The 55,138-nt window shown below is 58.4% G+C and carries 59 protein-coding genes (2 of these 59 running past the window's edge); 36 read left to right on the forward strand and 23 right to left on the reverse strand.

Features of this window, described 5'->3' with window-relative positions:
* The 5 genes from lpxK to ACR0BZ_RS14200 all read right to left on the reverse strand — a co-directional run.
* Window positions 1-232, reverse strand: partial view of a tetraacyldisaccharide 4'-kinase gene (gene lpxK, locus ACR0BZ_RS14180; protein ID WP_480920534.1) — the beginning only. The gene continues 770 nt to the left of window position 1, outside the view; 232 of the gene's 1,002 nt are visible here — the first part of the coding sequence; its start codon is at window positions 230-232; its stop codon lies off the left edge, out of view.
* Window positions 219-1,457 carry a 3-deoxy-D-manno-octulosonic acid transferase gene (locus ACR0BZ_RS14185; RefSeq protein ID WP_480920535.1) on the reverse strand — a complete coding sequence of 413 codons (1,239 nt, stop codon included), beginning with the start codon at window positions 1,455-1,457 and terminating at the stop codon, window positions 219-221. Before ACR0BZ_RS14185 ends, lpxK begins: the two co-directional genes overlap by 14 nt.
* Window positions 1,454-2,254: an inositol monophosphatase family protein gene (locus ACR0BZ_RS14190; protein WP_480920536.1), complete on the reverse strand. Its 801-nt coding sequence runs from the start codon at window positions 2,252-2,254 to the stop codon at window positions 1,454-1,456. The genes ACR0BZ_RS14185 and ACR0BZ_RS14190 overlap by 4 nt, the downstream gene beginning before the upstream one ends.
* Entirely contained in the window at window positions 2,241-3,587 is a 1,347-nt protein-coding gene (locus ACR0BZ_RS14195) for a TldD/PmbA family protein (protein ID WP_480920537.1), read from the reverse strand. The genes ACR0BZ_RS14190 and ACR0BZ_RS14195 overlap by 14 nt, the downstream gene beginning before the upstream one ends.
* A 168-nt stretch (window positions 3,588-3,755) precedes the next feature.
* On the reverse strand, window positions 3,756-5,303 hold the full coding sequence (locus ACR0BZ_RS14200) for a DUF2125 domain-containing protein (RefSeq protein WP_480920538.1): 1,548 nt from the start codon (window positions 5,301-5,303) through the stop codon (window positions 3,756-3,758).
* Between the two features lie 107 nt (window positions 5,304-5,410).
* Here ACR0BZ_RS14200 and ACR0BZ_RS14205 point away from each other — a divergent pair, with 107 nt between their 5' ends.
* The 3 genes from ACR0BZ_RS14205 to ACR0BZ_RS14215 are packed head-to-tail and all read left to right on the forward strand — an operon-like array spanning window position 5,411 to window position 7,493.
* Entirely contained in the window at window positions 5,411-6,154 is a 744-nt protein-coding gene (locus ACR0BZ_RS14205) for an SDR family oxidoreductase (protein ID WP_267365943.1), read from the forward strand.
* The gene (locus tag ACR0BZ_RS14210; protein ID WP_480493886.1) at window positions 6,151-6,759 is read left to right on the forward strand and encodes an enoyl-CoA hydratase/isomerase family protein; all 609 of its coding nucleotides are present in this window, start codon (window positions 6,151-6,153) and stop codon (window positions 6,757-6,759) included. The genes ACR0BZ_RS14205 and ACR0BZ_RS14210 overlap by 4 nt, the downstream gene beginning before the upstream one ends.
* Window positions 6,756-7,493, forward strand: coding sequence for a VOC family protein (locus ACR0BZ_RS14215; RefSeq protein ID WP_480920539.1), 738 nt, complete (start codon window positions 6,756-6,758; stop codon window positions 7,491-7,493). Before ACR0BZ_RS14210 ends, ACR0BZ_RS14215 begins: the two co-directional genes overlap by 4 nt.
* Here ACR0BZ_RS14215 and ACR0BZ_RS14220 read toward each other — a convergent pair whose 3' ends face one another.
* Window positions 7,494-7,790, reverse strand: a complete 297-nt coding sequence (locus ACR0BZ_RS14220; RefSeq protein WP_480588317.1) for an HNH endonuclease — start codon at window positions 7,788-7,790, stop codon at window positions 7,494-7,496.
* 48 nt (window positions 7,791-7,838) lie between these two features.
* Between ACR0BZ_RS14220 and ACR0BZ_RS14225 the strand changes: the two genes are divergently transcribed.
* Window positions 7,839-9,023, forward strand: coding sequence for a TIGR03862 family flavoprotein (locus ACR0BZ_RS14225; protein WP_480920540.1), 1,185 nt, complete (start codon window positions 7,839-7,841; stop codon window positions 9,021-9,023).
* A 1-nt stretch (window position 9,024) separates the two neighbouring features.
* Here the strand turns inward: ACR0BZ_RS14225 and holA are convergent, their stop codons facing one another.
* From holA to ACR0BZ_RS14245, 4 genes are all read right to left on the reverse strand, one after another.
* Window positions 9,025-10,053, reverse strand: a complete 1,029-nt coding sequence (holA, locus tag ACR0BZ_RS14230; RefSeq protein ID WP_480920541.1) for a DNA polymerase III subunit delta — start codon at window positions 10,051-10,053, stop codon at window positions 9,025-9,027.
* A complete protein-coding gene (gene lptE / locus ACR0BZ_RS14235) occupies window positions 10,050-10,541 on the reverse strand; it encodes an LPS assembly lipoprotein LptE (protein ID WP_480920542.1) in 492 nt (163 codons plus the stop codon). The genes holA and lptE overlap by 4 nt, the downstream gene beginning before the upstream one ends.
* The gene (gene leuS, locus ACR0BZ_RS14240; protein WP_480920543.1) at window positions 10,528-13,065 is read right to left on the reverse strand and encodes a leucine--tRNA ligase; all 2,538 of its coding nucleotides are present in this window, start codon (window positions 13,063-13,065) and stop codon (window positions 10,528-10,530) included. Before leuS ends, lptE begins: the two co-directional genes overlap by 14 nt.
* Before the next feature lie 72 nt (window positions 13,066-13,137).
* Complete coding sequence (locus tag ACR0BZ_RS14245) at window positions 13,138-13,623, reverse strand: DUF3576 domain-containing protein (protein ID WP_209504982.1); 486 nt, start codon at window positions 13,621-13,623, stop codon at window positions 13,138-13,140.
* A gap of 281 nt (window positions 13,624-13,904) precedes the next feature.
* Between ACR0BZ_RS14245 and ACR0BZ_RS14250 the strand changes: the two genes are divergently transcribed.
* Together ACR0BZ_RS14250 and ACR0BZ_RS14255 are read left to right on the forward strand one after the other, a co-directional pair.
* Window positions 13,905-14,972, forward strand: coding sequence for a porin (locus ACR0BZ_RS14250; RefSeq protein WP_480920544.1), 1,068 nt, complete (start codon window positions 13,905-13,907; stop codon window positions 14,970-14,972).
* 99 nt (window positions 14,973-15,071) lie between these two features.
* Window positions 15,072-15,731: a YggS family pyridoxal phosphate-dependent enzyme gene (locus ACR0BZ_RS14255; protein ID WP_480774096.1), complete on the forward strand. Its 660-nt coding sequence runs from the start codon at window positions 15,072-15,074 to the stop codon at window positions 15,729-15,731.
* On the opposite strand, the gene ACR0BZ_RS14260 is transcribed toward ACR0BZ_RS14255, so the two are convergent.
* Window positions 15,715-16,215, reverse strand: coding sequence for a L,D-transpeptidase family protein (locus tag ACR0BZ_RS14260; protein ID WP_480488605.1), 501 nt, complete (start codon window positions 16,213-16,215; stop codon window positions 15,715-15,717). The two genes, ACR0BZ_RS14255 and ACR0BZ_RS14260, sit on opposite strands and share 17 nt — an antisense overlap.
* Window positions 16,212-17,303 (reverse strand): GTP cyclohydrolase II, encoded by a 1,092-nt coding sequence (ribA, locus tag ACR0BZ_RS14265; protein ID WP_480539617.1) that lies wholly within the window; start codon window positions 17,301-17,303, stop codon window positions 16,212-16,214. The genes ACR0BZ_RS14260 and ribA overlap by 4 nt, the downstream gene beginning before the upstream one ends.
* A gap of 162 nt (window positions 17,304-17,465) precedes the next feature.
* Between ribA and ACR0BZ_RS14270 the strand changes: the two genes are divergently transcribed.
* From ACR0BZ_RS14270 to ACR0BZ_RS14295, 6 genes are all read left to right on the forward strand, one after another.
* Window positions 17,466-18,152 carry a response regulator transcription factor gene (locus ACR0BZ_RS14270; RefSeq protein WP_171724917.1) on the forward strand — a complete coding sequence of 229 codons (687 nt, stop codon included), beginning with the start codon at window positions 17,466-17,468 and terminating at the stop codon, window positions 18,150-18,152.
* A gap of 238 nt (window positions 18,153-18,390) precedes the next feature.
* Window positions 18,391-18,783 carry a GFA family protein gene (locus ACR0BZ_RS14275; protein ID WP_480920571.1) on the forward strand — a complete coding sequence of 131 codons (393 nt, stop codon included), beginning with the start codon at window positions 18,391-18,393 and terminating at the stop codon, window positions 18,781-18,783.
* 73 nt (window positions 18,784-18,856) lie between these two features.
* Window positions 18,857-19,645, forward strand: coding sequence for an exodeoxyribonuclease III (locus ACR0BZ_RS14280; protein WP_480920545.1), 789 nt, complete (start codon window positions 18,857-18,859; stop codon window positions 19,643-19,645).
* 75 nt (window positions 19,646-19,720) lie between these two features.
* Window positions 19,721-20,635: a thioredoxin gene (gene trxA, locus ACR0BZ_RS14285; RefSeq protein WP_480920546.1), complete on the forward strand. Its 915-nt coding sequence runs from the start codon at window positions 19,721-19,723 to the stop codon at window positions 20,633-20,635.
* 26 nt (window positions 20,636-20,661) lie between these two features.
* The gene (locus tag ACR0BZ_RS14290) at window positions 20,662-21,303 is read left to right on the forward strand and encodes an LON peptidase substrate-binding domain-containing protein (RefSeq protein WP_480484107.1); all 642 of its coding nucleotides are present in this window, start codon (window positions 20,662-20,664) and stop codon (window positions 21,301-21,303) included.
* Complete coding sequence (locus ACR0BZ_RS14295) at window positions 21,300-21,485, forward strand: Trm112 family protein (RefSeq protein ID WP_209504973.1); 186 nt, start codon at window positions 21,300-21,302, stop codon at window positions 21,483-21,485. Before ACR0BZ_RS14290 ends, ACR0BZ_RS14295 begins: the two co-directional genes overlap by 4 nt.
* Here ACR0BZ_RS14295 and ACR0BZ_RS14300 read toward each other — a convergent pair.
* A complete protein-coding gene (locus ACR0BZ_RS14300; protein WP_480920547.1) occupies window positions 21,482-22,744 on the reverse strand; it encodes an FAD-dependent monooxygenase in 1,263 nt (420 codons plus the stop codon). The two genes, ACR0BZ_RS14295 and ACR0BZ_RS14300, sit on opposite strands and share 4 nt — an antisense overlap.
* Before the next feature lie 51 nt (window positions 22,745-22,795).
* Between ACR0BZ_RS14300 and ACR0BZ_RS14305 the strand changes: the two genes are divergently transcribed.
* From ACR0BZ_RS14305 to ACR0BZ_RS14320, 4 genes are all read left to right on the forward strand, one after another.
* A complete protein-coding gene (locus ACR0BZ_RS14305) occupies window positions 22,796-24,124 on the forward strand; it encodes an amidase (RefSeq protein ID WP_480920548.1) in 1,329 nt (442 codons plus the stop codon).
* 108 nt (window positions 24,125-24,232) lie between these two features.
* Window positions 24,233-25,414 carry an aminotransferase class I/II-fold pyridoxal phosphate-dependent enzyme gene (locus ACR0BZ_RS14310; protein ID WP_480920549.1) on the forward strand — a complete coding sequence of 394 codons (1,182 nt, stop codon included), beginning with the start codon at window positions 24,233-24,235 and terminating at the stop codon, window positions 25,412-25,414.
* 14 nt (window positions 25,415-25,428) lie between these two features.
* Window positions 25,429-28,353, forward strand: a complete 2,925-nt coding sequence (locus tag ACR0BZ_RS14315) for a DNA translocase FtsK (RefSeq protein WP_480920550.1) — start codon at window positions 25,429-25,431, stop codon at window positions 28,351-28,353.
* Between the two features lie 39 nt (window positions 28,354-28,392).
* The gene (locus tag ACR0BZ_RS14320) at window positions 28,393-28,989 is read left to right on the forward strand and encodes a LolA family protein (RefSeq protein ID WP_209504969.1); all 597 of its coding nucleotides are present in this window, start codon (window positions 28,393-28,395) and stop codon (window positions 28,987-28,989) included.
* A gap of 15 nt (window positions 28,990-29,004) precedes the next feature.
* On the opposite strand, the gene ACR0BZ_RS14325 is transcribed toward ACR0BZ_RS14320, so the two are convergent.
* Both ACR0BZ_RS14325 and ACR0BZ_RS14330 read right to left on the reverse strand, forming a co-directional pair.
* On the reverse strand, window positions 29,005-29,586 hold the full coding sequence (locus ACR0BZ_RS14325) for a transglycosylase SLT domain-containing protein (protein WP_209504968.1): 582 nt from the start codon (window positions 29,584-29,586) through the stop codon (window positions 29,005-29,007).
* A 60-nt stretch (window positions 29,587-29,646) separates the two neighbouring features.
* Window positions 29,647-30,528, reverse strand: coding sequence for an AEC family transporter (locus tag ACR0BZ_RS14330; RefSeq protein ID WP_480920551.1), 882 nt, complete (start codon window positions 30,526-30,528; stop codon window positions 29,647-29,649).
* Between the two features lie 80 nt (window positions 30,529-30,608).
* Here ACR0BZ_RS14330 and hspQ point away from each other — a divergent pair, with 80 nt between their 5' ends.
* Window positions 30,609-30,935, forward strand: coding sequence for a heat shock protein HspQ (gene hspQ, locus ACR0BZ_RS14335; protein WP_209598336.1), 327 nt, complete (start codon window positions 30,609-30,611; stop codon window positions 30,933-30,935).
* 35 nt (window positions 30,936-30,970) lie between these two features.
* On the opposite strand, the gene ACR0BZ_RS14340 is transcribed toward hspQ, so the two are convergent.
* The 3 genes from ACR0BZ_RS14340 to ACR0BZ_RS14350 form a co-directional block, all read right to left on the reverse strand.
* Window positions 30,971-32,548 (reverse strand): gamma-glutamyltransferase family protein, encoded by a 1,578-nt coding sequence (locus ACR0BZ_RS14340; RefSeq protein WP_480920572.1) that lies wholly within the window; start codon window positions 32,546-32,548, stop codon window positions 30,971-30,973.
* Between the two features lie 219 nt (window positions 32,549-32,767).
* The gene (locus ACR0BZ_RS14345; RefSeq protein ID WP_267365664.1) at window positions 32,768-33,217 is read right to left on the reverse strand and encodes an ATP-binding protein; all 450 of its coding nucleotides are present in this window, start codon (window positions 33,215-33,217) and stop codon (window positions 32,768-32,770) included.
* A gap of 21 nt (window positions 33,218-33,238) precedes the next feature.
* The gene (locus ACR0BZ_RS14350; RefSeq protein WP_480484099.1) at window positions 33,239-33,577 is read right to left on the reverse strand and encodes an STAS domain-containing protein; all 339 of its coding nucleotides are present in this window, start codon (window positions 33,575-33,577) and stop codon (window positions 33,239-33,241) included.
* Window positions 33,578-33,678: 101 nt separating this feature from the next.
* Here ACR0BZ_RS14350 and ACR0BZ_RS14355 point away from each other — a divergent pair, with 101 nt between their 5' ends.
* The 12 genes from ACR0BZ_RS14355 (at window position 33,679) to rarD (ending at window position 46,820) form a co-directional block, all read left to right on the forward strand.
* A complete protein-coding gene (locus ACR0BZ_RS14355; RefSeq protein WP_480900444.1) occupies window positions 33,679-34,851 on the forward strand; it encodes a thiolase family protein in 1,173 nt (390 codons plus the stop codon).
* 73 nt (window positions 34,852-34,924) lie between these two features.
* Window positions 34,925-35,380: a GAF domain-containing protein gene (locus tag ACR0BZ_RS14360; protein ID WP_480920552.1), complete on the forward strand. Its 456-nt coding sequence runs from the start codon at window positions 34,925-34,927 to the stop codon at window positions 35,378-35,380.
* A gap of 100 nt (window positions 35,381-35,480) precedes the next feature.
* The gene (locus ACR0BZ_RS14365; protein WP_480920553.1) at window positions 35,481-35,999 is read left to right on the forward strand and encodes a GNAT family N-acetyltransferase; all 519 of its coding nucleotides are present in this window, start codon (window positions 35,481-35,483) and stop codon (window positions 35,997-35,999) included.
* 125 nt (window positions 36,000-36,124) lie between these two features.
* Window positions 36,125-36,694 carry a helix-turn-helix domain-containing protein gene (locus tag ACR0BZ_RS14370; RefSeq protein WP_209598529.1) on the forward strand — a complete coding sequence of 190 codons (570 nt, stop codon included), beginning with the start codon at window positions 36,125-36,127 and terminating at the stop codon, window positions 36,692-36,694.
* On the forward strand, window positions 36,694-37,317 hold the full coding sequence (locus ACR0BZ_RS14375; protein WP_480506404.1) for a LysE family translocator: 624 nt from the start codon (window positions 36,694-36,696) through the stop codon (window positions 37,315-37,317). Before ACR0BZ_RS14370 ends, ACR0BZ_RS14375 begins: the two co-directional genes overlap by 1 nt.
* Window positions 37,318-37,321: 4 nt before the next feature.
* Window positions 37,322-37,702: a GFA family protein gene (locus ACR0BZ_RS14380; protein WP_480920554.1), complete on the forward strand. Its 381-nt coding sequence runs from the start codon at window positions 37,322-37,324 to the stop codon at window positions 37,700-37,702.
* A gap of 16 nt (window positions 37,703-37,718) precedes the next feature.
* Complete coding sequence (locus ACR0BZ_RS14385) at window positions 37,719-40,172, forward strand: GcvT family protein (protein WP_480920555.1); 2,454 nt, start codon at window positions 37,719-37,721, stop codon at window positions 40,170-40,172.
* 14 nt (window positions 40,173-40,186) lie between these two features.
* Complete coding sequence (locus ACR0BZ_RS14390; protein WP_480622695.1) at window positions 40,187-41,221, forward strand: alcohol dehydrogenase catalytic domain-containing protein; 1,035 nt, start codon at window positions 40,187-40,189, stop codon at window positions 41,219-41,221.
* Between the two features lie 11 nt (window positions 41,222-41,232).
* Window positions 41,233-42,126, forward strand: coding sequence for a homocysteine S-methyltransferase family protein (locus tag ACR0BZ_RS14395; protein WP_480833107.1), 894 nt, complete (start codon window positions 41,233-41,235; stop codon window positions 42,124-42,126).
* A gap of 10 nt (window positions 42,127-42,136) precedes the next feature.
* Window positions 42,137-43,111, forward strand: coding sequence for a GlxA family transcriptional regulator (locus ACR0BZ_RS14400; protein ID WP_209504954.1), 975 nt, complete (start codon window positions 42,137-42,139; stop codon window positions 43,109-43,111).
* Between the two features lie 89 nt (window positions 43,112-43,200).
* Window positions 43,201-45,654 (forward strand): GcvT family protein, encoded by a 2,454-nt coding sequence (locus ACR0BZ_RS14405; protein WP_480920556.1) that lies wholly within the window; start codon window positions 43,201-43,203, stop codon window positions 45,652-45,654.
* A 260-nt stretch (window positions 45,655-45,914) separates the two neighbouring features.
* Window positions 45,915-46,820, forward strand: coding sequence for an EamA family transporter RarD (rarD, locus tag ACR0BZ_RS14410; RefSeq protein ID WP_480920557.1), 906 nt, complete (start codon window positions 45,915-45,917; stop codon window positions 46,818-46,820).
* Here rarD and ACR0BZ_RS14415 read toward each other — a convergent pair.
* Complete coding sequence (locus ACR0BZ_RS14415; protein ID WP_480920558.1) at window positions 46,811-47,524, reverse strand: SGNH/GDSL hydrolase family protein; 714 nt, start codon at window positions 47,522-47,524, stop codon at window positions 46,811-46,813. The genes rarD and ACR0BZ_RS14415 overlap by 10 nt on opposite strands.
* A gap of 4 nt (window positions 47,525-47,528) precedes the next feature.
* Window positions 47,529-47,939 carry a nuclear transport factor 2 family protein gene (locus ACR0BZ_RS14420; RefSeq protein WP_480488637.1) on the reverse strand — a complete coding sequence of 137 codons (411 nt, stop codon included), beginning with the start codon at window positions 47,937-47,939 and terminating at the stop codon, window positions 47,529-47,531.
* Between the two features lie 92 nt (window positions 47,940-48,031).
* Between ACR0BZ_RS14420 and ACR0BZ_RS14425 the strand changes: the two genes are divergently transcribed.
* A complete protein-coding gene (locus ACR0BZ_RS14425; protein ID WP_480920559.1) occupies window positions 48,032-48,679 on the forward strand; it encodes an RluA family pseudouridine synthase in 648 nt (215 codons plus the stop codon).
* Between the two features lie 2 nt (window positions 48,680-48,681).
* Here the strand turns inward: ACR0BZ_RS14425 and ACR0BZ_RS14430 are convergent, their stop codons facing one another.
* Window positions 48,682-48,873, reverse strand: a complete 192-nt coding sequence (locus ACR0BZ_RS14430; protein WP_480920560.1) for a hypothetical protein — start codon at window positions 48,871-48,873, stop codon at window positions 48,682-48,684.
* Between the two features lie 104 nt (window positions 48,874-48,977).
* Here ACR0BZ_RS14430 and ACR0BZ_RS14435 point away from each other — a divergent pair, with 104 nt between their 5' ends.
* The 4 genes from ACR0BZ_RS14435 (at window position 48,978) to ACR0BZ_RS14450 (ending at window position 51,939) form a co-directional block, all read left to right on the forward strand.
* The gene (locus ACR0BZ_RS14435) at window positions 48,978-49,670 is read left to right on the forward strand and encodes a helix-turn-helix transcriptional regulator (protein WP_480920561.1); all 693 of its coding nucleotides are present in this window, start codon (window positions 48,978-48,980) and stop codon (window positions 49,668-49,670) included.
* 125 nt (window positions 49,671-49,795) lie between these two features.
* Window positions 49,796-50,467, forward strand: a complete 672-nt coding sequence (locus ACR0BZ_RS14440; protein WP_480484182.1) for a YiaD family glycine zipper/OmpA-like lipoprotein — start codon at window positions 49,796-49,798, stop codon at window positions 50,465-50,467.
* A gap of 122 nt (window positions 50,468-50,589) precedes the next feature.
* Entirely contained in the window at window positions 50,590-51,132 is a 543-nt protein-coding gene (locus ACR0BZ_RS14445; protein WP_480488644.1) for an NADPH-dependent FMN reductase, read from the forward strand.
* Between the two features lie 15 nt (window positions 51,133-51,147).
* Complete coding sequence (locus ACR0BZ_RS14450; protein ID WP_480920562.1) at window positions 51,148-51,939, forward strand: HTD2 family dehydratase; 792 nt, start codon at window positions 51,148-51,150, stop codon at window positions 51,937-51,939.
* Here ACR0BZ_RS14450 and ACR0BZ_RS14455 read toward each other — a convergent pair.
* Window positions 51,931-52,965, reverse strand: coding sequence for an NAD(P)/FAD-dependent oxidoreductase (locus ACR0BZ_RS14455; RefSeq protein WP_480920563.1), 1,035 nt, complete (start codon window positions 52,963-52,965; stop codon window positions 51,931-51,933). The genes ACR0BZ_RS14450 and ACR0BZ_RS14455 overlap by 9 nt on opposite strands.
* A 55-nt stretch (window positions 52,966-53,020) precedes the next feature.
* Between ACR0BZ_RS14455 and mnmC2 the strand changes: the two genes are divergently transcribed.
* Together mnmC2 and ACR0BZ_RS14465 are read left to right on the forward strand one after the other, a co-directional pair.
* Window positions 53,021-53,686: a tRNA (5-methylaminomethyl-2-thiouridine)(34)-methyltransferase MnmC2 gene (gene mnmC2 / locus ACR0BZ_RS14460; RefSeq protein ID WP_480920564.1), complete on the forward strand. Its 666-nt coding sequence runs from the start codon at window positions 53,021-53,023 to the stop codon at window positions 53,684-53,686.
* Window positions 53,683-54,552, forward strand: coding sequence for a DMT family transporter (locus tag ACR0BZ_RS14465; protein ID WP_480920565.1), 870 nt, complete (start codon window positions 53,683-53,685; stop codon window positions 54,550-54,552). The genes mnmC2 and ACR0BZ_RS14465 overlap by 4 nt, the downstream gene beginning before the upstream one ends.
* Here the strand turns inward: ACR0BZ_RS14465 and ACR0BZ_RS14470 are convergent.
* Window positions 54,526-55,138 carry the end of a lytic transglycosylase domain-containing protein gene (locus tag ACR0BZ_RS14470; protein WP_480920566.1) on the reverse strand. It continues 1,361 nt past the right edge of the window, so 613 of the gene's 1,974 nt are visible here — the last part of the coding sequence; the start codon falls outside the window, past its right edge — the gene reads right to left on this strand; its stop codon occupies window positions 54,526-54,528. The two genes, ACR0BZ_RS14465 and ACR0BZ_RS14470, sit on opposite strands and share 27 nt — an antisense overlap.

Below are 55,138 nucleotides of genomic sequence, written 5' to 3' on the forward strand. Positions count from 1 at the left end.
TGTGCCAGGCATTACCCAGTTGTTCGATGGTCCAGATGACGGTGGGCGTTTTCCCGGTTCCTCCTGCATTCAGATTGCCGATGCAGATCACGGGCACACCGGGATTTTCCCCTGATTTCGAGGCAATCCTGCGGGCTGTCGCTGCGGCATATAAGCGGCCCAGCGGGGCCAGCAGCCGTGCCCTCAGATCCGGCTGGTCCGGAGGAGTGTTCCAAAACTCAGGTGCCCGCATGATCTGCGCTCCTCTCGTCCAGAATATCCTGCACCAATTCGATGAGAGTGTCTGCCTGCGGCGCACCTTCGGTGATTATCTGCCATCCTGCCAAAGCCATGTCAGCGGCGCGGTCCGGTGCCAGAAGCTGTACGACGGCATCGCCCAACTCGGTTGCTGACTTGACCTCCTTGGCTGCGCCTGCCTGTTGCAGGTGGGCGTAAAGCTCGTGATGGCGATGCACGAATGGTCCTGAAATTATGGCAGACCCCAGCGCTATTGCGTCGGACGGGTCCTGACCGCCTGCACCGCGTTCCAGTGAACTGGCCATGAACGTCACTGCCGACACACGGTGCCACAACCCCAGATTTTCTGGGTCCGCAGTCAGAACGACCTGCGTGCTGTCTTCGATCATGTCGCCATCGTCCCAGTTGACACAGCGTAGATCCATCGTCTCCAGCCGCCGTTTTAGGGGGGCAGCTTCGTGAACGTCGGCGACGTGAAGTACAAGAACCAGCCGGTGCAAAAGGCGCAATGCCTGACGATGTGCTGTCAGAACCGAAATGAACTCTTTGTCCTGCACCCAGGCAGCCAACCAAACAGGTCGCCCTGCAAGCGTGTGGTTGGTTTCGATCAGCTCGTCTTCTGGCCAAGGTCTTGGATTTGGGCTGATGCGCAAAGGTGGCGATTCTTCGACTGTTGAAAACGGGATGCCAAGTCTCCGGATGTGACGGGCGGTTTCAGAATTTGCAGTCAGTATCTTGCGAAAGCAGCTAAAGGTCACTCTGGTTATGTCTGGCAGCCAGCGCGCGTTCCGGGACAGTGCAACGGTAAATTGGGCGTCGAACAACACCAAGGGTACGGCCTGTTCATCAGCTCGGGTTATGATGTTGGGCATCAGATCACCACCGACCCAAATCCCGATACCTGGGCGCCAGTATTCGATAAAGTCACGCGCGGCCCCGCTTTGCTCCTGAGGCAGGTTGATCAGGGGAAAACTGCATTCCGGCCAGGCTGACAGATCCGCGTCCGGCGGGGCGGTCAATAGAAAGTGCAGCTCGGATCGGGACTGAAGCAACCGGCGGCAAAAATCACTCACCGCCCGCAGGCGGTCTGGCGTGGCGACGTGCATCCACACGACCTCGCCTTCGGGGCGTGGCAGGTCGGTTTTTACACCAACGCCGTTCCGCATTCTCCAGGACAGCACCCGATAAGCGGCAAGGCTTAATGAGCGCGGTTTGCTCATGCGCCGATTCCGGGCCCGATCGGGTCCAGCTGAGCCCACAGTTGCCCGTGGATCGCGGTGCTGGCGGCGATTACGCCATTCAGCCTGGGGTGGGCATTGTTGAAGATCAGCGGTTGACCCAAACGGTCTGAACAGACGCCGCCTGCCTCTCGGATGATCAGATCGCCAGCGGCAATATCCCATTCCCAGCTGGGGCGAAGGGTCAGCATAGCATCGAACCGCCCCTGTGCGACCAGCGCCATGCGATAGGCAAGCGAGGGTCGATATGCGCGGTGGAAGGCTGGAACATTCTGATTGCGCCAGTGCTGTGTGTCCAGATTTGGTTTGGCGGCCAGAACCTGAGATTGCAATAGCTCAGGCGTTTTTGATGTCGTGATCATTTGCCCGTTGAGAGTGGCGCCCTGACCCTGTGCCGCAGCATAAAGCAAGTCGCGCATCGGCAGGTAGATTACAGCGGCAGTCACAATGCCATCGACTGCAACGGCCAGCGAATGCGCCCAGGTGCGCGCGCCTTCGGTAAAGCTGCGGGTGCCGTCAATCGGATCGACGATAAAGGCGTTGCTGCGGTTCAACCGCTCGGGCGAATCCTCGGATTCCTCGCTGAGCCAGCCATAGCCCGGCCGCGCAGCGCACAGCTTTTCTTCCAGCATCGCGTTGACGGCCAGATCGGCCTCGGTCACCGGACCGGCGTCACCGGGTTTGTCCCAACGCTGTGCTTGCGTTCCGGAGTAGCGTGTAGCGATCTTGCCGGCCTCAATCGCGGCCTCAATCAGAAGGGGCAGATCAGTTGCCGGCAAGTGTCATTCCTTCGATCAACAGCGACGGGACCACGCGCGACAAATATGGGCGCGCGTCATTGGCGGGAATGATCCGCCGCAACATATCACGCAGATTACCTGCGATGGTGCATTCGTTGACAGGATGCGTGATCACGCCGTTTTCGACCCAAAACCCTGATGCACCACGGGAATAGTCGCCTGTATTGGGGTTGATCGTCGATCCGATCATGGACGTGACCAGCAAACCGGTTCCCATGTCGCGCAGCAGATCTTCGCGACTGCGGGTCCCTTGCGTCAGACTCAGGTTCCAGTTGCTGGGCGAGGGTGGGCCGGACACGCCGCGCGCAGCGTTGCCTGTGGAGACCATGCCCAGCTTGCGGCCACTCGACAGATCCAGCGTCCACCCCGTCAGGACACCGTTTTCCACGATCACCCGGCGCTGCGTTGGCAGACCTTCGGCATCAAATGGGCGCGAGCCAGAGATACGCGGGCGGTGCGGATCTTCGATCAGTGACAGATGCGCGGGCAGCACCTCTTGCCCCATGCAATCCTTCAGCCAGGACGCGCCCCGCGCAATCGCGGCCCCATTGCTAGCGGCCAGCAGATGCCCGATCAGCGAAGACGAGATACGTTCATCAAACAACACCGGGAAACTGCCGGTCGCCGGTTTGCATGCGCCAACCTGTTGCACAGCGCGTTCCCCTGCGGTGCGCCCAATCTCAGCCGCGTCGCGCAGGTCGGATTGAAACGTCCGGCTGTCACCGTCATAGTCGCGCTCCATCCCGGTGCCTTCACCCGAGATCGCAACGCATGAAATGGATCGGCTGCTGCGCTCATACCCACCGGAAAACCCGTTTGTAGCCGCCAGATGCACCCGGTGTGTTCCGTAGCTTGCAGCAGCATCCGACACCTGCGTGACGCCTTTTACCGCCAGTGCTGCGGCTTCGGCGGCCAGCGCATCCTGCATCAGGCTTTCCGCGGACGGGGCCGGGGCAGTGTCCAGCAATTCCAGTGACTGAATATCCCAGTCACTGGCCAGTTGGCTTTTGTCCGCCAGCCCGGAATAGGGGTCTTCGGGCGCTTCTTTTGCCATGGCCACGGCGCGTTCGACCATCGCCGCAAGGGTTTCCGGGCGGCTGTCAGAGCTGGACACAATGGCTGAGCGTTTACCCAGAAACACGCGCAAACCCAGGTCAGCGCCTTCCGAGCGTTCCGCATGTTCCAGTGCGCCGCCCCGCACATCGACCGAGACCGAGGACCCTTCGAGAACGATGGCATCTGCTGCCTCTGCGCCTGCCCGGCGAGCAACATCGAGCAATTGTTGGCTGATTTCTTCTGGTGTGCGGGTCATGAGGTCTCCGGGTTGATTGCCAAGGACCTAGCCTCGCACTGCCCGCCCCGCAAGACCTGTGACCGGATTGGGCTGTGTGGATCGTGATTAATCCATGCCGCTACCAAGTTTTGCACAAGGTTCACAGGAATGGAAAGGGCCGCACTGCGCGGCCCTTTCAGATAGGTATCACTTGATACGCTGGCCATTCGCTAAAATCTGGCCGTCTTCGGTGAATTCGATGGTCGAGTTCAGGGTGTCAGGCTCATCGCCGGGGACAGCCATCAGACCCATCATCATCCGCGCGCCCAGCGCATCGTCATCCGAAATGAGGCCCATGCCGATCAGCGTATCGATCAGCTGATTGGCGCCAACAAGTTTCAGGTTCGCCACGCCGCTTGGGCTGGGCATTCCCCCAAACTCTTCTGTGTTCGAATTGTCGAAGGCGAAATCGCCATCACCTGTCAGTTTGGCACCAACCAACGAAACCAGAAGCTGGCTGATTTTCAGCGAATGCAGCTCGCCCGGAGCTTCGTCCGACTCAACGTCGATTTCTGGATCGAAGATGTTCATCAGAACTTTTGCCGTGCCGGTCGTGTCCAGCGCAATTGTCGCCGGATCGCGGGGCAGCGCGCCTGCCGGGTCAAAAATGCCCCACAGGACATCAGACATGGTGAAATCGGTCATGTTGAGGCCAAAGGCGAAGGGCTGTATTTCGTCCGATTGCTGGATCGGGAATTCGAAATTCAACCCTGCGCTGGCCATGGACAACTCGATCGGGAATGGCAGGTCTGCTGTTGTAACCGCCAGTTTGGTGCTGTTCTGCGCGATGTCATAGGCGATACGCTCGGCGTCGATGCTGGCGGCAAAGCGTCCACCCTCCGAGGTGCTGTTCATCGAGAACGCCTGGCCTTCGCTGGTCCCGCTCAGATCGGTGCTGCCGGATGCATAGGTAAACGTGCCATCAAAGGCGAAACCCGCTTGGTAAAACGCCTGCGGATCAGACATGTCAAAATCCAGCGGGATCACGTTTTCGCCTTCAAAGGCCAGTTGGCCCAGTTGGCCATTGATCAGCCCGCTTTCACCGTTTTCCGGATCCTGAAAGTTCAGGTCATAGGTCAGTGTATCGCTGTTGAATGTCTGGGTGATGTTTCGGTGTTCGCCGATTTGCATCCGCGACCGACCGGCCAGATCACCTGCCTCGACCGCGATGCTGAAAACCTCGTTCGGCAGCGGTTCGCCATCGATTTCAATCGAATCCAGTGAAATGCCCAGTTTGTCAGCAGTGTAGTCATAGGTCATGTCTTCGGGTGTACCCGAAACAACCATGTTCAGTTGGCTGTGCGAATAAATCACTTTGGCTGCAAACTCTTCATCATCGGCTTTTCCCGTGACATCCATGGGAAAGCTTTCGGGCAGTCCGATGGTAACGGTTCCGTCACCATTTTCGGTCAGCGTCATTTCAGGCATGACCATCTGGAACTGCCCGTCTTCTTCCGGAAAGGTCAAAGAAAGTGTCATGTTCGAAATAGTGGTGACGTCACCGGTGATGCTTTCGTCACCTGTAACGGTGTAGCCCATTGAAGTGAAATAGCTTTGCCAGTCGGACCAGACATCATTTGCAGTAAGGTCGGCGAACGCGCCCTGGGTCGCAACGGCGTAAGCCAGAACAGCACCGCAGCTGCGGTGGAAGAAAACGGACATAAGGTAACCCTTCTTGATCAATTTGCGGCGCATGGTCGGGGTTGTGGCACCTATCGTCAAGGGGGCAAGGGCTGGACCATTTCCCCGTTTCCGCGTTACGGCTGTTGCCGGGATCGATAACAATGCGTGAGGAGAGGCGAATGCAGGGGAAAACAGTTCTGATAACCGGGGCCAGCCGTGGCATCGGGGCCGAAGCGGGGCGCGTTTTTGCCGCAGCCGGGGCCAATGTCGCATTAGTGGCCCGCAGCCGAGATCAGATTGATGCCTTGGCCGCTGAACTGGGTGATCAGGCCATCGCGCTGGCCTGCGATGTCAGCGATTTCGCGCAGGTCGAGCAGGCTGTGGCCACATGTGTGGATCGGTTCGGTGGGCTGGATGTTCTGATTGGCAATGCCGGTGTGATCGATCCAATCTTTCATCTTTCCAACGCCGATCCTGAGGCCTGGAGCAAAGCCATCGACATCAACCTCAAAGGTGTTTTCTACGGGATGCGTGCGGCATTGCCTGTGATGCGGGCCGCCGGGGGTGGAAGCATTCTGACCGTCTCGTCCGGCGCGGCGTCCAACCCGGTTGAGGCGTGGAGCCATTATTGCGCGTCAAAGGCCGGGGCAAAAATGTTGACGGAATGCCTGCATCTGGAAGAAGCCCAACACGGTATTCGCGCCATGGGGCTGTCGCCGGGGACGGTTGCCACGGATATGCAGCGGTCCATCAAGGCAAGCGGTATCAATCCGGTCAGTCAACTGGACTGGGACGCGCATATTCCCGCAGACTGGCCAGCACGTGCCTTGTTGTGGATGTGTTCCAAGGACGCGGATGAGTATTTGGGAACGGAAATCTCGCTGCGTCTGGAAGACATCCGAAAAAGGGTCGGGTTGATATGATCGACCTGAGGAAAGAGGATGGCCTGTGGGTCGTTACGATCAACAATCCCGAAAAGGCAAACGCCCTGACCGGAGCGATGCTGAATGAACTGGCCGGGATTGCCGAGGCCGCAACCAGCGCGCGGGCGCTAATCCTGACCGGCGCGGGCAAAGTGTTCAGCGCCGGGGCCGATCTGGACGAGGCGCGCGCCGGTCTGGCCACCTCTGACGTCTGGGAAAGACTGTCCGGTGCCATCGCCGCATTGCCCTGCCTGACCATTGCGGCATTGAACGGTACTCTGGCTGGCGGGGCCAATGGCATGGCTTTGGCCTGTGACCTTCGCATTGCGGTGCCAACGGCCAAGTTTTTCTATCCGGTGATGAAGCTGGGGTTTCTGCCGCAACCGTCCGATCCGAAACGGTTGGCGGCTTTGGTGGGCCCGGCCAGAACCAAGTTGATCCTGATGGCAGGTCAGAAGATCACCGCGCAAGAGGCTTATGACTTTGGTCTGGTTGACCGGATCGTCGAGCCCGATCACCTGATGCAAACCGCGCGTGAGTTTGTGACAGACTGCGTGAACGCTGACCCCGTTGTCGCCGCGGACATCGCAAGGATGTGTTCATGAGGATTTCGGCCGTTCGGTTGCGGGTCGCTGACCCGGAAAGACTGGCCGTATTCTATCGCGACGTTCTGGGTATGCGGGTTGACCGGCAGGGGTCAGGTTACCGCGTCGGCTACAACTCGGAAGATGCGGACCTTCTGCTATTGCCGGGTGGTGGCGGATACACCCATGACCGGGGCCAAAGATATTGGAAGATCGGAATTACCGTTCCTGATGTCGATCTTGCGGCAGCGCATCTGCGCGCGCTGGGTACTGCGGTAAGCACGCCGAGCCAGTTTCTGGATATCGGGTACATGTGCCATCTGGCTGATCCCGAAGGGTTTGTCATCGAATTGCTGCAACATGATTTCGAAGGTAACAAACCGGCGCAGGCGGCGGACCGGGACGCTCCGTTTGCGCAGGCCGGGATCGGTCAGATAACCCTTCGGACCGGTGATATCGTAGGTGAGGGCGCGTTTTGGCGCGCGCAAGGTATGTCCTTGCTGTCGATGCAGGAGGTGGCCCCCCATGGCTTTGATCTGCATTTCTACGCCTTTACCGACGAAACCCCTCCAAACCCCGATTTGTGGGCCGTCGAGAATCGCGAATGGTTGTGGAAGCGACCGTATACGACATTGGAGTTCCAGCATCTTGCGGGTGCGCAGTTTGCGCCCGTACCGGATTACCAGGGAATAGAAGTCGAGGGGTTGGCCGCACCTTTGAAAGACGCCTTTGGCGATCCGGTCCTGCCGGGCTGATCACCTGTTGCGTCGCTTGCCCGGAACTTTCGACCGAAATCCGGGTGGGCGTTTACGCACCCAGATCAGGAATTTCTCAAGCCTGGGATGCGCGCGCAAGGCTGCGACCGTGTTGTAACTGCGCGCCAGTTCGGCCTCGGTCAGGGTGGCATGCACTTCTTTGTGGCAAATCTGGTGCAGAAGGACGGTAGGTCCGCCCTTGCCTCCTTTGAGTTTTGGGATCAGATGATGCAGGCTGCCACCCCCGCTGGGGATTGAGCGGTCGCAGAGCGGGCAGATCGGATCGGTGTTCGTCATAATGGTTTGAAACTTGCGCCGATGGATGGCGAAGGCAAGAGGGTGCGAATGGCGCAGGCAGTGGTGATCGGAGCAGGTCCCGCAGGGTTGATGGCGGCCGAGCAACTGGCCGAGGCCGGGCATTCCGTGCTGGTTGCCGAAGCCAAGCCTTCGGTTGCGCGCAAATTTCTGATGGCAGGTAAATCGGGGCTGAACCTGACAAAGGACGAACCGCCTGAGACACTGATGCGGTCGTATGCCAATGCGGCGGACTGGTTGCGCCCGATGATCACCGCCTTTGATGCGCAAGCCGTGCAGCACTGGGCGCGTGGATTGGGCCAGACATTATTCACGGGCTCCACCGGGCGGGTTTTTCCCGAGACCATGAAGGCGTCGCCCTTGTTGCGCGCATGGCTTGCGCGACTGGACGCAGCCGGGGTTGAGATCAAAACCCGTTGGCGATGGAAAGGTTGGGAAGCTGATGCGCTGGTATTTGAGACCCCGGACGGGCCGCAAAACCTGATTGCTTCTGTAACCGTTCTGGCACTGGGCGGGGCAAGCTGGGCCCGCCTTGGGTCGGATGGTCAGTGGGCGCAAATCTTGTCCAGCAGGGGCGTGGAACTGGCGCGGTTCGAACCTGCTAATTCAGCCTTGTCGGTGGACTGGAGCCCTCATATGCAGCCACATTTCGGGGCGGCGCTGAAATCGGTTCGGTGGAAGTCTGGTGACCTGGAAAGCCGCGGCGAGGCCGCAATCTCGGCAACCGGGCTGGAGGGAGGCGGGCTTTACACCCTCACCCCTGCTTTGCGCAAAGGGCAGCCACTTTATGTCGATCTGGCACCTGATCTGGACCTGCAATCCTTGCGGGCGAGATGGTCGTCCAGGAAGTCGAAAACCACGTTTTCGCAATGGTTGAGAAAGTCGTTGAACCTGTCACCGCAGAAGATTGCCGTGTTTCACGAGATGGCAAAACGCAGTCACTTGCCGCTGCCCGGCGAAGTGGAGGTTCTCAAGAAACTTCCAATCCTGCACGCGGGGCTGCGACCGATGGATGAGGCCATTTCGACGGCAGGCGGCGTGAAACGATCCGCGTTGGATGACGGGTTGATGCTGAAAACCATTCCGGGTGTATTCTGCGCAGGTGAGATGCTGGATTGGGAAGCGCCAACCGGGGGCTATCTTTTGACGGCCTGTCTTGCCACGGGTCGCTGGGCCGGTCGGGCCGCTGCCGATAGGCTGGATCAGGTCAGATAACTCAGCGCGACCGCGCAAGCATCGCCAGACGAATCATAGCACGCTCAACCAGAGCCATTGAGGGGGCTGTCTGTCCGGCGGATCGCAGGGAGAGGTCGGTATCCGTCAGAACGGTCAGCGCAGTTTGCAGCTTGGGCGCCCCCCAGCCCTGTGCCTGACGCAGAATACGGTCACGGCGTTTGCCGTAAACCGGCGGACGCAACTTACCGATACCCTGCGCAGCACCACCCGGATCCGAGGCGCAGGCATAAAGTGTGCGGAAATGCCGGGTTGCCCCAATACACAGGGTTACCCCGTTGGTGCCTTGTGCCTGCAACCGCCGGATCAGCGGCCCGATCTCACCGGCGCGGCCTTCGGCAACCACGTTCAGCACGTCGTCAAGCGCCGCCTCGGTCGAACGCGGGGCGCAGACTTCGAGGTCTTCCATGGTCAGCTCAGAGTTGTCACCGCGCTTGTAAAGCGACAGTTTCTCAACGGTTTGGGTGAAGTCACCGGGGCTGAGACTGTTGGCCAGTTCGCTAATAGCAGACATGACATCGTGGGGGATGTTTTTCAGATGCGCTTCGGTCAGAACCCGCTCGACCTCTGCGCGCGATGGCGGGTCGTCATAAATGCCTATCGCATAGGCCGCAGAATGCCCTTCGAACGCTTTGCGGATTTTCGAGTTTGGTTTCAGCTGACCAGCCGTCACGATGATCTGAGCGTCGCCGGGGACCCAATCTTCAAGCGCGGCCAGAATCGCAGGCGAGGCGGTTTCGGTGGCGTCTTCCACAAACACCGCGCGCGGGCCGGGGAAAAACCCAACCGCCTTGACCGCGTCCAGCAGAGACGCCGGATCGCCGCGCAAGTCGCCACCCGGCAGGCGGGTCAGGCGCATTTCCTCTTCCGCACCAGGACCAAGCAGGGCGGCCAGAACCTGCTGCCGCTTAAGCGCCACCCGCATGGCATCCGCACCATAGATCAGCAGCCCGGTCTTGTCCGCATCCGGCTTGGCGAAATACCCGTCAGCCTCGCGCGGGCTCAACTTCATTTGGATAAGCCCGGCGTTGAATATAGGCGGTTCACGATATGCCCGGACAGGATCACCATCAGGCGTTCTTTCGCATCGCGTTCGTCAGCCAGCGTCGACACGGTAGAGCCCGAAGCAGAATAGCCCACAAAATCGGTTACGGTGCCGGATGCTGCGACTTGCCCGGTCTCATTGGATTTCAACGCGTATTGCGCCCGTCCATCAATCGTGTACCGCGTTGTCTCGTTCGTCGTGGTGATGGCCGCGCCGCGGGTTTCGGTCGAGACCTGAACATCCAGAGCGTAATCGCTGACAGAGCCCGCGCTGCGGCCCAATTGGTGCTCAAGGTTCTGAACCAGAAGATAGCTTTCGACGGTATTTGGCGCAGACACCGCCACCCGACCGAACAAGGCAGAGCCCGACCCACTCGGAGCATAAACCGGTTGAAAGCCGCAGGCAGCCAGCGCCAGCGGCATCACAAGCAATATTCTGCGATCAAACAACGACATTCACGATCCGGCCCGGAACAACGATAACTTTCTTCGGCGCGTTGCCATCCAGCGCCTTTTGGACAGCTTCGGTGCTGAGCGCGATATTTTCAACCTCGGCTTTGTCCATATCTTTCGGAACGCTGATTTCCGCGCGACGCTTGCCGTTGATCTGGATCGGCAGGGTGACGGTGTCATCAACCAGCATCGCCTCATCTGCGACGGGCCACGGGGCGACAGCCACTAGGCCCTCACCGCCCTGATGCGCCCAGATATCTTCCGCCAGATGTGGTGTCATCGGTGACATCAACTGGGCCAGAGTTTTGATCGCTTGTTTCTGAGCCGCCGCACCGGCCTTGGATTTTGCCAGTGTATTGGTGAAAGCATAAAGCTTGGCGATGGCGGCGTTGAAGCCAAAGCTTTCAACACCCAATGTCACGTCACGGATGGTTTTATGCATCTCGCGCAACAGGTCCTCATCGCCTTCGCCCGCTGCATTGGCCTCCATGGCACCGATCCTGTCACACAGATTCCAAACGCGATTCAGATGCTTATAGGCGGCTTCGGCCCCTGCCGCCGTCCATTCCACGTCTCGCTCGGGTGGCGAATCGGACAGCACGAACCAGCGGGCCGTGTCGGCGCCAAAGGCCGAAATGATGCTGACTGGATCGACCACGTTTTTCTTGGATTTCGACATCTTGGCCGAAGGGATGATTTCGACCTCAGTACCATCGGCCAGTTTGCCGTCGGTCACATCCTCGGGCAGGTGATAAACCGGGCGACCGTTGGCGTCGCGCGTCTGGTAGATCTCATGCGTCACCATGCCTTGTGTGAACAGCGCGTCGAACGGCTCGATGGCCTTTTGGGGCAAGTGACCGGTGAGTTTCATCGCCCGCGCGAAGAAGCGTGAATACAGCAGGTGCAGAATCGCGTGTTCAATGCCGCCGATATATTGGTCGACATTCATCCAGTATTCGGCCTCGGCCAGATCGGTGGGTGTTTCCGCACGCGGAGCGGTGAAACGGGCGAAATACCACGACGAATCGACGAAGGTATCCATCGTGTCGGTCTCGCGCTTGGCCGGTGCGCCACAAGACGGGCAGGCGCAATCGCGCCAGGTCGGGTGTCGATCCAGCGGGTTGCCGGGTTTGTCGAATGTCACATCGTCGGGCAGGCGGACCGGCAGGTTTTCCTTCTTCTCGGGCACCACACCGCAGCTTTCGCAATGCACGACGGGAATCGGACACCCCCAATATCGCTGACGGCTGAGGCCCCAGTCGCGCAGACGGTATTTGGTGACACCCTCGCCCCAACCGGCTTTTTCAGCAAAATCGACGGTGGCGTTGATCGCCTCGTCACCTGTCGCCTCGGTCAAACCTGCAAAATGGTTCACCCACCGAACTTTCTCGGTTTTCGGCGGGACGAATGCAATTTTGTCGACCGGTGTGTCGTCATCCAGCGCAAAGAATGTGTCGACCACAGGCAGGCCGTACTTGCGGCAGAAGTCGAGATCGCGCTGGTCATGCGCAGGGCAGGCAAAGATTGCGCCAGTGCCGTAATCCATCAGGATGAAATTGGCGATCCAGACCGGCAGTTCCCAGCTCGGGTCCAGCGGGTGCTTGACCTTAATGCCTGTATCAAAGCCCAGCTTTTCGCCAGTTTCGATGGCTTCTTCCGTGGTGCCACCTTTGCGACATTCGGCCACAAATTCAGCCACTTCGGGGTTTTCGGCCTCAAGCTGTTTTGCGATCGGGTGATCGGGCGAGATGCCAACGAAAGATGCGCCCAGCAGCGTGTCTGGGCGGGTTGTATAGACGGTGATCGGCTCTCCGCCATCAGTGCGTTCAAAGCTGAATTGCAGGCCGCGCGACTTGCCAATCCAGTTCTCCTGCATCAGGCGCACCTTGGCGGGCCAGTTGTCCAGAGTATCCAGCGCGTCGAGCAATTCTTCGGAATAGTCCGAGATCTTGAAGAACCACTGGGTCAGTTCGCGCCGCTCTACCAATGCGCCCGAACGCCAGCCACGACCATTTTCAACCTGCTCGTTGGCCAGAACGGTCATGTCGACCGGGTCCCAGTTCACCACAGCGTTTTTGCGATAGACCAGCCCGGCATCAAGCATATCGAGGAACAGCGCCTGTTGTTGGCCGTAATACTCGGGGTCGCAGGTCGCGAACTCACGTGACCAGTCGATGGACAGGCCAAGTGGTTTCATCTGATCGCGCATGTCTGCGATGTTGCTGTAGGTCCAGTCCTTCGGATGACCCCCGATAGCCATCGCGGCATTTTCCGCAGGCATCCCGAATGCGTCCCAGCCCATCGGGTGCAGCACGTTGTGGCCCGTCGCCAGCTTGTGCCGCGCGATGACGTCACCCATCGTATAGTTGCGCACATGCCCCATATGGATTCGGCCAGACGGGTAGGGAAACATCTCAAGCACATAGTATTTCGGCTTGTCCGCCTTGTGGTTGGCGGTGAAGATCCCGGCCTTGTCCCAGGCCTCTTGCCATTTTGCTTCGATTTCGGTGGCCGAGTAGCGCGACATCTTGCGGTCCTTCGTGAATGAAAACGCCGGGTAGGAACCCGGCGTGGTAATATTGTGATTTTCGGCGGGTTGCTAGAACTTGTTGTCCGCTATGCGTAGCTGTCGGGCGCGGGACAGAATCGCATCCTCGACTGCGCGGGATGTTGCAGCGCTTACCGGGGCCCCTCCGCTCGATTGCAGCGCAACCGACAAAGAGCGCGCGGCAAGCGCCGGATCGCTGATATGAACAGTTGCCCGGTAGGATCGGCCGCCGCCCGGAGGCGTGCCATAACCCGTTACGATTACACCGGTAAACGGATCAACCTCTTGCACTGGCAGGAAGCTCAGCACATCCAGCGAAGCCGCCCAAAGATACCGGTTCACGTTTGTTGTCTGTTCGGCGGTGCTGCGGTCAAAGATGTCCCAGATTGTTGTCCGCTCGGGGTCATTCAGCTCCTGTTCGTCCGAATTGCCGCCAGCGAGGTTGGGGGAGTACGTTGTCGAAGTGTTTCGATTCTGCCCACATGCCGAAAGAGCAGCGGTCAGCAGGATCATTCCCAAAATCGTCGGCAGGCGCATTGTAAACAGGTCCTGTTTCACTTGTTCTACAGTATTCAGGGGATACTCCTAGCCAAGGACCCCCGCTGCAACAAGTCCATTCTTCTGAAATGTAAGTGTATCAGCTGCATCAGGGCGAAAACTGACTGTGGCATCCTTGCACCAATTTGACCTCAATGACGCTGACGTCTTTATGCCAAGCTTGCGCAAAGGGGGCAAAAAGAGCGAAACGGTGTCCGTGCTGAGACATGTGCCGAGGCATATGTCGAGTAGATAACTCTTTTGAAACCGAGGGAAACAAGATGAAAAAAGTTCTCTTCGCATCGACGGCGCTGATTGCGACCGCAGGCGTTGCAGCAGCTGAAGTTAACTTCAGCGGTTATGGCCGCTTTGGTATTGCTTACTCTGAAGATCGTACTGGCAGCGTCAACGCCACATCGGCTGCGACTTTCACCACCACAACCGCAAACGGTCAGGTTCTGACCGGGGTCACAAGCACTTCGGTTGCCCTGAATGGCAATGACGTGAGCGACGCGATCCTGGTATCACGCTTCCGTCTGAACATCGACGGTATCGTTGAAACCGACAGCGGCGTTCGCTTTGAAGGTCGTGTTCGTCTGCAAGCCGACGATGACAACCAGGGCGAAGCAAACTCTGCTGGCTTGAACGGCGCACGCTTCTCGGTCATCTACGGTGGCCTGCGTGTTGACGCCGGTAACGTTGCAGGTGCCTTCGACAACCTGGCAAACTACTACGGCAACGAAGTAGGTCTGGAACTGTTCGCAGGCCAGTATTCGGGCGTTAACTACAGCTTCCTGGGTTACTCGTCGACCGGTTCCGGTTCGAATGGCGTGTTCTTCCAGTACTCTGTTGGCGACTTCTCGTTCGGTGCGTCGTATGATCAGGGTGTAGATACTCTGCCGATCGCTGGTGGCGTCGTCGTTGACGGTGCGGACCGCTGGGATATCAGCGCAACTTACACCTTCAACAACATCACCGCTGCTCTGGCCTATGGTCAGACCGACGCAGGTGGCGCAGGTAGCGATCCGAGCCTGACCGTTCTGACCCTGGGTGGCGAATGGGGCGATTTCTCGGGTACTCTGTTTGTTGCTGACGACGCAACTCAAGTTACTGCAACTGACGGTACCGCATGGGGTCTGTCGGCTGCCTACAACCTGGGCGCTGCAACCACCCTGCTGTTCACCTACGGTGACGGTAACGCGAATGCTGACCTGCAGCAGGTTGCTGTTGGCGCGATCTACGACCTGGGCGGCGGTGCATCGCTGCGCGGTGGTATCGGTGTCAACGACTGTGACAGCTGCACAGACTCGACCTTCGTTGCTGACTTCGGTGCTCAGTTCAACTTCTAAGCTGATCTGAACCGGAAGGTTTAAGGGCGGGTCTTCGGACTCGCCCTTTTCTTTTGTGTCGACTTGGTGTTTTTCTGCGCAAAACAGGATGAGGGTCCCATGTCGTTGCAAGACGTCACCGCACGTATCGCCAAAGCCGAAGCCAAGTCGAACCGACCGGCAGGTTCCGTCAAACTGATTGCTGTGTCCAAAGTGCAGCCGAATGACAGGGTGCAGGCAGTTCTAGAGCAAGGGCACAGATGTTTTGGCGAGAATCGCGTGCAGGAGGCGGCAAGCAAGTGGCCCGCTTTCAAAGAACAGTTCGAGGGTATTGATCTGCACCTCATTGGCCCGTTGCAGACCAACAAGGCTCGTCACGCAATGGAACTGTGCAATGCGATCCATTCGGTAGATCGACCCAAACTGGCCAACACACTGGCGCGTTTGGCACAGGAAATGGGAAACTGCCCGAACCTGTTCATTCAGGTCAACACCGGCGAGGAAGACCAAAAGGCCGGTATCCTTCCTGTGGACGCGGACAGTTTCATTGCCGAGTGCAGGTCGTTGGATCTGCCCGTGCGTGGATTGATGTGCATTCCTCCGGTCGATGAGGAGCCTACTTTGCACTTTGCGCTATTGGCCAAAATCGCTGCACGTAACGGGCTTGATGGATTGTCTATGGGGATGAGTCACGATTTCGAACAGGCCATCGCTTTGGGCGCAACCCACGTCCGTGTTGGCTCGGCCATCTTTGGCGAACGGGTTAAACCTCAGGAATGATCAGCCATGATCCGGGGGCAATGCGCTGTGATATCCAGTGCAGATGGTCCCGGCGAAAGGCAACGCAGCCTTCGGTTGGATAGCCGGGTCTGCGCCATTGGTGCAGAAAAATTGCCGATCCCCTGCCCGGAACGGCGTTTGGCCAGTTCCAGTCGGTTAACAGAATCAGGTCGTATAAGGGGTCGGCGCGGCGCAACTTTTCATGGCTGAATGCATAGGGTGCGCTGACCATGTGGTTGTATCTGCTTTCAGACACGTCGTCAGACCACAAGTCCCGCGGGCCAATGGCGCGGGCCCATTTGCTGGGGGCGGCCATTCGGTCGGCCCGGTATAGCATGCCGACGATTCGATGATGTCCAGTTGGGGTCGCGCCATCGCCTTCGCGTTTTGCGTTGCTCAACCCGCCTTTGCCCACGGAACAGGGGAACACCCTGCCAAGAAACCGGATGCCTCGTGGAGTTAGAACAAGATCGTTTGGGGTCAAAGCAGATGCCCTGACTTCTTGGCCTTGGTCGCCAGGTATCCCCGGTTGTGAGAGGTTTCGCCAACCTTCAGAGGGACACGCTCGGTTACTGCGATACCTGTCCGTTCCATCATGGCGATTTTGGCCGGGTTGTTGGTCAGCAAGCGGACAGAGTTGAAACCCAGCGATTTCAATATGTCCGACCCAAGCCGAAAATCACGCTCATCATCCTCAAAACCCAGCCTGTGGTTCGCCTCAACGGTGTCAAAACCCTGATCCTGAAGGAAATAAGCGCGCATCTTGTTCGCCAGACCGATACCGCGCCCTTCCTGATTCAGATACAGAAGAACGCCTGCACCTTCTGCCCCCATCTGTGCCAGGGCACCGCGGAGTTGCGGGCCGCAGTCACATTTCAGGCTTCCCATCAGATCGCCGGTGAAACAGGCAGAATGCAATCGGGCCAGCACAGGCTTGTCGCGGTCCGGGCGACCGATCTCGACGGCATAGTGCTCTTCACCACCGTCTTCAGGTCGGAAGACGTGTAACCGACCGGCTTCGGACACCTCCATCGGAAGGCGGGCCGCGACGACTTCGTGCAAAGTACTGCGATCCGCCAGATGAGGCGTGGCGCGCGTGTGATCAATGCAGGTCAAACCGTGCAAAGCGGCAAATGCCCTGCCGTCCTCGACAGGTACCACGACCACAGCGGGAAGGATGCGCGCGGATTTGGCCAATGCTATTGCGATACGGTGCAGATTGGCATTGCCGTGCCGCTCGGTCATCAACGGGCCCTTCATGGGCGCGTTCAGATCGTCGGAAGGATCAGCAACCGCCTGTACCCACGCGATATCTGCATCCGCCGGGATCGAAACCCGCGCCAGATCCCCGTCGTACGCCCGCGCTTTCAGGGTTTCAGCGCGTCGCCCAGTTATGGCCACCACCGGATTCCCTAGTTTTTTCAGGTCGGCCAGACGCTGCGGGCTGAGCGTTTCGGCAGAAACCGCAAGCACGCTGAAGCCACTGTCATCGGTCAGCGCAACGGGAACGCCCATGCGCAGATCGGCCCGGGCCCGGGCGAGAAGTTCCGTGATATCGGGGATGAGACTCATCAATGTTACCCTATAACGCTCAATCTTTCTCCTAGCCCTTTCGAAAGGAAATGTGAAACATTTCCGCGAACTCTGACACGAAGGCGTGAAACGGTTGCAGCAAATCTTGTTGATTGCATATTCCACGCGCAAGTGATGGAAAAGCGTTTGGAGGACCGGGAAATGGCTCAACTCAAGAAAATCCTGCTGGTGGACGATGACGAGGACCTGCGCGAGGCGCTCAGCGAGCAACTTGTCATGACCGAAGACTTTGACGTGTTTGAGGCGTCAGACGGTCACTCTGCCATGGAGCGCGCGCGCGAAGCGATCTATGACCTGGTCATTCTTGATGTGGGTCTGCCGGATACCGACGGGCGCGAACTGTGCCGCCTCATGCGCAAACAGGGTGTCAAAAGCCCGATCCTGATGCTGACCGGTCATGACAGCGATGCCGATACGATCCTGGGCCTGGATGCCGGCGCGAATGACTATGTTTCGAAACCATTCAAGTTCCCGGTGCTTCTGGCACGTATCCGTGCGCAGCTTCGCCAGCATGAACAATCCGAGGACGCAGTATTTGTACTTGGCCCCTATACGTTCAAACCGGCGATGAAGATGCTGATCACGGAAGAGGACAGAAAAATCCGCCTGACCGAGAAGGAAACCAACATCCTCAAATTCCTGTACCGCTCGACCGACGGCGTGGTGGCGCGGGATGTGCTGCTTCACGAAGTTTGGGGATATAATGCTGGTGTTACAACGCATACGCTGGAAACCCACATCTACCGCCTGCGTCAGAAGATTGAGCCCGATCCGTCAAATGCGCGCCTTTTGGTCACAGAATCCGGTGGATATAGGCTAGTGTCTTAACTGGGTGTGGATTGACTTGGATCAAAGTGATACCCTGTACTCATAATTAGGTTACTCCCAACCCGCGCATGTCCGGGTTATGACATGCACCTCCCTGTTGGACTGCCGGGCCGAATGGCCCGGCTTTTTTCTTTTCCGAAGGACGAAATCATGTGCCGCCTGTACCGTCACAGGCGTTGCGAAACCCTGAATGTTCCTGTAATGTTCTATTTCTCGCGAAAGGTTGGAGGAGCGCGTGATGATTGAAGGAAGCTGTTTGTGCGGGGCGGTGAAGTTTAACCTGAAGTCTCAACCATCCGTGATGGGAACCTGCCACTGCTCAAGATGCAGAAAAGCCGGGGCCAGCACAGTCGTATTTGTCAACAAAGAAGACTTGGTGTGGGTTCGGGGCAGGGAAAACGTAACGCTGCACCAGCCCGATCCGCCCTACAAATACGGCAGGTGTTTCTGCACGAAATGCGGGACATCTTTGGGCGAAATCATTTCAGAAGCAGATAGTTTTCCAATCGCAGCAAATGCACTGGATACCGGGTTAGAGCAGAAAGTTCAGTTTCACGAATTTGTTTCGGAAAAACCGGGCTGGTACGAGATTTGCGATGATGCCCCCCAAAATGAAAGCCACCCGTCCTAGATTTTCTTTTCTGATGGTACCCCATCCCCCACCGCGTTAACCTTCGCCAAATCGCGACAGAGGAATCCTCGCCATGCCCTTTACACTTGCCACCTGGAACATCAACTCGGTCCGACTGCGCGAACCTATCGTGTTGAAACTGTTGGAAGAAGAGGCGCCGGAAATTCTGTGTTTGCAGGAATGCAAGTCTCCGGTTGAAAAGATCCCGACCGAAGGGTTCGCGGCGCTGGGCTATACCCACATGATTGCCCGTGGCCAGAAAGGATATAATGGCGTCGCCATCCTGTCCCGCCTGCCAATAGAAGAGGTGGGCGACAAGGATTTCGCAGATCTCGGTCACGCGCGCCACATAGCTGGTCGGTTGGAGAATGGTGTGACGATCCACAACTTCTATGTCCCCGCTGGCGGTGATGTGCCGGATCGTGAAGTGAATGAGAAATTTGGCCAAAAGCTCGACTATCTGACGGACATGCGCGATTGGTTCCACGCGGAAAAGCCGGAAAAATCCATCCTCGTCGGCGATCTGAACATTGCCCCGCGCGAAGATGACGTCTGGTCGCACAAACAATTGCTCAAGATCGTCTCGCACACTCCGATTGAAGTGGAACATTTGGCCGAGACCCAGGACGCAGGTGGTTGGGTCGATATCACCCGGCAGGATATTCCCGAAGGGCAGCTTTTCAGCTGGTGGTCCTACCGGGCCCGCGACTGGGATACGGCAGACAAGGGGCGGCGGCTGGATCATGTCTGGGCCACGCCCGATATTTCAAACGCGGGCCATTCCAGTCGCATTCTGCGCGACGCGCGTGGGTGGGAAAAGCCCAGCGATCATGCGCCGGTCTTTGCGACTTTCGACATTTGAACTGAAACTCTGCCCTTGGTTTCTGCGACAAGCGATTGCATATAGAGCGCAAGTTCGAACGAAAGAGTGATTGCCATGGACATCCTGAACGGCGCAGCCGCCCCAGCCACCGATCTGATCAAGGACGGGACCGAGGCCACTTTCATGGTCGATGTGATCGAAGCCTCGCAGGAAACGCCTGTTATCGTTGACTTCTGGGCACCCTGGTGCGGCCCGTGCAAGACGCTGGGCCCGATGCTGGAAGACGCGGTTACCGCCGCCAAAGGCGCGGTGAAGATGGTCAAGATCAACGTGGACGAGGCACAGATGATCGCCTCGCAGATGCGCATCCAGTCGATTCCAACGGTCTACGCGTTTTTTAAAGGGCAACCCGTGGACGGTTTTCAGGGCGCGCTGCCGGGGTCCGAGATCAAGGCTTTCGTGGATCGCGTGATCGAGGCGTCAGGTGGGGAAAGCCCGGGCGGCCAATTGGATGACGCCGTAGTTGCCGCCGAAGAAATGCTGAGCGACGGCGCCGCGGCAGATGCTGCGCAGACTTTTGCCGCCATTCTTGGCGAAGACCCGAACCACGCGGCAGCATATGGCGGGCTGGTGCGGGCACATATCGCCACTGGCGATCTGGAACATGCCGAGGCCATCCTGAACGGTGCACCCGCCGAAATATCCAACTCGGCCGAGGTCGAGGCTGCGCATGCGCAATTGCAGCTGGCCAAGCAGGCGGCTGATGCAGGTCCGGTGGCGGATCTGACAGCGGCCGTTGATGCTGATCCCGATAATCTTCAGGCCCGGTTTGACCTGGCGCAGGCCTTGCACGCGAACGGCGAAGTGGAAGAAGCCGTGGCGCAATTGCTGGAATTGTTCCGCCGGGATCGTGAGTGGGATGACGGGGCCGCCAAGACCCAGCTTTTCACGATCTTTGACGCGCTCAAGGCCAATGACCCGATCGTTCTGAATGGTCGCCGCAAACTCAGCTCGATGATATTTGCCTAATTGCTGATCAGAGCTAGAATTGGGACATGATGCATCCCGCTGATCTGCCGGACACCGTATCCGTTTTCCCCTTGCCCGGGGCGCTGTTGTTGCCCCGCTCGCGCTTGCCGCTTCACATCTTCGAGCCCCGCTATTTGCAGATGCTGGACGATGCGCTCAAGACCAAGGAACGGCTGATTGCGATGGTCCAGCCAAATCCTTCGGCCCATGATGAGAACAAACTGCACCGCATCGGATGCGTCGGGCGCGTGACCCAGTTTTCCGAAACGGAAGATGGCCGTTATCTGATCACGCTGACCGGCGTGTCCCGGTTCCGTGTGGTATCAGAGCTGGACGCTTTCACGCCATATCGGCGATGCGAAGTCTCGTGGGACGGCTTTGACAGGGATCTGGGCAAGGCCGAAAACGACGACAGGTTCAATCGCACCAAGTTCCTGGCTTTGCTGGAACGCTTCTTTTCGTCCCGGCAATTGTCCACCGATTGGGATTCGCTGAAAGATGCCGAGGATGAATTACTGGTGAACTCGCTGTCCATGTTGTTGGACTTCGATCCGGAAGATAAACAGGCCTTGTTAGAGGCCCCTTGCCTGCGCACACGGCGCGAGACGCTGATGACATTGATAGAATTCGCAATGCGAGGCGGATCGAATGAGGAAAAACTGCAATGACTGACCCTGAACACGCCTTTGATCGCCGTATGCTCGAAGCTCTGGTCTGCCCGCAGACGCAAACGACCCTGCGCTATGACGCCGAAAGGCAGGAGCTTGTGTCACAGGCTGCTGGTCTGGCTTTTCCCATCCGCAACGGCATTCCGGTCATGTTGGTCGACGAGGCACGCCAGCTGGACTAAATTGGTTGCCCTTGCAGCAGCTTGGGCAAATCTCCGGTCAAACCGGCGGCTTCGCGCACGAAACCGCGCCGCAGCCCCGGCAGTGCGCCGACAATTCCCATACCAACGTCTCGCCCAATGCGCAGCAACGGGTTGTCGTTCGAGAACAGCTTGTTGAAGACATCCGTTGCCATCGCGAGAGCAGCGGTGTCGAACCTGCGCCATTCCTGATAGCGTTCCAGCACCATAAGCGATCCGATGTCTTCGCCGCGCCGTCCTGCCAAGGTCAGAACCTCTGCCAACGCGCCGACGTCACGCAAACCGGCGTTCAGGCCCTGACCGGCAATCGGGTGCATCCCGTGGGCAGCATCCCCGACCAGTGCCAGACGATCAGCGATAAAGGAATTGGCGATGGTCAGGTTCAAAGGATAGGTGAAACGATCACCAGCCAGGTGGATGTCACCGAGGAAATCGCCAAACCGCGGGCGTAGCACTTGCAGATACTCATCCTCGGGCAGGGCGTTGATCTGGTGCGCGGCCTCGGTGCGTTCGCTCCATACAATGGAACTGCGATTGCCGGTCAGCGGCAGAATCGCCAAGGGGCCCGGTGGCATAAAGAACTGATGGGCTATGCCGTGATGCGGCAGCTCGTGTTCAATGGCGCAGACAAGTGCGGTCTGGCCATAATCCCAACCGGTGCGCTTGATACCCGCGCGGTCCGCAGTGCCGCTGCGGCGACCGTCGCACCCGATCAGCAGTCTGCTGTTCACCGTCGAACCATCGTCCAGCGTCACGGTCACTCCAGTGGTGTCGGCTTGTTGCGACACAACAGTCTTGCCACTCAGCTGAGTGATGCGGGGCTCTTCGGCCATAGCGTCCAGAAAGGCGCGGCGCAGGTGACGGTCTTCGACCATAAACCCCATCGGACCTTCTTCTATTTCGGCATGGTCGAAATGCATGAAAAACGGTGACGGGCCTGTACCTGCGTGGCCGTCCGTGACCTTGATTTCCAGCATCGGTTGGGCGCGTTCCGCAACACGGTCCCAGACGCCGATGGCAGCCAACAAGCGCTGTGATGCCAAGGCCAGGGCATAGGCTCTCCCGTCGAACGCCGCATTCTTGCGGACCTTCTCATCCAGCGCATCAATCACTGTGACCGAATGTCCGGTTTGTGCCAGAGCCAATGCCAAAGCCGGGCCGTTCAACCCGCCGCCCACGATCAGAATGTCAGATGCCTGTGTCATGCCCTGCAATATGCGCTCCCTTTCGGGATTGTCCATGTGCAGTCCTGTCGCTACCGTTCTTTCAAGCCAAAAAGCAGGAGGGGCGGGATGCAGGATTGGTTGACCATGACGGCGTGTGATTTGGGCCGTGGCATTGGGATGGGCCAGATCGATCCGGTTGAATTGACGGAAACCTACCTGTCCGCAATAGACGCCCATCCGCACCGCGACCGTATCTATGCCCGCGTCACCCATGATCGCGCCCGCGCCGAGGCCGAAGCCGCGCAGCAACGTGCGAAAATGGGATTGCGGCGATCGTTGCTGGATGGGGTTCCGATCAGCTGGAAAGACCTGTTCGACACTGCCGGCACCGCGACCGAGGCCGGGTCGGCGCTTTTGAAAGACCGTGTGCCGGATGCGGATGCGCTTGTGGTACGCAACGCAACCCAGATGGGAACGGTCTGTCTGGGTAAGACGCATATGAGCGAGCTGGCCTTTTCCGGCCTTGGATTGAACCCGATCACCGAAACGCCCCCTTGTATCCATGATGAAACGGCGGTGCCGGGTGGGTCTTCATCTGGCGCGGGCGCGTCGGTTGCCTGGGGGCTGGCGGCCTGCGGGATCGGTTCCGATACCGGCGGTTCGGTGCGAATTCCAGCGGCATGGAATGATCTGGTGGGATTGAAAACCACGGCCGGGCGGCTGAGCCTTGAAGGTGTGGTGCCGCTCTGCCTGCGGTTTGACACTGTCGGGCCACTGGCGCGATCTGTTGAAGATGCAGCACATATGCTGGCCCTATTGGAAGGCGGGGCACCTGCGGACCTGAGGGGTGCTTCGCTGAAAGACCGTCGCTTTGCCGATTTGCAGAACATTGCCAAGGACGACCTGCGCGATGCACCGCGAAAAGCTTATGACGAGGCCATCGAGAAACTTGCAGATGCAGGCGCTGAGATTGTTCCCTTGGACGTGCCCGAGCTGAACGAGGCGATGCCCCTGTCCAGCGTCGTCTACACGACCGAGGCCTATGGGTTGTGGCGCGATGTGATCGAGGCCAACCCAGGGGCAATGTATCCCGAAATCCTGGAACGGTTTCGCATTGGTAAGGGCTATTCCGGCCCCGATTATGTCGCGGCCTGGGCCAAGCTCAAGGCGTGCCGCAGTGCCTGGGATGCGGCAACTGCCGGGTTCGATGCGGTTCTGGCACCTACAGCACCGATTTTGCCGCCCAATCTGGACCGGTTGATGACCGATCACGACTATTACGTGACAGAAAACCTGCTGGCCCTTCGCAATACGCGGATCGGCAACCTGATGGGGCTTGCAGCGCTGACTCTGCCCACCGGAACGCCCAGTTGCGGGCTGATGATGATGGGGTATCCGAACTCGGAAGAGGCCCTGTTGCGGTTGGGGTCAGCGGCAGAATCGGCATTGGCCTGAATGCCACAATCCACTGATTCGGAACCTCTTTGTCTGGACGAAGAGGTATGCGGACTGTAATCTGCCAAAAAAACGGGGCGCAAACGACCCCGATATTGAGGCAGTAACATGGATTTTCCCGAGCGGTTTTCGAACCTACCGGAATATGCATTCCCGCGTTTGCGCGCCCTGTTGGATCACCATCAACCGGGCGGTGACGTCGTTCATATGACGATTGGCGCGCCGACGCATGATTTTCCGGCTTGGGTGACGGATGTCATCATGGAAAATGCTGCCGGGTTTCAGGGCTATCCGCCGAACGAAGGCTCGGAAGACCTGCGCGGCGCAATCACGGGCTGGATCAAGCGGCGTTACGGGGTCGAAATGGACCCTGACGTCAACGTCATGGCGCTGAACGGCACACGTGAGGGGCTGTATAATGCGGCCATGGCGCTGTGCCCGGAACAGAAGAACGGCAAACAACCGATCATCCTGTGCCCGAACCCGTTTTATCAGGTCTACATGGTCGCGTCGATTTCGGTGGGTACGCAACCCTATTTTGTCCCTGCAACTGCCGCGACTGGTCATCTGCCGGATTATTCCGGCCTGCCCGAAGATGTGCTGAACCAAACAGCGGTGGCTTATATTTGTTCCCCGGCCAACCCGCAGGGCGCGGTTGCATCGCGCGACTACTGGGCTGACCTGATCCGTCTGGCCGAGGCTTATGATTTCCGCATCTTCGCCGACGAATGCTATTCCGAGATTTACCGTGACCAAGCCCCGACGGGGGTTCTGACTGTCGCGCAGGAACTAGGGGCTGATCCCGAACGGATCACGCTGTTTAACTCCCTGTCAAAACGCTCGAACCTAGCTGGTTTGCGCTCGGGCCTGATTGCAGGTGGACGAAAGTCCATCAGTCAGGTGAAAAAGCTGCGCACCTATGCCGGGTCCCCACTGCCTTTGCCCTTGCAAGCCGCCGCCGCGCGCGTCTGGGCGGATGAGACACATGTCGAGCAAAACCGCGCGCTCTATCAGGAGAAATACGCCATAGCGGATAAGGTGTTTGCGGGCGTGCAGGGCTACATGTCGCCCGAGGCCGGGTTCTTTCTGTGGTTGCCGGTCGAGAATGGCGAGGACGCGGCATTGAAGGTTTGGAAGGAAACCGGGGTTCGGGTTCTTCCGGGCGCATATCTTTCACAAGGTGATCCGGGAAATAACCCGGGCGAAGGCTTTATCCGGGTTGCATTGGTAGCCCCAAAAACAGAGTTGCAGCGCGGTTTGATCACACTCCGCGACTGCATCTATACGTGAGGTACGAGGGCAAAATGGCATCATATAACGCGCGAAACCGCGACCCATTGCTGGACAGCACAACACAGGCAGCCCTGGAGCGACGCAGTAAGGAACTGATCGGTATCGCGCTGATCCTGTTGGGCTTGGCCGCGGCTGCGATGATCTGGTCCTATACGCCCGATGATCCTAATTGGATGGTTTCGACCGACGCGCCGGTGCAAAACTGGATGGGACGGGTCGGCGCGTCTATTGCAGCCCCCTTGTTCATGATCGTGGGCTGGGGAAGCTGGGGCATCGCGCTTGTTCTGGTCGGATGGGGTCTGCGTTTTGCGGGCCATTTCGGTGAAGACCGGGCCATTGCCCGCCTGATCTTTGCCCCGATCTGGATCGCTGTAGCCTCGGTCTATGCCGCAACCCTTGTTCCCGGTGCCGAGTGGCGTGCAACGCATAGCTACGGTTTGGGCGGTTTGTTCGGCGACACGGTCATGGGCGCGTTGCTGACGCTGGTGCCGATCTCTTCGCATTTTCTGGTCAAAATGATGTCGCTGGCCATGGCCGTCGGCATGACCACGCTGGGTGTTTTTGTGCTGGGCTTCACCAAGGCTGACGTGAAACGCGGCTTCCGCGCCTTCATCCTGGGCCTTGTAATGTCTTATGACATGCTGATGACGCTGATGGGGCGTGGTGCGGCCTCGGCCGCGCAAGCCGCGCGGGATCGCCGGGCGCAGTGGGAAGAACGCAAGCTTGCCCGCGCTGAAGCGGCTGAGGCGATGTTTGACGACGAACTGGTCTATGCCGACACTGTTTTTGAAGAACCTGAATTGGGGCGCCCTGAACCTCCGGTCAAATCAGGCCTGTTGGCACGAATGCCGTCACTTATCCGGCGCCCTGATCCAATGCCCGAGCCTGAGTTGGTGGATCCTGAACCGATCGCGGGCTTTGACGACATGCCCGGCGAAGATCGCATCCGCTCCAAAATCTCGGCCGCCGTGCGAAATCGCAAGGTTGCCGTGGGCGAAATGACACCCGAGCCGGATCCCGACCTGCCGCTGACCAAGGGTCGTGGACGCCGTCCCGATCCGCTGATCCTGAACCAGCATCCCTCGTCCGAACTGCCCCCCGAACCGCCGATGACAGTGTATGGGCTGCGCCCCGAGCCGCAGGTGTCCGCTGGTGACACGCCAGAGGCGCAAGAGTCCGCTGTGTTCGGTTATGAGGCCGGGACAGAACAATACGACTACGCGTCCGAGTTGGATATCGATGATGAGTCGGTTTTCGAGGATGTCACCGACGCCGCGCCGCAGCAGCGCCCCGCGATGAAAATCCCGGTAGCTGAACCGCGCAAGCCTGTGGTGGCGCAGCCCGTGCGTCGGACACCGTTGCCGTCTCGTCGTGCGCAGGCCGAAGCGCAACCGGCATTGTCCTTCGAGGAACGGCACTCTGACTTCGAACTGCCGCCTCTGGGCTTGTTGTCCAACCCCGCCAGTATCCAACGCCATCACCTGAGCGATGAGGCCTTGGAAGAAAATGCACGGATGCTGGAAAACGTTCTGGACGATTACGGCGTCAAGGGTGAGATCGTCAGCGTGCGCCCCGGCCCGGTCGTGACCATGTACGAGCTGGAGCCCGCTCCGGGCCTCAAGGCGAGCCGTGTGATCGGTTTGGCAGACGATATTGCGCGTTCGATGTCGGCGCTGTCGGCGCGGGTTTCGACCCTGCCGGGGCGTTCGGTGATCGGTATCGAATTGCCCAACGAAAACCGCGAGATGGTCGTGCTGCGGGAAATCCTGGCCAGCCGCGATTTTGGCGATGGCAATCAGGCGCTGCCGCTGGCGCTGGGCAAAGATATCGGCGGTGAATCCGTTGTGGCGAACTTGGCCAAGATGCCTCACCTGCTTATCGCCGGGACCACGGGTTCGGGTAAATCGGTGGCGATCAACACGATGATCCTGTCGCTGCTTTACAAGCTTACGCCGGATGAATGCCGTCTGATCATGATCGACCCCAAGATGCTGGAACTTTCGGTTTACGATGGCATCCCGCATCTGCTGTCACCCGTTGTGACCGATCCAAAGAAGGCGGTTGTCGCCCTGAAATGGGTCGTGGGCGAAATGGAAGACCGCTATCGCAAGATGTCCAAGATGGGCGTCCGCAACATCGCGGGCTACAACGGTCGGGTAAAGGATGCGTTGGCCAAGGGCGAGATGTTCAGCCGCACGGTGCAAACCGGGTTTGACGATGAAACCGGCGAACCAACGTTCGAGACGGAAGAATTCGCGCCCGAAGCGATGCCCTATATCGTCGTCATCGTCGATGAGATGGCCGATCTGATGATGGTCGCGGGCAAGGAGATTGAAGCCTGCATCCAGCGTCTGGCGCAGATGGCGCGGGCCTCGGGCATTCACCTGATCATGGCCACACAGCGCCCGTCCGTTGACGTGATCACCGGCACGATCAAGGCCAACTTCCCTACGCGGATTTCGTTCCAGGTGACCTCGAAAGTCGACAGCCGTACTATTCTGGGCGAGATGGGTGCCGAACAGCTGCTGGGGCAGGGTGACATGCTTTACATGGCCGGTGGTGCCAAGATTACCCGCTGCCACGGACCGTTTGTGTCGGATGAAGAGGTCGAGGAAATCGTCAACCATCTGAAACAATTCGGCCCCCCCGATTACGTGGGCAGTGTTCTGGACGGACCGGCCGAGGACAGGGTCGACAACATTGACGCCGTTCTGGGGCTGAACACTGGCGGCAACACGAACGGAGAGGACGCACTGTACGATCAGGCGGTGGCAATTGTGATCAAGGATCGCAAATGCTCGACCTCTTACATTCAGCGGAAACTCGCCATTGGGTACAACAAGGCGGCGCGTCTTGTTGAACAAATGGAAGACGAAGGTGTTGTTTCGTCAGCAAATCATGTCGGGAAGCGCGAAATCCTCGTCCCCGAGCAATAGGATATTTAATAACAAGGGCAGACAACCTATCTGTACAGCATGAAACAGATTGCTTTTGCCCTTGCTTTGACACTGGCCGCACCCGCCGCATGGGCGGCGGAAAAACTGCCGCTTTCGCAGATTTCCAATTACCTGAACGGATTGAAAACGGTTCAGACAACGTTCACGCAGGTGAACGATGATGGCTCGTTGAGCACCGGGCAGCTGTGGATGCAGCGCCCGGGCAAGATGCGGTTCGAATATGATCCGCCCAACAGTGCGGTGGTGCTGGCGCGCTCGGGCAGTGTTCAGATCTTCGATCCGAAATCGAACCAGCCGCCCGAGCAATATCCGCTGAAGCGCACGCCGCTTTCCATTGTGCTGGCACGCAACGTGAATCTTGATCAGGCCAATATGGTTGTCGGCCACAGCTTTGACGGCACGGCCACAGTGGTCACTGCGCAAGACCCCAAGAACCCTGAGGCAGGTCGGATTGAATTGATGTTCACCGATAATCCGGTCGAGCTGCGCAAATGGGTGATTCATGACAACGCCGGCAGCCAGACCACCGTTCTTTTGGGTGCGCTGACCGAAAGCAATGGTCTTGATCAGGGTCTTTTCTCGAACAAGGAAAGACGCGGGTCAGTCAATCGCTGACCCGCTTTTTGCTGGTCAATACCGGCAGTTCGCCAACTGTGCCTGATACAGTTGCGCGCGCGCGTCCACGTCATTGGCCACGCTCAACAACCACGACTTGCTGTTGTGGGTGCCGCGAGCGTACCCCGTGTGACCTTCGTGATAGGCCAAGTATTGATTGCGTGTGTCGCCGGGGTGGATGCCGTTGCGCTCATAGCTTTTGTTCATATACCAGCCGATGAAGTCCGAGGCATCGCGGATGCGATCCCGCTTGGCCCGGCGCTTGCCGGTTTCGCGCTGATATTGATCCCAGGTGCCGTCCAGTGCCTGGCTGAACCCATAGGCGCTGCTTTGCCGCCCCATCGGGATCACGCCCAGCACGTAACGGTGCGGGGTACGCGCGTCGTGGCGATATCGGCTTTCCTGATAAATCGTGGCCATCTGAACGTGAACCGGAACACCCCATTTCTGCTCGGTGCTTTTGAAAGCCTTGATAAAATCCGGTCGTTCGTGCGCAATGCTGCACGCGTCGTTCAGTTTGCTGGGCGGTTGTTTTGACCCGCCGCCACAGGATGCCAAAAGCAGCACCCCGAAGAGTACGATAAGAATTCTGCTCATGTGCCTCATGCCTTTTTTGTTTATTCTAGCGCAGATTGAGCTCTGAGGAAATCACAATCGCTATAAAACAATGGCAAGAATTATGGGTAACGCCGCCACGGAAAGTACGGTGGACACCATGACCATGCCGGCAACGGCATCGGAATCGGCTTCAAATCGTTCTGCCAACAAATATGAGGTCACAGCGACCGGTGTACAAATTTGCAATATCAGAACGCCAAAGGCGACAGTGTCCAGATCAAACAACACCCCAATCCCCCAGCCCAACGCAAAGCAGACGATAAGTTTCAGGACTGACAGCCAGAGCGCTTGCCCCAGACTACGCGAGGTCAGGCGGGCGATTGCCACACCGACCGTGACCAACATCAGCGGAACAGCCATTTGCCCCAAAAGCTCAAACGTATTGGTTAGAAATGTCGGAGTTTGCCACCCCTGCCACAAAAACACCGCACCCAGAATGGTCGCCCACGCCATCGGCTGGCGTAAGACCTGTCCCCATGCGCCTTTTCCGGCGACTAGGTAGATCCCATAGGTGAAAGAAAACAGCGCGGTTACAGACAGAAAGATGACTGCGTAACCCAAACCAATCTGCCCGAACGCAAAGATACATAGCGGCAGGCCAAGATTGCCGGTATTGCCGAAAATCAGCGGTGACAGGTACGTGCGCTGATCCAGTTTCAATCCGCGAACAATCAACCAGAACACCCCAGCCAGCAGAAGATTTGCGACCAGAGTTGCCGACGTGAAACGCGACAAATCTCCGCCCGGAATGTCGGTTTGCATGAGTGCAACAAAGATCAGACTGGGCATTGCCAGCGTCGTTGCAAAGCGTGTCACAAATTGCAGCCGGTATTCGAACCCCAGTTTGACCCACGTAAAGCCAATGGCCGCCAAGAGAAAAACCGGGGCCACGATTTCGAACACTGTCAGTATTAGGTTCACAGACTGTTTCCCTGAATTTCACATCAATGATTGGCATTTCGGGCCAAAAACCGTTAGTAAATGCGGTGGGGGCCGAAACAATGTTAAAGACACGCGCGAAATACGGATTGGGCCAGGTGGTCCGTCACAAGAAACACCCTTTTCGAGGGGTGATTTTTGACGTGGACCCGGAATTTTCGAATACAGAAGAATGGTATCAGGCCATTCCGGAAGACAGCCGTCCACGGAAAGAACAGCCGTTCTACCACCTGCTGGCAGAGAACGACCAATCCTTCTATGTTGCTTATGTTTCAGAACAAAATCTGGTTGCAGACTATTCTGGAGAGCCGGTCGAGCACCCGGATATCTCCAACATGTTCGGCCCGTTTGAAGACGGTGCTTACCCTCTGCATTTCCAATTGAACTAGGTTTGGCGAACCGGTCGGCATTGTACTGCCGCTGATCAGTATCCAAGGGCGCACCCATCCTTGCGCGGGTCACTGGCGCCTTCCAAAACACCGTCTTTTCGGATTCGGATCGCTTGCGCTCCTCCAAGCGGCGTTTCTGGAATTTCAATATTGTGTCCAATTTCAGACAATTGTTTCGCTACTTCTTCGGAATAGCCCCGCTCCAGCTTCAGGACATTCCCATCGAAAAAGGCACGCGGCGCGTTGATGCTTTCCTGTAGCTCCAGCCCAAAGTCCCTAAGGTTCGAAACGAAACGCGTGTGCCCGGTCGGCTGATAAGCACCGCCCATGACGCCGAATGGCATCGTGACACGGTCATTCTCGGTCAACATCCCCGGTATGATCGTGTGCATCGGGCGCTTGCCGCCAGCCAGTTCATTGGGGTGACCCGGCTGAAGCGTGAACCCCGCGCCCCTGTTCTGAAGCAAGATACCATATTTCTCGGATGCGATCCCCGATCCAAAGCTATGAAAGATCGAATAGATCAGCGACACAGCCATAAGGTCGCGATCGACCACCGTGATATAGACCGTGTCCTTGTGAATGGCTTCCGTCAAAGGTGCTGCTGCGGGCATTGCGCCTTTTGGGTCAATCAATGCAGCCAACCGGATCGCAACATCCAAATCAAGAAACCGCTCGGCCCGTGCGACATGATCGGGATCAGCAATGAACCGGTTGCGCGCGTCATAAGCCAGCTTGGTGGCTTCAGCCTCGATATGAACCCGTTCTGCTCCAAATGGATCCATACCGGCCAGATCGAATTGCTTTAGAATGTTCAGCAACAGGATCGCGGTCGCACCTTGGCCGTTTGGCGGGTGTTCGACCAGATCAACACCCCTGTAGGCTCCGCGCATGGGCTGCGTTTCAGTGCACTTGGTGCAGTGAAAGTCTTCGGCGGTGTGGACACCTCCGCGTGCAGACAGGGCCCGGATCATATCCTCGGCAATGTCTCCTGAATAAAATGCGTCGCGTCCCTGACTGGCGATCCTGCGCAAGACCTCAGCCTGACCGGGAGCGCGAAAGATCTGCCCGATCGCTGGTATCTGCCCTTTGATCAGATAATGGTCACGCGCAGCACCCTGTAATGTGGCCGCCCCGGTTTTCCAGTCAAACGCAACCCGAGGGGCCACCGGAACGCCAGCCTCGGCATAGTGGATTGCGGGTTCCAGAATCGCGTCCAGCCCCAATCGCCCTTCGGTTTCTGCAAGGTGACAGAAGGCGTCCACGGCACCGGGAACAGTCACCGCATCCGGACCGCTCAACGGTACAGACGACAGGCCTTTGTCCCGCAAGGGCTGCGCCCGCGCGGCGGCCGGTGCGCGACCCGATCCGTTCAATGCGCGTATCCGGTTTTCGCCCGCACGGCTGAACAAAACGAAACAATCGCCCCCCAACCCGGTCATCTGCGGTTCGCAGATGCCAAGCAGAACCGCACCTGCTATCGCGGCGTCCATGGCGTTGCCGCCGCGCTCAAGAATATCGATTGCCACTTTGGCGGCTAGCGGGTGCGACGTTGCGCACATCCCCCGCGTTGCAAAAACTTCCGACCGGCCAGGTTTGTGCAGATCACGCATGGTGGGTTCTTTCTCCTTCAAACAGGGGAAAGCTATTCTCTGATTGCCGGTTGTCCAGTCAATTCAAGTTTGGGGGGAGATCCTCGGCGCCGTTCACTGGGTGGGGGCTGTGATAATTGGCGCCGAGGGAAGCTATCTGAGCTACGAGTCACTGTATGGCGGCGATTTGCGGCGCGACAATGTTTCGAAAATGGCGTTATTGTGGCCAATTGCGGCTGATTACCCGTTCTTGTCAAAGTTAAATCGCAGGGATAGCCGATTGCACCCGTCGCGACGCTCATAACAGATATCGCTGGTCAGTTGATGAATCAGGAACCAGCCGAACCCGCCTTCGGGCAAATCCTGAATGCGGGTTCCCAGTGGTGCCGGCGTTCCGTCTGGTGGTTCGTAGCCGGGCAATGGATGGCCCGTGTCCGAAATCAGAATGTCCAGCCGGTTTCTGTCCAATCGGCATGTCACCTGAACCCCGGCCGGGGCCACGTCCATATAGGCATGTTCCACAACGTTGTTGATTGCTTCTGCCAGTGCGATCTTGACATCGTCCGCCTTGTGCGGCGGCAACCCTCGTTTCGCCAGTCCGGCGCTGAGTTTCGCAATCCCCGCACTGGCTTCTGTTTCCGTTGCGGGAAAGCTCAATTCCAGGCAGGTCGCGTTACAAATGGGCTCCACGTTGTCGCACTCCTGCTGTTGTCACCTGTCTGGTTCCGACAGGGCGTCATCCAGTGTTGCAAACAACCTGAACACGGTATCCATGCGCGTCAGGCGAAAGACCTTTTCCACCACGGGCTGCGGGCCTGCCAGATCAAGCCTTCGGTTCAGCCCCAGTTGTTTCATGGACGCTACGATTGCGCCCAGTCCGCTTGAATCGATGAACTCGACGCCTGAAAGGTCCAGGACAACCCGATCGGCGCAGGCCTCGGTCTCTGCGCGCATGTCTTCTTTGAACTGAATGGCCATCGCAGCGTCGATCCGGTCAGAGTGAACCGTGATAATCTGTGTCGTTCCGTCTGATGTGCTGGTCAGCCCCATGGTCCGGCTGCCTCCAATCTGAAAATGAGTCGTAGAAATACGCTAGACGCGAATTCTTACCATTCGGTATTCAAGGGCCGGACGACAGGAGGATTATCCGGATGAGAGATGTTGTTATTGCAGGTGCTGCCAGAACACCAATGGGTGGTTTTCAGGGCATGTTCGACGGTGTCGCAGCATCCGAGCTTGGCGGCGCAGCGATTCGTGCCGCGTTAAAGCAGGCAGGGGCGCAGACGGTTGACGAGGTGTTGATGGGATGTGTCCTGCCCGCAGGTCAGGGGCAGGCACCGGCGCGCCAGGCGGGTTTCGCGGCGGGTTTAGGCGAGGAGGTTCCTGCCACCACGCTGAACAAGATGTGTGGTTCCGGGATGAAGGCGGCGATGATGGCCTTCGACCAGATCGCATTGGGTCTTGCGGACACAATGGTCGCCGGAGGGATGGAGAGCATGACCAACGCGCCCTACCTGCTGCCGAAAATGCGGGGCGGTGCGCGCATCGGTCATGGTCAGGTGATCGACCACATGTTCCTTGACGGGCTGGAAGACGCCTATGACAAGGGCCGCCTGATGGGAACCTTTGCCGAAGACTGCGCCGAGGCGTATCAGTTCACCCGCGAAGCGCAGGATGAATATGCCTTGAAATCCTTGTCCAACGCACTTTCCGCGCAAGAAAGCGGTGCTTTCGAGGGCGAGATCGTCCCCGTCACAGTGCGCACGCGTAAGGGTGAGGTCGTACAGGTCGCTGATGAGCAACCCAAATCCGCCCGTCCCGAGAAAATTCCGACACTGAAACCGGCTTTCCGCAAGGACGGGACAGTGACCGCCGCCAATTCCTCGTCAATATCCGACGGCGCGGCGGCGCTTGTTCTGGCATCGGCTGAGGCGGCAGAAGCGCAAGGACTGACAGTTCGGGCCCGGATTTTGGGACATGCCAGCCATGCTCAAGCGCCCGGACTTTTCACGACTGCACCGGTTCCGGCGGCGCAAAAGCTTCTGTCCCGCATCGGTTGGAACAAGGATGATGTCGACCTGTGGGAGGTCAACGAAGCCTTCGCAGTTGTGCCGATGGCTTTCATGCACGAAATGGGATTGCCGCGCGACAGGGTAAACGTAAATGGCGGGGCCTGCGCCTTGGGCCATCCTATTGGCGCATCTGGCGCCCGTATTCTGGTCACTTTGTTGAACGCGCTCGAGAAACGAAATCTCAAGCGGGGGGTTGCTGCAATCTGTATCGGCGGCGGTGAAGGAACAGCTATCGCGATCGAACGCATTTGACCCTTCATCTTTTTCGAAATACTCCGGGGGTTCGGGGGCAGCGCCCCCGAGTTTTCCAAGGGGTTCGGGACCTATGACCGTCGATTACAGTTCGCTGGCCAGTACAATTGCAGCATTGACCGAAGGCGAAACCGATCAGATTGCCCTGATGGCCACGGTTGCTTGCGAGGTCCACTATTCTGACGACCGCTTCGACTGGACCGGGTTTTACCGTGTGACAGAACCAGGCTTGCTGAAAATCGGCCCCTACCAGGGTGGGCATGGCTGTCTGGTCATCCCGTTCGCGCGGGGCGTATGCGGGGCGGCAGCGCGCACCGGGCAGGTGCAGCTTGTGCCGGATGTGGATGCGTTTCCGGGTCACATCGCCTGCGCCTCCTCCACCCGGTCCGAACTGGTTCTGCCGGTCCGGAACACAGCGGGCGAATTGATTGCAGTTTTCGACATCGACAGCAATCAACCCGACGCGTTCTCAACCGAAGACGCGGATAACCTGTCCGCGATCCTGTCAAAGACCTTCGCACAAGTCTGATTGAAATTAAGGTGGTACAGGGCGCGTCTGCCGATTTCTTCATTTCGATCTCACTCGGAGCCTGATAAAACCGGAAAATCCGAACCGTATTGGATTAACCATGGTCCCAGGCCAATTCCGAACTCCGCGCCTTTCGGTCAGCGACTGGAAGGTTGAACTCGCCGATCCGCGATTGCGAGGTCGGCTTGAAGATGATCTGGCAGCGCTTCTGACCCCTGAGGTCCTGAAACACCTGCCGCCGTCGATGCAGTTGCAGGGTCGGGGAATTTCGAGCTGGATTGATGACAGACGTGCTGAAAGCAATATTCTGCTTGCGCGCCAAAACCACGGTAACCACCTTATTGGCCTATTCGTGTTGGCCATGAGTTCAGAGGCCGATTCAATTCCAAACCTTCACATCGGCTATCTGATTGCAGAATCCGCCTGGGGGAATGGTTACGCCTCCGAGATGCTGCAAGGCCTGCGGGACGCATTGGCGCCTGGGCCTGACATACGCCTCATCGCCGGGGTTGGGCGCGACAATCCGGCCTCAGCTCGCGTTCTGCAAAAAACAGGCTTTACGCTTTGGCCGGAGCGCGCCTCAGAAACCGCCGATATTTATGTTTGCCATATCAGCTGAGTGACCGAACCGTCAGGGCATAGCCGCCCGGAATACGGGCTTGCGTGAAAAAATGCTTTGAAATTTCACGGAATCGAGTCATCGTGAAAAACGAGGTGAAATTTTCACGATCGTTGGAGCCATCCTTGAACAGCCACGCCCCACAAAGTGCGACACTTGGTGCAGATATTCGCGCGCTGCGCAAGGCGCGTGGATTGACGCTGAGTGATATCGCGATCCGGTTGGACAGGTCTGTGGGCTGGCTCAGCCAGGTTGAACGTGACATGTCCGAGCCGTCGATTTCGGACCTCAGGCAGATCGCCGAATGCCTTGGCGTACCCATGTCGATGTTGTTTGCGCATTCGGCGGCACCGGCGGACGAGCAGGGATATGTCGTGCGTGCCGGCTCGCGCCGCCCCATGGGGTCGGGCGAAGAAGGGTTGATCGAAGAGCTGCTCTCGCCGGATCTGACCGATGATTTCGAAATGGTACATTCCACCTTCAAACCCAACTCGCAGATGCAGACACCGGCCAATCGCCCGACCCAGGAAGTCGGATACATGATCTCGGGCAGGCTGGACCTGACAATCGGGTCGCGCGCGTTCACGGTTGGGCCGGGTGACAGCTTTCGAATTCGACATGAACCCTATCAATGGGCCAACCCTTATGATGAGCCCGCTGTGGCCATCTGGGTCATCGCCCCGCCGGTTTACTGATGTCGTTCGAGGCCTGGACCATATTCGCGTTGTTCTGGGTGGTCTTCGTGACCACCCCTGGCCCGAACGCGGTTAATTGCATCTCGAACGGGATGAGCCTTCCGTTTCCAAGGGCAATGCTAGGCGTATTGGCTATTCTCACGCAGGCCAGCGCCTTTCTGATCCTGTCTGCGCTGGGTGTGACCGCCCTGATCGCTGCATCGCCGACCGGGTTCTTTGTCGCCAAGTTGATTGGCGCGGGATTTTTGATCTGGTTGGGGATTCGCGGCTGGATGAATGCTACAAAACCCGCACCAGCCTCCGAGCGTCCTGCGCGACATGTCTACCTGCACGCGCTTGCAGTGGCCACGATCAATCCCAAAAGCGTTGCCGGATACCTGGCCGCGTTTTCGCAGTTCGTTCAGCCCGAGGTCCCGATCTGGCAGCAGATGGGGGTTATCATGCCGACCGCGCTGGTCATCACCACACTTAGCTACACCGGCTTTACGGCGCTGGGCGCCTTGATGGGCAGGGCAGCGCTGGGCGCGGTGTTCAATATCTGGGTGCGCCGGATCATGGCGGCCTGTTTTGTCATCTACGGTGTGTTGTTGGGAACCAGCACCACACCCGCAATAAGGGGGTAGTCAGATGCACAAGGGATCCTGCCTTTGCGGCTCGGTCGCGTTCACGATCGACGGAGACCTGTCGCCACCTTCGGTCTGCCATTGCGGACAGTGCCGCAGACAGTCGGGCCATGTCTGGGCTTCGACTTCGACCCATAAGGACAACCTGAGTTTCTCGGCCAGCGACACGCTTAGCTGGTATCGCGCGTCTGACATCGCCCGGCGCGGATTTTGCAGCAAATGTGGCTCGTTCCTCTTCTGGCAACACAACCAGGAAGACACGATTTCGATTTCCATGGGCGCGCTGGACGCACCCACAGGTCTTTCGCTCTCGAAGCACATCTTTGTGGCTGACAAGGGCGACTACTACGACATCACGGACGATCTGCCTCAAGAGGCACAGTAACAAGGATCAAAAACGCATGAGTGATTTTCCAACAAAAGCCCGCGTGGTCATAATCGGTGGCGGTGTGGTGGGGGCTTCCTCGCTGTATCACCTTGCCAAGAAAGGCTGGACCGATTGTGTTCTGCTGGAAAAGAACGAACTGACTGCCGGGTCGACCTGGCATGCGGCAGGGAACGTTCCGACCTTTTCGACCTCATGGGCGATCATGAACATGCAGCGCTATTCGACCGAGCTGTATGCGCGTCTGGGCGAGGAAGTCGATTACCCGATGAACTACCACCAGACCGGTTCGATCCGACTGGCGCATTCGAAAGAACGTGTGCAGGAGTTCGAGCGCGCCATGGCGATGGGCCGCTATCAGGGTATCCCGATGGAAATGTGGACCCCGGAAGAAGCGAAAGAGCGCTATCCCTTCCTGGAAACGCATGACCTTGAAGGTGTTCTCTACGACCCGACGGATGGTGATATCGATCCGGCGCAGCTGACCCAGGCGCTGGCCAAGGGCGCACGCGATATGGGGCAGAAGATCATCCGTTTCTGCCCGGCGACTGGCGTGACGCAGCATGATGACGGCACCTGGACCGTGCACACGGACAAAGGCGATATAGCCTGTGACTATGTTGTGAACGCAGCCGGGTATTATGCGCAGCGCGTGGGCGAATGGTTCAAGCCCTTCGGTGGCCGCACCGTTCCGGCAATGGTCATGAGTCACCAGTACCTGCTGACCGATGAAATCCCCGAGATCGAAGCATGGACCAAGCAAAGCGGTGCCAAACTGCCGTTGCTGCGTGATGTGGATGTCTCGTACTACCTGCGGCAGGAAAAGAACGGCTTCAACCTTGGTCCTTACGAGCCCAACTGCAAGGGCCACTGGATGACCGAAGACGATCCGATGCCGGATGATTTCAGCTTTCAATTGTGGAATGACGATCTGGACCGCATCGAAGATATCGTCACCGATGCGATGGAGCGGGTGCCGCTGATGGCAACCTCGGGCGTTGGACGCGTCATCAACGGGCCGATCCCTTATGCGCCGGACGGGCTGCCGCTGATCGGCCCGATGCCGGGTGTGAAAAACGCGTTCGAGGCGCATACTTTCACCTTCGGCATCGCGCAGGGCGGTGGCGCAGGCAAGGTTCTGGCCGAGTGGGTCGTTGATGGCGCGACCGAATGGGATATGTGGGCCGTCGATCCGCGCCGCTATACCGATTACACCGATCAGGATTATTGCAACCAGAAAGGCATGGAAGTTTATGGCAACGAATATGCCATGCACTTCCCGCACCATGAATGGCCTGCCGCACGAAACAAGAAGCTGTCGCCCGTGCATGACAAGGTGATCGCGCACGGCGGTGTCATGGGGGCCTATAACGGCTGGGAACGCGCCAACTGGTTTGCACAGCCCGGTGATGACACCTCGCTCGACGCGACCCACACCTGGGGACGGTCCGGTCCGTGGGAACAGCGGATCAAGGAAGAATGTGAGGCCGTGCGCGATCATTGTGGCGTGTTGGACCTGCCGGGCTTCTCGCGGTTCAAAATACAGGGGCCGGGTGCTGATGAATGGCTGCGCGGTCTGGTTGCAGGGGCATTGCCCAAGATTGGTCGGGTTGGGCTGGTTTACTTCGCAGATGACCGCGGGCGTATCCTGACCGAAATGTCGGTCACGCGCGAGGCCGAAGACCTGTTCGTTCTGGTCACTGCAGCGACCGCGCAATGGCATGACCGTGAATGGCTTGAGCGTCACATACCTGCCGATGCCGAGTTCACGCTGGAAGACTGGACAACGCGGATGAGCACGCTGATCGTTACCGGGCCTCGATCTCGGGACATTCTCAGCAAAGTTACCGAGGCCGATCTGACCTTGCCGTGGCTCAGCTTTCAGGAAAGCGAAATCAAAGGCGGATGGGTCGCTCTGCTGCGTGTCTCATTCGCTGGTGAGCTGGGCTGGGAAGTTCACGCTGAAAATGCGGATATGCCTGCGATCTACGACGCGATCATCGATGCCGGTGCCAAGCCGTTCGGGATGTATGCGCTGAACTCGCTGCGGATCGAAAAGGGGTACCGCGCCTGGAAGGGCGATCTGTCGACCGACTATTCCCTGCTTGAAGGCGGGTTGGAGCGTTTCGTCAAGCTGGACAAACCGCAGGACTTCCCGGGCAAGGCCGCAATCCTGAACGAAAAGCAGCAAGGCGTGAAAAAGTCCTTCGTCACCCTGACTGTTGATGCGGGCGATTGCGACGCGCCGTATATGTCCTGCATCTGGCATGGCGATGAGATCGTCGGCGAAACCACATCCGGCGCATGGGGCTACCGCGTTGGCAAATCCATCGCGCTGGGCATGATCCGGGCCGAGTTTGCCAACCCCGGAACTGAACTTGAGGTCGAAATCTACGGTCAGAAATGCCGCGCCGTGGTAGAGCTGGATCAACCGCTCTGGGACCCCGAGAACGAGCGGTTGCGGGCGTGACGCGTCTGGCGACCATGTCCGGCGTCTATCTGACCGGCCATGGCGGAACAGAGGCGCTGGAATGGCGCGACGATATCCCTGTCCCGGCCCCTGGGCCGGGGCAGGTGCTTGTTCGGGTCGCCGCGGCAGGGGTCAATAACACGGATATCAACACAAGGGTCGGCTGGTATTCATCGGATGTCACCGGCGGGACGGATGCCGTCGATCAGGATATTGAAGCCGGAGGGTGGGGCGGCGCACTGAACTTTCCCCGCATTCAGGGCGGCGATCTGTGCGGGATCGTTGAAGAAGTCGGGCCAAACACGGGGTTCAAAAAGGGCCAGCGTGTGACGTGCCCGATCAACCTGCCGCGTCCGCGCCCCGGCAAACCTCAGGGCTTTATTGCGCTCGGGTCAGAGATTGATGGGGCCTTTGCCCAATACTGTCTGGTTGAAGCAAATGATCTTTACGACGTAAGTGCATCGCCCCTGTCTGATGTTGAAATTGCGGCCATTCCCTGCGCCTTTGGTACTGCCGAAAACCTGCTGACGCGCGCGGGCGTGACGTCTGGGCAAAAAGTTCTGATCACTGGCGCGTCAGGCGGCGTCGGTCTGGCGGCGGTGCAGCTTGCGGCGCTGCGCGGAGCATCGGTTTGGGGTGTGACGGCTGCAGAGAAGGCAGAGGTCGTCAGATCCCAAGGGGCGTTGGGCACATTTGCCCGGGATGAGCTGCCGCCGCAGGATATGTTCGACGCGGTTATAGATGTTGTTGGCGGGCCCGCATGGGCATCGCTGATCCTTGCCCTGAAGCCCGGCGGGCACTACGCCGTTTCTGGGGCAATCGCCGGCCCGATTGTCGAGGCTGATCTGCGGGACATCTATTTGCGCGACATCACCATTCACGGCTGCACGCATCAGGCACCCGAAGTCTTTGGCCGCCTAGTGGAGTTGATGAATACCGGACGGATCAAGCCACTGGTTTCCCGAACCTACCCGTTGAAGGATATCGTCCGCGCACAGGCTGATTTTCAGGCAAAGACCCTTCCGGGTAAACTCGTGCTGCTGCCTTAAGGAGCAACGACATGACAAAGATCACTCTGTTGGACGGTTCAATTGGACAGGAATTGGTCAAACGCAGCGGAGACCGGGCGACGCCACTATGGTCCACACGTGTGATGATCGACCACCCTGATCTGGTCGGCGCGGTGCATGGCGACTACTTCCGTCGTGGTGCCACGGTTGCCACCACCAATACCTATGCCGTCCACCGTTCACGCCTAGTGCGAGTGGGGATGGAGGACCAGATGCCCGCCCTTATCGACACTGCCCTGACACAGGCCGAACGTGCTCGTACTTCGACCGGGGGGCGGATTGCGGGGTCTCTGGGGCCGCTTCTTGCATCTTACCGACCCGACCTGAATCCCGACCCGGCAGATGCGGCGGGAAAGTTTGCTGAACTTGTGGCTTTGATGGCTGCGCGCGTCGATCTGTTTCTGATCGAGACAGTATCTTCGGTGCAGGAGGCCGAGGGTGCGCTGCGCGGAACGACCGGATGTGGCAAACCAGTCTGGCTGTCATTCACGGTCAATGACGAAGATGGCAGCCGCCTCAGGTCCGGCGAACCGCTCAGGGATGTCGCGCCCTTGGTTGCAGAGTTTTCACCTGATGCGCTGCTGATCAATTGTTCGCGCCCCGAAGCGATCCCAGCTGCTCTGGACATCCTGTCCGGCATGAACAAGCCTTATGGTGCCTATGCCAACGGCTTTACACATATTTCGGATGAGTTTCTAATGGACGCGCCGACAGTGGATGCGTTGGATCAACGCCATGATCTTGGTCCCGATGCTTATGCGGATCACGTCATGCGTTGGGTCGATCAGGGGGCCACGATTGTCGGCGGGTGCTGCGAAATTGGCCCGGACCACATCGAAGCGCTGGCCAACCGGTTGCGTGCTGCCGGGCACGAGATCGTCTAAGGTGACAGCGATGAGGAAAGTTGCTTCTGATTCACCGCAGGCGATACAGCAACATTTCGATATTCTGGTCGCACCCGGATTTGTGCTGCTTGAACTGGCCTCATTGGTCGAGGTTCTCAGGCTGGCAAATCGTGTGTGTCCAAAGCCGCCGTTCACTTTTGCCTATCGGTCGCTCAGAGGTGGCCCGATCTCCAGCAGCAGCGACGCGGTGGTGCAAACGGAACGCGTGCAGGCGCAACCCAAGGCGAATTATCTTTTTGTGATCGGCAATTCTGACCCAGATCACCCGGACTTGTCTTTGGGGCGGGTGGTGTCGGACTATACTTTCCGCGATGCCAAGGTGTTTCTGCTGGCGGAAGCGGCCAGCCGGTATATCGACGAACAGGGTTCAGATGATTTGGCAACTCACTGGGAAAACGCCTCGTTCCTGCGGGAACGCGGGGCCCGGTTTGAAGCCAAACTGTCGATTGCAACCGAACAGGGCGCCGTTGTGACCTGTGCCGGAATGGAGGCGACAACAGATGTCGCGCTGGCAGTAATCGGTCGCCATATCTCAGGGCCTGCAAAGATGACCGTGGCGGACATCATGTTGCATGAAAACATCCGGGATTTCGCCTCGATGCAGCCATTCTCGGGGGTAAAGTTGACGGCGACCGGAGATGTGAAGCTGGATCAGTGCATCAAGCTCATGCAGGCCAATATCGAAGATCCACTGCCGATCAATCAGATCGTCGATTCGCTGCAACTGTCGAACCGTTCGCTTGAGCGTAAGTTCAAAACCTTCTTTGGCACCACACCCAACGGATTCTATCGCGAAATGCGGCTGGCCAAGGCCAATAACCTGCTTCTGAACACCACTATGAGCGTTCGCGAAATCGGATTGGCCTGTGGTTTTCCGAACGGGTTTTCCTCTGTTTACAAAAGCTTCTTCGGGGTCACGCCTTTTGTCGTTCGGCGGGAAAAGCGGGCCGCGACACATCGGTGAAAACTGCTGATCTTGTGACGTTTTTGGTGCATTTGTTGTCGATCTTCCGTGGCAGTTTACGCCAAACCTGACACAGCGGAGATTTCAGGATGGTTGATCTTCCCAGCAAGGCCCGAGTGGTCATCATCGGTGGCGGCGTCATCGGATGTTCGGTCGCCTATCATCTGACCAAGAAGGGCTGGACCGATGTTGTTCTGCTAGAACGCAAGCAACTGACCAGCGGCACCACCTGGCACGCGGCGGGCCTGATCGGGCAACTGCGCGCGTCTTCCAACATGACCAAACTGGCGCGCTATTCCGCAGAGCTCTATCTGGGCCTTGAGGAAGAGACCGGTGTCGCCACCGGCCTGCGTCAGGTCGGGTCCGTTTCGGTCGCCCTGACCAGTGAGCGGTTGGAGGAGCTTCACCGAAATGCGGCAATGGCCCGCGCCTTTGGCGTGCCGGTCGAAGAGCTTTCTCCGACCGAAGTCAAAGAGCGATATGAGCATATCAACCTCGACGGCGTGGCAGGTGGCGTTTGGTTGCCAACCGATGGCCAGGCGGATCCTGCTAATATTGCCTTGGCGTTGGCCAAGGGTGCGCGTCAACGCGGTGGGGTGATCAAGGAACGGGTGAAGGTGACCGGGATTTCCCGGCACGGACGGCGCGCGACCGGTGTCGACTGGGTCAGTGATGACGGGCAATCCCAAGGGCATATCGCCTGTGATATGGTTGTCAATTGCGCGGGAATGTGGGGGCGCGAGGTAGGCAAGATGGCCGGCGTGAATGTGCCGCTGCACGCCTGCGAACATTTCTATATCGTCTCTGAACCCATTGAAGGGTTGAGCCAAATGCCGGTTCTGCGGGTGCCAGATGAATGCGCCTACTACAAGGAAGACGCGGGCAAAATGATGTTGGGCGCATTCGAGCCCAATGCCAAACCCTGGGCCATGAACGGTATTCCCGACAACTTCGAGTTCGACCAACTGCCCGAGGATTTCGATCACTTCGAACCGATCCTCGAAGCGGCGTGCAACCGGATGCCAATGCTGTCCGAGGCGGGTATTCACACCTTCTTCAACGGCCCCGAATCCTTTACTCCCGACGACGCCTATCACCTGGGTCTGGCGCCCGAGATGGACAATTTTTGGGTCGCGGCCGGGTTCAACTCGATCGGTATCCAGTCCGCCGGTGGCGCGGGCATGTCGCTGGCCGAGTGGATGGATACCGGTGAAAAGCCCTTTGATCTGGGCGACGTGGATATCGGTCGGATGCAGCCGTTTCAGGGTAATAAGAAGTACCTATTTGAACGCTCAAAAGAAACGTTGGGATTGCTCTACGCCGACCACTACCCCTATCGCCAGAAAGCCACTGCACGCGGTGTGCGCCGAACCCCGTTCCACCATCACCTGAAAGAACAGGGCGCCGTTTTTGGAGAAATCGCAGGTTGGGAACGGGCCAATTGGTACGCGAATGAAGGGCAGGAGCGCGAATACCGGTACAGCTGGAAGCGCCAGAACTGGTTCGAGAATTCCGCTGCCGAGCACCGAGCCGTGCGCGAGAATGTGGGCATGTATGACATGTCTTCCTTCGGCAAGATTCGTGTGGAAGGCCCTGATGCCGAAAAGTTCATGAACTATATTGGCGGGGGTGACTACTCGGTCCCTGTCGGCAAGATCGTCTATACGCAGTTTTTGAACCGCACAGGCGGGATCGAAGCGGATGTCACCGCAACCCGCCTGACCGAAACCGCCTATCTGGTCGTGACCCCCGCAGCCACGCGCTTGGCGGATCAGACATGGATGATGCGCCATGTCGGGGATTTCAACGTGGTCATTACAGATGTCACAGCGGGTGAAGGCGTTCTCGCTGTCATGGGGCCAAACGCCCGGGCTCTGCTGGAAAAGGTCTCGCCCAACGACTTCACAAACGCGACCAACCCCTTTGGTACTGCCCAGCAGATCGAGATCGGAATGGGCCTGGCCCGTGCACATCGCGTGACCTATGTGGGTGAGCTTGGGTGGGAAATCTATATTTCTTCAGACATGGCGGGCCACGTCTTTGAGACCCTGCATGAGGCTGGTCAGGACATGGGGCTGAAGCTGTGTGGTATGCACATGATGGACAGCTGCCGGATCGAAAAGGGTTTCCGGCACTTCGGCCACGATATCACCTGTGAGGATCACGTGGTTGATGCTGGTCTTGGCTTTGCGGTCAAGGTGGACAAAGGGTGTGATTTCATCGGGCGTGAGGCGGTGATTGTACGAAAAGAAAGCGGCCCCAAAAGCCGTCTGGTACAGTTCCGTCTGACCGACCCTGAACCGCTGTTGTTCCACAACGAGCCGATCGTGCGTGATGGCGAATATGTCGGCTACCTGAGTTCCGGCAATTACGGTCATAGCCTCGGTGGTGCCATCGGAATGGGCTATGTCCCGTGCGAAGGTGAAAAGGCCGCAGACGTTCTGAGTTCAACCTATGAGATCGATGTTTGCGGCGTGAAGGTCAAAGCCGAAGCATCGCTTAAACCGATGTATGACCCAAAATCCGAACGGGTGAAGGTCTGATAGACAGGGTAGGGGGCGCTGCCCCCGCCGCCCGTGCCGGGCGACTCCCCCGGGATATTTTGGGCCAGATGAAGTGCGGATCCCTTGCTTCACCTGGCTCTAAATATCCCGGAGCGCGAGGCAGAGCCTCGCAATTTTGGCGGCAACAGCTGCGGTCAGCAAACTTATCACAAATCGTTATGTGACACTTCACTGTTTTCAGAGTTTTCAATCCGTTCAGTTCTGCCGTAAACGGAACCGGTATCAACCGGAGAGCCTTCGTGACACCCACACCATTACCACCTCAGAATGTGGATACCCCCAAAGGTTTGGCTTTGGCTGTCACGGCGTACGTCATGTGGGGATTTCTGCCGCTTTATATGAAGGCGATGGATCACATTGGACCTGTCGAGGTGGTGGCGCATCGGGTTATCTGGTCTGTTCCGGTTGCAGGTTTGCTGCTGGTCGCGCTGGGGCGCACCCGGGACTTGAAAGCTGCACTGGGCAATCCCCTGATGCTGGCCATGGCGGCTTTGACGGCGGCGCTGATTTCCGTGAACTGGGCGATTTATGTTTGGGCGATCTCGACAGGGCACGCGCTGGACGCGGCGTTGGGGTATTACATCAACCCGCTGTTCAGTATCGCGTTGGGCGCGATTTTGCTGCGTGAGCCCCTGACGCGGACCCAATTGTTTGCGGTGGGGCTTGCCGCGCTGGGCGTTCTTGTGCTTGTGCTTGAGGCTGGGCGACTTCCCTGGGCGGCGCTGGGTTTGATGGTCAGTTGGGGTTTCTATGCATTCTTTAAGAGATCCCTTCCAATTGGTCCCAACCAGGGTTTTCTGCTTGAGGTCCTGATCCTTTTGATCCCGGCCCTGGCCTATGTCACCTGGCTGGGTGTGCAAGGCGCAGGTCATTTTGGCGTAGCGATGTCTGATACCCTGCTGTTGTCCTGCGCCGGTATCGTCACGGCGGTGCCATTGCTGGTCTATGCGAACGGAGCCAAGCTGGTGCGCCTGTCGACCATGGGCATCCTGCAATACATTGCGCCGACTATGATTTTCATTACAGCCATCACTCTGTTCGGTGAGAAGATCGACACCGGACGTATGATCGCATTCCCCCTGATCTGGGTGGCTTTGGTCATTTACTCGATCCCATTGATCCGGCAGGCGCGGGCTCAGGCCTGAAGCAACAGGCGTGCTGCGGCATCTGCCCACAGCGCATAGGCCCGGGGGCTTGGGTGATAGCCGTCCGGTGCCGCCAGGGCCGGGTCGTCGGGCAGATCAAGCCTCAGGTGCTGCACATGGGGATGGACGGATACAACCTGTTGCAACGCATTATCCAGCCGTGCAGCCTGACGGCCAAGCACCCAGGCCAATGGATGTGGCAGGGCCGGAAACCTGTTCATTTGCGGAACGCCGGTGATGATTATACGCCGCGCCCCCAGTTCGTTTGACAGGATGTTGATAAGCTGCGCCTGGCGATCCGCAAATGTGCGGCAAGAGACGGCGCGGGTGACGTCATTCACCCCCAAAGCCGTGACCACCGCATCGAATTCGCCCTTTATGCCCCTCAGGTGGTCGATCGTATCCAGCGTCGTGTACCCTGTGGTGGCCGCAAGTTGCCACTCGACCGTGTGATGTCTGGCCAGCCGGTCCACAAGCTGCCCCGACAAGGCCTGCGCCTGAGTTCCCGCGCCCACTCCGGCCGCCGAGCTATCGCCGGTGATCAGCAGACGCAGGCGGGGGCCACGCCCTGATCGGCCCTCTCGCGGGCCAGTGGGCTCCGGCAAAAGCCGGGCGTTACGGCGCACCAAAAGGGCTTGCGTGGCCAGAACGGGCAACAAGGGCACACGTAGAACCTGGTCGGGTGCTATCAGGGTGCGCATCATCAGGTCACGTCAGGGCGTTTTTGAATTCCAGAAAACGAGCGTCAGTCATCACGCGCGCCATCATCGCCTCGCGCAAAGCGCCGACTGTTTTGTAAGGGCGCATGGCGACTTCGAAGATTTTGATCAAACCGTCCTCGTTCAGCGTAATGAGGTCAACGCCAATGCCGTCCAGATCTCCAATCTTGCATTGAAACTCCAGCGCCCAATCGTTGCCAGCGCCCATAATCCGGCGATACCGGAAGTCGGAAAAGACCTGCCCGACATGGCCAAGAACGGCAGCCACAGGTGCGCGCCCGGTCCAGGTGCTGAAATAGGTTGGTGGCAGGAACTGCACATCTTCGGCCAGCAGATCGTGGATCAGCGCCTCATCGCCCTTGGCGACAACCTCTTGCAGTCGTTCAATTGTCGGGTGCATGTCCTGTCCTCCTGCGCAGAAGTTCACCGATCATGACCGGGCGCGCAAGGACGACGTTGCGGGAAGAAGCGCGCTGAGATAGGCAGGCCCGCATGAGCGAAACCTATGCCCCCCCACAAACCGCGCTGGACGTGCTGCACGAAGATGCGCAGCTGATTGTGGTGAACAAACCGTCGGGTCTGCTTTCCGTGCCGGGGCGGGGCGATCATCTGGCTGATTGCCTTCTGACACGCGTGCAGGCGGCTTTCCCTCAGGCGTTGCTTGTGCATCGACTGGACCGGGACACATCAGGTGTCATGGTTTTTGCCCAAACACCCCATGCGCAAAGGCATCTGAGTATGCAGTTCGAGAAGCGGCAGACCCGGAAAACCTATATTGCCCGTGTCTGGGGGCGGATGGAGCCAAAGACCGGCACGGTTGACCTGCCGTTGATCGTGGACTGGCCCAACCGGCCCAGACAAATGGTGTGTCATGATACGGGCAAACCTGCGGTCACCGATTGGCGCGTTGTGAAACATGAGGGCGAGACCTCTCGCTTGCGTATGTTTCCCAAAACCGGGCGGTCTCATCAGCTGCGCGTTCATATGCAGGCATTGGGTCACCCGATCCTGGGCGATCCGTTCTATGCAACAGGTGCGGCGAGGGAGTTCCCCAGATTGATGCTGCATTCCGAAGAATTGCGCCTGAAGCATCCCGAGGGCGGGCATTCGATGAAGTTTCGCGCCCAGCCCGATTTCTGATCTCAGGCAATTCTGGCCCACAGCATCTTTAGGTTGCCCAGCGAAATGCGTCTTTTTCGTTTCGTCGAAACCGGCTGGCGGCGATGGCGCTCCTGCGCGATCTCACGTTCAATCTCGAAAGCCCGCAGTGTGTGGTCCTGTGACCATTGGCCAAGTTTCAGTGTCATCATGACGTGGTTGTCGAGGTGCGGCATTTCTTGGCTCCTTGTGTGATATCCACCCATTGTCGCCCTTCACTGCTGACAGCATGGTGTCAGTGGGGTGTGCTAGGGTGTCAGCAGAGTGTCAGGAGAATGCGATGCGCCGTTCGACCCGTTTGTTCGAAATCATCCAAATTCTGCGGGCCGCAAGTGCGCCGGTCACGGCAGAAGCACTGGCCACCCGGCTGGAGGTGTCCATCCGCACTGTCTATCGTGACATTGCCGAATTGCAGGCCCAGCGAACACCCATCGAAGGTGAGGCCGGTGTCGGTTACATGATGCGGCGCGGTTACGATTTGCCACCGCTGAATTTCGACGCGGAAGAGGTTGAGGCCCTGTGGGTTGGCCTTTCTCTTCTGGCGCGCACCGGCGACAGCCACCTGCAGCGGGCCGCCAGTCGGATCTGTCAGAAGATCGATGCTCTGCATAGCCCGACCGATTGGTTGCAGGTTTCACCCTGGGGGGCTCCGGCGGATGATCCCGACAAAGGGTGTGTTTCTGTTTCGCATTATCGCGAAGCTATTCGGGCAGAACGGAAAATCCGTATCACCTATATAGACGGCGAAGGCGAACAAACCATCCGCGTGGTGCGCCCGCTGGCGCTGATCTATCATGTCGAATGCACGTTGCTGGCAGGGTGGTGCGAGATGCGAAACGGCTTTCGCCATTTCAGAACCGATCGCATCTGGTCCAGTGAATTCACTGACGAAGGATTTCTGGGGCAAGGTAAATCTTTGCGCGATCTCTGGCAGGAGCAACAGCTCGCGGGCACCTTTGCGGAACCGGTATGAATGGCCTTTGGCGGGTATTCGCCGATTTCACCGCATTGTTGCTTGAGCCTGTGAGCAAGCGCAGTGATATACTGGGTGAAATGGATCAAGCCCGAAGAACGGGTACCGGAGCAGAAGGTGATATCATGACGATTTCAAAGTTTTTCCTGGCGACAGGCTTGTGTTCAATCATGGCCGTGACGGCCTGTACCGATCCGGGCACCCTGACCGTTCAGAACGACCCCAACAAAAACACCAAGCAGGGTGCGGTTCTAGGCGGCCTTATCGGTGCGGGTGTCGGCGCGATTGCCAATAATTCGAACCCGGGTCTTGGGGCGCTGGCCGGTGCCGCCATTGGTGCCGCCGGTGGCGGTCTGATCGGCAACCAGTTGGACAAGCAGGCTGCGGAATTGCGCCAACAACTGGCGAATGACGGGATTACAATCGTCAATGCGGGTGACCGGCTGATCGTGACTGTCCCGAATGACATTACGTTTGACACGGACAGCTCGACCGTGCGCCCGGCGCTGCGGGCGGATCTGGTAAAAGTGGGCCAAAACCTTGTCAACTATCCCAACTCGAACGTGCAGATCATCGGTCATACCGACAGCGATGGTGACGCGTCTTATAATCAGGGTTTGTCCGAGCGTCGCGCAAACGCGGTCGCGGATATCCTGCAAGCCAATGGTGTCAGCTACAGCCGTATCAGAACCTACGGTCAGGGTGAAAACAACCCGGTCGCGTCCAACCTGACGCCGCAAGGAAAAGCGCAAAACCGTCGGGTTGAGATTGTTGTGGTCCCCAGCGGAAACGCGTGATCCTGAAACGCAGGCCCGTTCGGGCCCGGCCCCTGTTGCGCAATGACTGTGCGTCAATGGGGGTTTGGTCAGGGCCAATCTCGGTCTAACTATTGGGAAACACTGAAACGGAGTTGTCCCTGATGTCTCAACCGACCCTGCTTGGCCTGTCCGGCTCCCTGCGCAAGGGCGCGACGAACCGCAAACTGCTGCGCGAAGCGGCCCGGTTGTTCGACCCTGTCAGCTATACCGAAGCAGACCTGAACCTGCCGCTTTATGATGGCGATCTGGAGGATGCCGAAGGGATACCGGCACCTGTTCAGATGCTGGCCGACCAGATCGGGCAGGCGGATGCGGTGATCATCTCGACGCCCGAGTACAACAAAGGGCCTTCGGGTGTTCTGAAAAACGCACTGGACTGGGTCAGCCGGACGAAAGGCAATCCATGGGCGAGCAAGCCGGTTGCTGTAATGTCGGCTGCGGGTGGCCGCGCGGGTGGGGAAAGGGCACAGATGATCCTGCGCGCCTGCATGGTGCCCTTTCAGCCCCGCATCTTGCAGGGTCCGGAAATCCACCTCGCCGACAGTTCGAATGAGTTCGACGATCAGGGAAGGTTGTTGTCCGAGCGATACGAAAACTCGCTGCACATGCTGATGCAGAAACTCAGGGCCGAGGCCGGTTTCTGAGCTTGGACTGCCCATATGTTGGAACAGCGTCAAAGCGATATCCTTGACCCGGCCCGTGCAGCGTCGTTTCAGGTTGCGTTGGGCTCTGAGCCAACAATTGCCAAAGGCTCAGCTCTGCCGCCATTCTTCCATCAGCTCTATTTCTGGGCGCCGCAACCGCCTGCTGCGCTGGGGCGGGATGGGCATCCCAAGGTGGGTGGCCTGATCCCGGATATGGGATTGCCCCGCAGAATGTGGGCCGGTGGGCAATTGGAATTTCATGCACCGCTGATCGCGGGTATACCTGCTGACAGGACATCGGTTCTTGATAACCAAAGCACAAAAGAGGGGCGGTCCGGCCCGTTGGGTTTTGTCACTTTGCGGCACGAGATACGGCAAGGTGGCCAACTTTGTCTGACCGAATGGCAGGATCTTGTTTATCGTGAAGACCCCACGCCGGGTGTGATGACTCAGACGCCGCCCCGATCGCGCACGGATGAAACGGATGTCCGCGCGGTTGCGTTCGATACCACCCTGCTGTTTCGCTACTCGGCGCTGACCTTCAACGGCCATCGCATTCACTACGATCTGGACTATGCGTGTGATGTGGAAGGATATGCAGGGCTGGTTGTGCACGGGCCACTTCTGGCGCAGCTTCTGATGCTGTTTGCAGTTGATCTTGGCGGACCACTCAAATCGTTTTCTTTCCGTGCGACCTCACCGTTGATGCATTTCGAGACTGCACAGCTGTGCCGGAACGGTCAGGACATGTGGGTGCGCGGCCCGGACGGGCGGCAATGCATGAAGGCTGTGGCCCTATTACAGTGAGACTTCGGGGCGGAAGTCATCGGGGATCGAATCCCGGTCCTCCAGCATCAGATCGGCCATAACTTCGGCAACTTTCGGAGCCATGCCAAAGCCGATCTTGAAGCCGCCATTGGCGATGAAGTGACCCTGGTGCAATGGATGCAGGCCCAACATCGGGGCGCGGCTTTTGCTGCGCGGGCGCACCCCGGCCCAACGTTCGATCACCTCGGCCCCGTGCAAAAGCGGCAGCGCGCGCGTGGCGCGGTCTATGACATCGTTCAAAGCACTGTCTGTGCTGGTCGGGTCGTCATAGTCCCGTTCAGACGTTGATCCGATTGCAAGCGTTCCGTCCGCATGTGGCACGATATGGACCGCATCCGCGAAAAGCTGTGGCACCTCTCCTGCATCAAAGCGCAACAGGGCGGCCTGACCTTTGACACCGTTTCCGACGGTCTTTCCGTAGGCGTCGTTCAGTTCCAGTAATCCTGCTAGGCCCGTGGCGTGGACAACCTGTCCTTTATCATCAGCGTTACTGACAACGTGAACGCCCATCACCTCAAGGGCTGCAACCAGAGCGGCGCAGGCCCGCCGGGGATGCATGCGCGCTGTCAGTGTATCGCGGATGACAAAGCCGGTGGGGCTGGGCGGGTACCACGATCCGGCCTGCGATGTTTTGATCACCCGCCATTCTGCCTGCCCCTGCCAAAGCTGATCGGCTGAACCTTCGCGTTGCCGGGCCAGATCAAGGCTGCGGGTGTCAGGAATGGGTTGAAGACGGCCCAGACGGCCATAGCCGGGGGAAACGCCGCCGGTACCCTCGACCTGCTGCCAAAAGGGTTCGGCCATGATCAGGCTGTCGAACTGAAAGGCTTTCTTGGCATTCCAGTTTTCAGGCACATGCGGGGCCAAGGCCCCCACCAGACCGCCACTGGACCCGGAGCCCGGCCCAAAAGGGTCGACAACCTGTACCTTCGCGCCCCGCCGGGCGCAGGTCCAGGCGATGGACAGACCGAAAATTCCTGCCCCGCGAACCGTCACATCGACCATTGCCAATTCCCTTTTCCTTGTTCAGTGTCGCGCCGCTTAGCTACAGGATTCCCCGATGGCAGACCAGCATGCCGAATTGACGTGGACCGAGGATCAGATACCGGTCTCGGACCGTTTCGACGATCCCTACTACTCGTTGCAAAACGGGCTGGAAGAGACGCGCCATGTGTTTCTGGCAGGCAATGATCTGCCAGAACGCTTTGCGCCGGGGTTTCATATTGCCGAGTTGGGCTTTGGCACCGGTCTGAACCTGCTGACGGTTTGGTCTGAATGGGAGAAATCCGGCCAAACAGGCCCGCTTCGGTTCACCAGTTTCGAAGCCTTTCCCATGGCCACGGATGATATGCGTCACGCGCATGAGGCCTTCCCCGAGTTACACCCGTGGAGCAGCCGGTTTCTGGCCCATTGGACAGGTCACGCCTGCAATCTTGAAACCCTTCAATGCGAAGTGATCATCGGCGATGCGCGCAACAGCCTGCCGCAATGGGCAGGCATGGCCAACGTCTGGTTCCTTGACGGGTTCTCTCCTGCCAAGAACCCTGAATTGTGGGGGGCAGAGCTGATGCAGCAAGTGGCGGCGCATACCGCTACCGATGGCACGGCAGCGACCTATACAGCCGCCGGGTTTGTTCGACGCGGGCTTCAGGATGCCGGTTTCACCGTCACCCGTACATCCGGCTATGGCCGCAAGCGGCACATGACGCGGGCGCTCAAGGCATGACGCAGAAAAACAATGCAGGTACGGGTATCGCCCTGATGGTGGGCGCGACGATTGTCTTTGCCTTGCAGGACGGTATCTCACGCCATTTGGCCGGAACCTATAACACCTACATGGTGGTGATGATCCGCTATTGGTTCTTTGCGGCCTTTGTCATTGCACTGGCGGCGCGATCTTCCGGCGGGTTAAGGGCGGCCATGCAGACGAACCAGATGGGGCTTCAGATCCTGCGGGGCCTGCTGCTGGCCACCGAGATCTGCGTCGCCGTGTTCGGTTTCACAGTGCTCGGTCTGATCGACAGTATGGCCGTTTTCATAAGCTATCCCCTGCTTGTCGCCGCGCTGAGCGGGCCGGTTCTGGGTGAAAAGGTTGGATGGCGGCGCTGGGTTGCGATCGGTGTCGGTTGCATTGGTGTTCTGATCATTCTGCAGCCGGGCGTTGGTGTTTTTGATCCTTGGGCCGTCATACCGCTGATCTCGGCGTTTCTGTTTGCGATTTACGGCCTGCTGACGCGCTATGTCGCACGTCAGGACAGCACGGCCACCAGCTTTTTCTGGACCGGCGTTGTTGGTGCCATCGCCATGACCCTTTTTGGAATGTGGTTCTGGGAGCCAATGGCCCGCAGCGACTGGCTGTGGATGGCGTTGCTGTGCGTCAGCGGGGCAACGGGGCACTGGCTGCTGATCAAATGTTATGAGATGGCCGAAGCCAGCGCCGTCCAACCCTTCGCCTATTTCCACCTTGTCTGGAGCGCGATTTTGGGGATTTCGATCTTTGGTGAAAAACTGCGCCCCGAAGTTGTCACGGGCGCAGCGATTGTTGTGGCCGCAGGTCTGTTTACCTTATGGCGCGAACGCCGCCAGCGATGATCCGATCAGTTCCTGCGAAAACGGAACCGGCAGGGCGGGCTGCCCCAGACGGGCGCGGTAGACCGGCAGGCTTTCGGTCACGCGCATCACATAATTGCGCGTCTCATTGAACGGAATGGTCTCAATCCAGTCTACGATATCCACCTCACCGGTGCGCGGATCACCATAGCGTTCCATCCACGAGATCGGGCGCTTTGGACCGGCATTGTATCCGGCCGCCATCATGACGACATTCCCGTTGAACTCGGTCGCAAGGCCCGAAAGATAGTTGGCGCCAAGCTTGGCATTGTATTGCCAGTCCGACGTCAACCGACCGGTCTGATGGCCGCTGAGTATCCCCAGTTCTCCGGCCACCAGCTTGGCTGTTGCTGGCATCACTTGCATCAGGCCGCGCGCCCCCGCGCCGCTGACGACAACCGGATCAAATTCGCTTTCGCGCCGCGCGATGGCCAGCGTCATTTCCTTGGCCATTGGCAGACGCATGTCGGCCACCGGATGAACCGGGTAATAGGCCGCAGGCAAAACGGTGCCCGTGGTCGCTGCCCGCTTGGCGATCATCACGGCCAGATGCGGCTGTTTCAGCTCA

This window comes from Ruegeria sp. P8, from assembly GCF_056534665.1.

Bases quoted from the DNA above. Each gene is read 5' to 3' on its own strand.
- ACR0BZ_RS14185 (WP_480920535.1), bottom strand. From the start codon at position 1,457: ATGAGCAAACCGCGCTCATTAAGCCTTGCCGCTTATCGGGTGCTGTCC.
- ACR0BZ_RS14195 (WP_480920537.1), bottom strand. From the start codon at position 3,587: ATGACCCGCACACCAGAAGAAATCAGCCAACAATTGCTCGATGTTGCT.
- ACR0BZ_RS14200 (WP_480920538.1), bottom strand. From the start codon at position 5,303: ATGCGCCGCAAATTGATCAAGAAGGGTTACCTTATGTCCGTTTTCTTC.
- ACR0BZ_RS14205 (WP_267365943.1), top strand. From the start codon at position 5,411: ATGCAGGGGAAAACAGTTCTGATAACCGGGGCCAGCCGTGGCATCGGG.
- ACR0BZ_RS14210 (WP_480493886.1), top strand. From the start codon at position 6,151: ATGATCGACCTGAGGAAAGAGGATGGCCTGTGGGTCGTTACGATCAAC.
- ACR0BZ_RS14215 (WP_480920539.1), top strand. From the start codon at position 6,756: ATGAGGATTTCGGCCGTTCGGTTGCGGGTCGCTGACCCGGAAAGACTG.
- ACR0BZ_RS14220 (WP_480588317.1), bottom strand. From the start codon at position 7,790: ATGACGAACACCGATCCGATCTGCCCGCTCTGCGACCGCTCAATCCCC.
- ACR0BZ_RS14225 (WP_480920540.1), top strand. From the start codon at position 7,839: ATGGCGCAGGCAGTGGTGATCGGAGCAGGTCCCGCAGGGTTGATGGCG.
- holA (WP_480920541.1), bottom strand. From the start codon at position 10,053: ATGAAGTTGAGCCCGCGCGAGGCTGACGGGTATTTCGCCAAGCCGGAT.
- lptE (WP_480920542.1), bottom strand. From the start codon at position 10,541: ATGTCGTTGTTTGATCGCAGAATATTGCTTGTGATGCCGCTGGCGCTG.
- leuS (WP_480920543.1), bottom strand. From the start codon at position 13,065: ATGTCGCGCTACTCGGCCACCGAAATCGAAGCAAAATGGCAAGAGGCC.
- ACR0BZ_RS14245 (WP_209504982.1), bottom strand. From the start codon at position 13,623: ATGCGCCTGCCGACGATTTTGGGAATGATCCTGCTGACCGCTGCTCTT.
- ACR0BZ_RS14250 (WP_480920544.1), top strand. From the start codon at position 13,905: ATGAAAAAAGTTCTCTTCGCATCGACGGCGCTGATTGCGACCGCAGGC.
- ACR0BZ_RS14255 (WP_480774096.1), top strand. From the start codon at position 15,072: ATGTCGTTGCAAGACGTCACCGCACGTATCGCCAAAGCCGAAGCCAAG.
- ribA (WP_480539617.1), bottom strand. From the start codon at position 17,303: ATGAGTCTCATCCCCGATATCACGGAACTTCTCGCCCGGGCCCGGGCC.
- ACR0BZ_RS14270 (WP_171724917.1), top strand. From the start codon at position 17,466: ATGGCTCAACTCAAGAAAATCCTGCTGGTGGACGATGACGAGGACCTG.
- ACR0BZ_RS14275 (WP_480920571.1), top strand. From the start codon at position 18,391: ATGATTGAAGGAAGCTGTTTGTGCGGGGCGGTGAAGTTTAACCTGAAG.
- ACR0BZ_RS14280 (WP_480920545.1), top strand. From the start codon at position 18,857: ATGCCCTTTACACTTGCCACCTGGAACATCAACTCGGTCCGACTGCGC.
- trxA (WP_480920546.1), top strand. From the start codon at position 19,721: ATGGACATCCTGAACGGCGCAGCCGCCCCAGCCACCGATCTGATCAAG.
- ACR0BZ_RS14290 (WP_480484107.1), top strand. From the start codon at position 20,662: ATGATGCATCCCGCTGATCTGCCGGACACCGTATCCGTTTTCCCCTTG.
- ACR0BZ_RS14295 (WP_209504973.1), top strand. From the start codon at position 21,300: ATGACTGACCCTGAACACGCCTTTGATCGCCGTATGCTCGAAGCTCTG.
- ACR0BZ_RS14300 (WP_480920547.1), bottom strand. From the start codon at position 22,744: ATGGACAATCCCGAAAGGGAGCGCATATTGCAGGGCATGACACAGGCA.
- ACR0BZ_RS14305 (WP_480920548.1), top strand. From the start codon at position 22,796: ATGCAGGATTGGTTGACCATGACGGCGTGTGATTTGGGCCGTGGCATT.
- ACR0BZ_RS14310 (WP_480920549.1), top strand. From the start codon at position 24,233: ATGGATTTTCCCGAGCGGTTTTCGAACCTACCGGAATATGCATTCCCG.
- ACR0BZ_RS14315 (WP_480920550.1), top strand. From the start codon at position 25,429: ATGGCATCATATAACGCGCGAAACCGCGACCCATTGCTGGACAGCACA.
- ACR0BZ_RS14320 (WP_209504969.1), top strand. From the start codon at position 28,393: ATGAAACAGATTGCTTTTGCCCTTGCTTTGACACTGGCCGCACCCGCC.
- ACR0BZ_RS14325 (WP_209504968.1), bottom strand. From the start codon at position 29,586: ATGAGCAGAATTCTTATCGTACTCTTCGGGGTGCTGCTTTTGGCATCC.
- hspQ (WP_209598336.1), top strand. From the start codon at position 30,609: ATGTTAAAGACACGCGCGAAATACGGATTGGGCCAGGTGGTCCGTCAC.
- ACR0BZ_RS14340 (WP_480920572.1), bottom strand. From the start codon at position 32,548: ATGCGTGATCTGCACAAACCTGGCCGGTCGGAAGTTTTTGCAACGCGG.
- ACR0BZ_RS14350 (WP_480484099.1), bottom strand. From the start codon at position 33,577: ATGGGGCTGACCAGCACATCAGACGGAACGACACAGATTATCACGGTT.
- ACR0BZ_RS14355 (WP_480900444.1), top strand. From the start codon at position 33,679: ATGAGAGATGTTGTTATTGCAGGTGCTGCCAGAACACCAATGGGTGGT.
- ACR0BZ_RS14360 (WP_480920552.1), top strand. From the start codon at position 34,925: ATGACCGTCGATTACAGTTCGCTGGCCAGTACAATTGCAGCATTGACC.
- ACR0BZ_RS14365 (WP_480920553.1), top strand. From the start codon at position 35,481: ATGGTCCCAGGCCAATTCCGAACTCCGCGCCTTTCGGTCAGCGACTGG.
- ACR0BZ_RS14375 (WP_480506404.1), top strand. From the start codon at position 36,694: ATGTCGTTCGAGGCCTGGACCATATTCGCGTTGTTCTGGGTGGTCTTC.
- ACR0BZ_RS14380 (WP_480920554.1), top strand. From the start codon at position 37,322: ATGCACAAGGGATCCTGCCTTTGCGGCTCGGTCGCGTTCACGATCGAC.
- ACR0BZ_RS14385 (WP_480920555.1), top strand. From the start codon at position 37,719: ATGAGTGATTTTCCAACAAAAGCCCGCGTGGTCATAATCGGTGGCGGT.
- ACR0BZ_RS14390 (WP_480622695.1), top strand. From the start codon at position 40,187: ATGTCCGGCGTCTATCTGACCGGCCATGGCGGAACAGAGGCGCTGGAA.
- ACR0BZ_RS14395 (WP_480833107.1), top strand. From the start codon at position 41,233: ATGACAAAGATCACTCTGTTGGACGGTTCAATTGGACAGGAATTGGTC.
- ACR0BZ_RS14400 (WP_209504954.1), top strand. From the start codon at position 42,137: ATGAGGAAAGTTGCTTCTGATTCACCGCAGGCGATACAGCAACATTTC.
- ACR0BZ_RS14405 (WP_480920556.1), top strand. From the start codon at position 43,201: ATGGTTGATCTTCCCAGCAAGGCCCGAGTGGTCATCATCGGTGGCGGC.
- ACR0BZ_RS14415 (WP_480920558.1), bottom strand. From the start codon at position 47,524: ATGATGCGCACCCTGATAGCACCCGACCAGGTTCTACGTGTGCCCTTG.
- ACR0BZ_RS14420 (WP_480488637.1), bottom strand. From the start codon at position 47,939: ATGCACCCGACAATTGAACGACTGCAAGAGGTTGTCGCCAAGGGCGAT.
- ACR0BZ_RS14425 (WP_480920559.1), top strand. From the start codon at position 48,032: ATGAGCGAAACCTATGCCCCCCCACAAACCGCGCTGGACGTGCTGCAC.
- ACR0BZ_RS14430 (WP_480920560.1), bottom strand. From the start codon at position 48,873: ATGCCGCACCTCGACAACCACGTCATGATGACACTGAAACTTGGCCAA.
- ACR0BZ_RS14435 (WP_480920561.1), top strand. From the start codon at position 48,978: ATGCGCCGTTCGACCCGTTTGTTCGAAATCATCCAAATTCTGCGGGCC.
- ACR0BZ_RS14440 (WP_480484182.1), top strand. From the start codon at position 49,796: ATGACGATTTCAAAGTTTTTCCTGGCGACAGGCTTGTGTTCAATCATG.
- ACR0BZ_RS14445 (WP_480488644.1), top strand. From the start codon at position 50,590: ATGTCTCAACCGACCCTGCTTGGCCTGTCCGGCTCCCTGCGCAAGGGC.
- ACR0BZ_RS14450 (WP_480920562.1), top strand. From the start codon at position 51,148: ATGTTGGAACAGCGTCAAAGCGATATCCTTGACCCGGCCCGTGCAGCG.
- ACR0BZ_RS14455 (WP_480920563.1), bottom strand. From the start codon at position 52,965: ATGGTCGATGTGACGGTTCGCGGGGCAGGAATTTTCGGTCTGTCCATC.
- mnmC2 (WP_480920564.1), top strand. From the start codon at position 53,021: ATGGCAGACCAGCATGCCGAATTGACGTGGACCGAGGATCAGATACCG.
- ACR0BZ_RS14465 (WP_480920565.1), top strand. From the start codon at position 53,683: ATGACGCAGAAAAACAATGCAGGTACGGGTATCGCCCTGATGGTGGGC.